This is a genomic window from Flavobacterium eburneipallidum, from assembly GCF_027111355.2.
GTDB lineage: Bacteria > Bacteroidota > Bacteroidia > Flavobacteriales > Flavobacteriaceae > Flavobacterium > Flavobacterium eburneipallidum.
Genome location: NZ_CP114291.2, coordinates 3,690,079 through 3,747,749 on the forward strand (window position 1 = coordinate 3,690,079; position 57,671 = coordinate 3,747,749).

General features: G+C 34.5%; 41 protein-coding genes, 2 rRNA genes and 2 pseudogenes (2 of these 45 only partly in view). 19 read left to right on the top strand and 26 right to left on the bottom strand.

What is annotated here, in order from left to right:
• From OZP15_RS15585 to OZP15_RS15610, 6 genes are all read left to right on the top strand, one after another.
• Nucleotides 1-602: the 3' portion of a TPM domain-containing protein gene (locus OZP15_RS15585; protein WP_269226353.1), read on the top strand. It extends 235 nt beyond the left edge of the window; 602 of the gene's 837 nt are visible here — the last part of the coding sequence; its start codon lies beyond the left edge, outside the window; its stop codon occupies nucleotides 600-602.
• An 84-nt stretch (nucleotides 603-686) separates the two neighbouring features.
• Complete coding sequence (locus tag OZP15_RS15590; protein ID WP_269226354.1) at nucleotides 687-1,100, top strand: RrF2 family transcriptional regulator; 414 nt, start codon at nucleotides 687-689, stop codon at nucleotides 1,098-1,100.
• Nucleotides 1,101-1,338: 238 nt separating this feature from the next.
• The gene (locus OZP15_RS15595) at nucleotides 1,339-3,933 is read left to right on the top strand and encodes a TonB-dependent receptor (RefSeq protein ID WP_281336584.1); all 2,595 of its coding nucleotides are present in this window, start codon (nucleotides 1,339-1,341) and stop codon (nucleotides 3,931-3,933) included.
• Nucleotides 3,934-4,015: 82 nt separating this feature from the next.
• Nucleotides 4,016-4,555: a hypothetical protein gene (locus OZP15_RS15600; RefSeq protein WP_269226357.1), complete on the top strand. Its 540-nt coding sequence runs from the start codon at nucleotides 4,016-4,018 to the stop codon at nucleotides 4,553-4,555.
• Between the two features lie 18 nt (nucleotides 4,556-4,573).
• The gene (locus OZP15_RS15605; RefSeq protein WP_281336585.1) at nucleotides 4,574-5,752 is read left to right on the top strand and encodes a chromate transporter; all 1,179 of its coding nucleotides are present in this window, start codon (nucleotides 4,574-4,576) and stop codon (nucleotides 5,750-5,752) included.
• Nucleotides 5,753-5,877: 125 nt separating this feature from the next.
• Nucleotides 5,878-6,621, top strand: coding sequence for a DUF2490 domain-containing protein (locus OZP15_RS15610; protein ID WP_281336586.1), 744 nt, complete (start codon nucleotides 5,878-5,880; stop codon nucleotides 6,619-6,621).
• Nucleotides 6,622-6,677: 56 nt separating this feature from the next.
• Here the strand turns inward: OZP15_RS15610 and OZP15_RS15615 are convergent, their stop codons facing one another.
• The 3 genes from OZP15_RS15615 to OZP15_RS15625 all read right to left on the bottom strand — a co-directional run bounded on the left by OZP15_RS15615 (nucleotide 6,678) and on the right by OZP15_RS15625 (nucleotide 11,969).
• Nucleotides 6,678-7,133 carry a DUF4890 domain-containing protein gene (locus OZP15_RS15615; protein ID WP_269226361.1) on the bottom strand — a complete coding sequence of 152 codons (456 nt, stop codon included), beginning with the start codon at nucleotides 7,131-7,133 and terminating at the stop codon, nucleotides 6,678-6,680.
• An 85-nt stretch (nucleotides 7,134-7,218) separates the two neighbouring features.
• The gene (locus OZP15_RS15620; protein ID WP_281336587.1) at nucleotides 7,219-10,005 is read right to left on the bottom strand and encodes an outer membrane beta-barrel protein; all 2,787 of its coding nucleotides are present in this window, start codon (nucleotides 10,003-10,005) and stop codon (nucleotides 7,219-7,221) included.
• Nucleotides 10,006-10,154: 149 nt separating this feature from the next.
• Complete coding sequence (locus OZP15_RS15625; RefSeq protein WP_281336588.1) at nucleotides 10,155-11,969, bottom strand: hypothetical protein; 1,815 nt, start codon at nucleotides 11,967-11,969, stop codon at nucleotides 10,155-10,157.
• 240 nt (nucleotides 11,970-12,209) lie between these two features.
• Here OZP15_RS15625 and nadA point away from each other — a divergent pair, with 240 nt between their 5' ends.
• The 4 genes from nadA (at nucleotide 12,210) to OZP15_RS15645 (ending at nucleotide 16,165) form a co-directional block, all read left to right on the top strand.
• Nucleotides 12,210-13,139, top strand: a complete 930-nt coding sequence (gene nadA, locus OZP15_RS15630) for a quinolinate synthase NadA (protein ID WP_269226366.1) — start codon at nucleotides 12,210-12,212, stop codon at nucleotides 13,137-13,139.
• Nucleotides 13,139-14,659: an L-aspartate oxidase gene (nadB, locus tag OZP15_RS15635; RefSeq protein ID WP_269226367.1), complete on the top strand. Its 1,521-nt coding sequence runs from the start codon at nucleotides 13,139-13,141 to the stop codon at nucleotides 14,657-14,659. The genes nadA and nadB overlap by 1 nt, the downstream gene beginning before the upstream one ends.
• A gap of 58 nt (nucleotides 14,660-14,717) precedes the next feature.
• Nucleotides 14,718-15,437 (top strand): hypothetical protein, encoded by a 720-nt coding sequence (locus OZP15_RS15640; RefSeq protein ID WP_281336589.1) that lies wholly within the window; start codon nucleotides 14,718-14,720, stop codon nucleotides 15,435-15,437.
• A 263-nt stretch (nucleotides 15,438-15,700) separates the two neighbouring features.
• Entirely contained in the window at nucleotides 15,701-16,165 is a 465-nt protein-coding gene (locus OZP15_RS15645; RefSeq protein ID WP_269226370.1) for a DUF4890 domain-containing protein, read from the top strand.
• A gap of 112 nt (nucleotides 16,166-16,277) precedes the next feature.
• Here OZP15_RS15645 and hemL read toward each other — a convergent pair whose 3' ends face one another.
• The 3 genes from hemL to OZP15_RS15660 are packed head-to-tail and all read right to left on the bottom strand — an operon-like array spanning nucleotide 16,278 to nucleotide 19,281.
• Entirely contained in the window at nucleotides 16,278-17,564 is a 1,287-nt protein-coding gene (gene hemL / locus OZP15_RS15650; protein ID WP_281336590.1) for a glutamate-1-semialdehyde 2,1-aminomutase, read from the bottom strand.
• Nucleotides 17,565-17,600: 36 nt separating this feature from the next.
• A complete protein-coding gene (locus OZP15_RS15655) occupies nucleotides 17,601-18,383 on the bottom strand; it encodes a glucosaminidase domain-containing protein (protein WP_269226372.1) in 783 nt (260 codons plus the stop codon).
• Nucleotides 18,376-19,281, bottom strand: a complete 906-nt coding sequence (locus OZP15_RS15660) for a 1-aminocyclopropane-1-carboxylate deaminase/D-cysteine desulfhydrase (protein ID WP_269226373.1) — start codon at nucleotides 19,279-19,281, stop codon at nucleotides 18,376-18,378. Before OZP15_RS15660 ends, OZP15_RS15655 begins: the two co-directional genes overlap by 8 nt.
• Nucleotides 19,282-19,415: 134 nt before the next feature.
• Between OZP15_RS15660 and OZP15_RS15665 the strand changes: the two are divergent.
• Nucleotides 19,416-19,724: pseudogene (locus tag OZP15_RS15665) on the top strand (Eco47II family restriction endonuclease).
• Here the strand turns inward: OZP15_RS15665 and OZP15_RS15670 are convergent.
• The 4 genes from OZP15_RS15670 to OZP15_RS15685 form a co-directional block, all read right to left on the bottom strand.
• Nucleotides 19,704-21,221, bottom strand: coding sequence for a DNA cytosine methyltransferase (locus OZP15_RS15670; protein WP_269226374.1), 1,518 nt, complete (start codon nucleotides 21,219-21,221; stop codon nucleotides 19,704-19,706). The pseudogene OZP15_RS15665 and the gene OZP15_RS15670 sit on opposite strands and share 21 nt — an antisense overlap.
• Nucleotides 21,222-21,224: 3 nt before the next feature.
• Complete coding sequence (locus OZP15_RS15675; protein ID WP_269226375.1) at nucleotides 21,225-22,061, bottom strand: TdeIII family type II restriction endonuclease; 837 nt, start codon at nucleotides 22,059-22,061, stop codon at nucleotides 21,225-21,227.
• A 6-nt stretch (nucleotides 22,062-22,067) separates the two neighbouring features.
• Nucleotides 22,068-23,300, bottom strand: a complete 1,233-nt coding sequence (gene dcm, locus OZP15_RS15680) for a DNA (cytosine-5-)-methyltransferase (RefSeq protein ID WP_432419380.1) — start codon at nucleotides 23,298-23,300, stop codon at nucleotides 22,068-22,070.
• An 80-nt stretch (nucleotides 23,301-23,380) separates the two neighbouring features.
• The gene (locus tag OZP15_RS15685) at nucleotides 23,381-23,707 is read right to left on the bottom strand and encodes a hypothetical protein (protein WP_281336591.1); all 327 of its coding nucleotides are present in this window, start codon (nucleotides 23,705-23,707) and stop codon (nucleotides 23,381-23,383) included.
• A 28-nt stretch (nucleotides 23,708-23,735) separates the two neighbouring features.
• Between OZP15_RS15685 and OZP15_RS15690 the strand changes: the two genes are divergently transcribed.
• Nucleotides 23,736-23,912, top strand: a complete 177-nt coding sequence (locus tag OZP15_RS15690) for a C1orf53 family protein (protein ID WP_269227973.1) — start codon at nucleotides 23,736-23,738, stop codon at nucleotides 23,910-23,912.
• Between the two features lie 9 nt (nucleotides 23,913-23,921).
• On the opposite strand, the gene OZP15_RS15695 is transcribed toward OZP15_RS15690, so the two are convergent.
• The 12 genes from OZP15_RS15695 to gldJ all read right to left on the bottom strand — a co-directional run bounded on the left by OZP15_RS15695 (nucleotide 23,922) and on the right by gldJ (nucleotide 40,068).
• A complete protein-coding gene (locus OZP15_RS15695; protein ID WP_269226378.1) occupies nucleotides 23,922-24,542 on the bottom strand; it encodes a DUF4230 domain-containing protein in 621 nt (206 codons plus the stop codon).
• 273 nt (nucleotides 24,543-24,815) lie between these two features.
• Nucleotides 24,816-27,155, bottom strand: a complete 2,340-nt coding sequence (locus OZP15_RS15700) for an ELWxxDGT repeat protein (protein ID WP_281336592.1) — start codon at nucleotides 27,153-27,155, stop codon at nucleotides 24,816-24,818.
• A gap of 244 nt (nucleotides 27,156-27,399) precedes the next feature.
• On the bottom strand, nucleotides 27,400-28,050 hold the full coding sequence (locus OZP15_RS15705) for a response regulator (protein WP_269226382.1): 651 nt from the start codon (nucleotides 28,048-28,050) through the stop codon (nucleotides 27,400-27,402).
• Between the two features lie 243 nt (nucleotides 28,051-28,293).
• Nucleotides 28,294-30,213, bottom strand: a complete 1,920-nt coding sequence (locus OZP15_RS15710; protein ID WP_281336593.1) for a tetratricopeptide repeat-containing sensor histidine kinase — start codon at nucleotides 30,211-30,213, stop codon at nucleotides 28,294-28,296.
• Nucleotides 30,214-30,463: 250 nt separating this feature from the next.
• Nucleotides 30,464-30,742 carry a hypothetical protein gene (locus OZP15_RS15715; protein ID WP_281336594.1) on the bottom strand — a complete coding sequence of 93 codons (279 nt, stop codon included), beginning with the start codon at nucleotides 30,740-30,742 and terminating at the stop codon, nucleotides 30,464-30,466.
• A 12-nt stretch (nucleotides 30,743-30,754) separates the two neighbouring features.
• Nucleotides 30,755-32,116, bottom strand: coding sequence for a T9SS type A sorting domain-containing protein (locus OZP15_RS15720; protein WP_281336595.1), 1,362 nt, complete (start codon nucleotides 32,114-32,116; stop codon nucleotides 30,755-30,757).
• 81 nt (nucleotides 32,117-32,197) lie between these two features.
• Nucleotides 32,198-33,622 carry a hypothetical protein gene (locus OZP15_RS15725; RefSeq protein WP_281336596.1) on the bottom strand — a complete coding sequence of 475 codons (1,425 nt, stop codon included), beginning with the start codon at nucleotides 33,620-33,622 and terminating at the stop codon, nucleotides 32,198-32,200.
• Nucleotides 33,623-33,718: 96 nt separating this feature from the next.
• Nucleotides 33,719-35,581 carry an outer membrane protein assembly factor BamB family protein gene (locus tag OZP15_RS15730; RefSeq protein WP_281336597.1) on the bottom strand — a complete coding sequence of 621 codons (1,863 nt, stop codon included), beginning with the start codon at nucleotides 35,579-35,581 and terminating at the stop codon, nucleotides 33,719-33,721.
• A gap of 22 nt (nucleotides 35,582-35,603) precedes the next feature.
• Complete coding sequence (locus tag OZP15_RS15735) at nucleotides 35,604-35,978, bottom strand: hypothetical protein (RefSeq protein ID WP_281336598.1); 375 nt, start codon at nucleotides 35,976-35,978, stop codon at nucleotides 35,604-35,606.
• A gap of 81 nt (nucleotides 35,979-36,059) precedes the next feature.
• Entirely contained in the window at nucleotides 36,060-37,016 is a 957-nt protein-coding gene (locus OZP15_RS15740) for a GSCFA domain-containing protein (protein WP_281336599.1), read from the bottom strand.
• A 29-nt stretch (nucleotides 37,017-37,045) separates the two neighbouring features.
• Nucleotides 37,046-38,329, bottom strand: a complete 1,284-nt coding sequence (locus tag OZP15_RS15745) for a UDP-N-acetylmuramoyl-tripeptide--D-alanyl-D-alanine ligase (RefSeq protein ID WP_269226394.1) — start codon at nucleotides 38,327-38,329, stop codon at nucleotides 37,046-37,048.
• A 62-nt stretch (nucleotides 38,330-38,391) separates the two neighbouring features.
• The gene (gene gldJ / locus OZP15_RS15750) at nucleotides 38,392-40,068 is read right to left on the bottom strand and encodes a gliding motility lipoprotein GldJ (protein WP_281336600.1); all 1,677 of its coding nucleotides are present in this window, start codon (nucleotides 40,066-40,068) and stop codon (nucleotides 38,392-38,394) included.
• A gap of 208 nt (nucleotides 40,069-40,276) precedes the next feature.
• Between gldJ and porU the strand changes: the two genes are divergently transcribed.
• From porU to OZP15_RS15775, 5 genes are all read left to right on the top strand, one after another.
• Entirely contained in the window at nucleotides 40,277-44,110 is a 3,834-nt protein-coding gene (porU, locus tag OZP15_RS15755; protein ID WP_281336601.1) for a type IX secretion system sortase PorU, read from the top strand.
• 37 nt (nucleotides 44,111-44,147) lie between these two features.
• Nucleotides 44,148-45,326, top strand: coding sequence for a type IX secretion system outer membrane channel protein PorV (porV, locus tag OZP15_RS15760; protein WP_281336602.1), 1,179 nt, complete (start codon nucleotides 44,148-44,150; stop codon nucleotides 45,324-45,326).
• A gap of 66 nt (nucleotides 45,327-45,392) precedes the next feature.
• The gene (gene cdd, locus OZP15_RS15765) at nucleotides 45,393-45,875 is read left to right on the top strand and encodes a cytidine deaminase (RefSeq protein WP_281336603.1); all 483 of its coding nucleotides are present in this window, start codon (nucleotides 45,393-45,395) and stop codon (nucleotides 45,873-45,875) included.
• 179 nt (nucleotides 45,876-46,054) lie between these two features.
• Nucleotides 46,055-47,053, top strand: a complete 999-nt coding sequence (pdhA, locus tag OZP15_RS15770; RefSeq protein WP_269226395.1) for a pyruvate dehydrogenase (acetyl-transferring) E1 component subunit alpha — start codon at nucleotides 46,055-46,057, stop codon at nucleotides 47,051-47,053.
• 8 nt (nucleotides 47,054-47,061) lie between these two features.
• Nucleotides 47,062-48,714 carry a dihydrolipoyl dehydrogenase family protein gene (locus OZP15_RS15775; RefSeq protein WP_281336604.1) on the top strand — a complete coding sequence of 551 codons (1,653 nt, stop codon included), beginning with the start codon at nucleotides 47,062-47,064 and terminating at the stop codon, nucleotides 48,712-48,714.
• Between the two features lie 383 nt (nucleotides 48,715-49,097).
• On the opposite strand, the gene OZP15_RS15780 is transcribed toward OZP15_RS15775, so the two are convergent.
• Entirely contained in the window at nucleotides 49,098-50,339 is a 1,242-nt protein-coding gene (locus tag OZP15_RS15780; RefSeq protein WP_281336605.1) for a glycosyltransferase, read from the bottom strand.
• 104 nt (nucleotides 50,340-50,443) lie between these two features.
• Between OZP15_RS15780 and OZP15_RS15785 the strand changes: the two genes are divergently transcribed.
• Together OZP15_RS15785 and OZP15_RS15790 are read left to right on the top strand one after the other, a co-directional pair.
• Nucleotides 50,444-51,025: a MiaE family protein gene (locus OZP15_RS15785; RefSeq protein WP_269227974.1), complete on the top strand. Its 582-nt coding sequence runs from the start codon at nucleotides 50,444-50,446 to the stop codon at nucleotides 51,023-51,025.
• Between the two features lie 44 nt (nucleotides 51,026-51,069).
• Nucleotides 51,070-53,826, top strand: coding sequence for an AsmA family protein (locus OZP15_RS15790; RefSeq protein ID WP_269226396.1), 2,757 nt, complete (start codon nucleotides 51,070-51,072; stop codon nucleotides 53,824-53,826).
• Between the two features lie 11 nt (nucleotides 53,827-53,837).
• Here the strand turns inward: OZP15_RS15790 and OZP15_RS15795 are convergent.
• The 3 genes and pseudogenes from OZP15_RS15795 to OZP15_RS15810 all read right to left on the bottom strand — a co-directional run.
• A pseudogene (locus OZP15_RS15795) lies at nucleotides 53,838-55,174 on the bottom strand (MATE family efflux transporter).
• 141 nt (nucleotides 55,175-55,315) lie between these two features.
• Nucleotides 55,316-55,425, bottom strand: a 5S ribosomal RNA gene (gene rrf / locus OZP15_RS15805).
• Nucleotides 55,426-55,574: 149 nt separating this feature from the next.
• Nucleotides 55,575-57,671, bottom strand: a 23S ribosomal RNA gene (locus OZP15_RS15810) (it continues 788 nt past the right edge of the window).

Genomic DNA, 57,671 nt, shown 5'->3' on the forward strand with positions numbered 1-57,671 from the left:
CTCAAATTGTAGTGATCACTATCGAAAGTTTGAAAGGCGAAGATATTGGAATTTTGACGCCAAAATGGGGACAAACATGGGGAATTGGTGGAAGCAAAGAAAATGACAATGGGGTCGTTATATTATTAGCAAAAGCAGAAAGAAAAATTTGGATTTCGCCTGGCTATGGCCTTGAAGACAAATTGACAGCTGGAATTGGCGGAGAAATTACAAGAAATATTATCATTCCAGAATTTAAAGCAGGCAGTTATTACAGAGGATTAGACAAAGGTGCCGATGCTCTTTTTGATGTTTTTAAAGGCAAATACAAAGGCGAACGAAAAACCAAGGGAAAAGATTTTCCCATTATCCCTCTAATTATAATCATTATAATTATCATTGCATTAGCATCAAGAAACAAAGGTGGTGGTAGTGGCAATTCAGGAAATTCAGGTGGCGGTGGACCAAGTTTGCTAGATGTCATTATTTTGAGTAATTTAGGTCGTGGTGGATTTGGAGGTGGTTCTGGTGGTTTCGGCGGTGGTTCGTCAGGCGGAGGCGGATTCGGTGGTGGATTTGGCGGAGGCGGTTTCTCTGGTGGAGGTTCTGGTGGAAGTTGGTAGAATTTAGTAATCAGTGTTCAGTTTTTAGTATTCAATTTACAGCATTCTAAAAATAGTTTATAATGTTCAAAAAATCATAGTTTTATGTTATCACACAAAGCAAAATATGCCCTTAAGGCTTTATTATATCTAGCAGAGCAAGAGGAAGGTCACATTTCTAGAACGATAGAAATTGCTGATGGCGCTAATATTCCCAAAAAGTTTTTAGAACAAATTCTATTGGATCTAAAACGAGGTCATTTTGTAAGCAGTAAGCAAGGAAAATTGGGCGGATATTATTTGATAAAGTCAAAAAACGAAATTACTTTGGCAGATATCCACCGATTATTTGATGGAGCTATTGCGCTTTTGCCTTGTGCTTCTTTGAATTTTTACGAAGCTTGTAGCGACTGTAAAACCGAGGAAGAATGCAGTTTAAGACACGGTTTGTTGATTATTCGCAACGAAACTTTAAAAGCCATGCAAGGCATTACAATAGCTTCATTAGTAAAAAAATAAAAAAATATTTTTTAAATACTACTAGTTTTATAGAATTAATTATATATTTGCACCATAATTAATAATGCAAATCTAAAAGTATGAAAAAGTATTCAAGTCAGTTCGTTTTCTCAAAAGAGCGATACCAAAAAAATGTACTAAAGAAAAAAAGAAACAAGAACAACCAAATGATGTGTATGTGATAGTATTAAAAAAAATTTAATTAAAACTCTACTAATCACATATAATTTATATAAAAATGAAAACGATTTATACAAAAACAATTTATAGTTTATTCTTTCTTTTATTATTTTCGGCAACTTATGCACAAAGCGTTTTAGAAGGATCATTAAAAAATGATCAAAATACGCCTATCGAAGGTGTAAACGTTGTCCTAAAAGGTACAACTACAAATACAACTACTGATGCCAATGGTAAATTTACCATAGATACAAAAGAGTTACCCTACTCTATTATTTTTCAATATGATGGTTTCAAAACCAAGGAAATTGAAATCAAAAAAGCACCAACAGGACCTTTAGAAATCATTCTACTAGATGATGTTGAAAATGTTTTAACAGAAGTAGTAGTAAGTTCTAGACGCAGAATCGAAAAAATACAAGATATTCCGATTGCAGTGTCTGTAGTAACTGGTAAACAAGCCGAACAAGCTGGTGCTTTTAATGTAAACCGAATCAAAGAGATTGTACCCTCTGTACAATTGTATTCATCTAACCCAAGAAATACAGGAATCAACATTCGTGGACTAGGCTCTCCGTATGGTTTGACCAATGATGGTATTGATCCAGGAGTAGGCTTTTATGTTGATGGTGTATATTATTCTCGTCCAGCAGCTACAACTTTAGATTTTATTGATGTAGAAAGAATTGAAGTATTACGTGGACCACAAGGATCTTTGTTTGGAAAAAATACTACTTCGGGTGCATTCAATATCACTTCAAGAAAACCAAGTTTCAAATCTGGTGCTGATTTCGAATTAAGCTACGGAAACTATGGCTATCTACAAGCCAAGGCATCAGTCACAGGAGCTTTGAGTCAAAAAATAGCTGGTCGCTTGTCTTTCTCAGGCACACAACGTGATGGATTAATTGAAAATGTTGCTACAGGAAAACCAACTAACACATTGAACAATCAAGGATTTAGAGGACAATTGCTTTTTACACCAACTGAAAACACCAATATCACATTGGCAGCCGATTTGACAACACAACGTCCTGATGGATATGCACAAGTTGTTGCTGGAGTTGCCCCTACAAAAAGAGCTGCTTATCGCCAATTTGATGCTATTATAGCCGATTTGAATTACCAACTTCCAAGCAGAAATGCTTTTGACCGTAAAATTGATCAAGACACTCCATGGCGTTCAGGACAAGATTTAGGTGGAGCTTCTCTTAACATTGACACTAAAATTGGCAACGGAACACTTACCTCGACTTCTGCATGGAGATTTTGGAATTGGGATCCATCAAACGATAGAGACTTTACAGGATTACAAGTATTAGCTAAATCTCAAAATCCTGCCAGACATACTCAAATTACTCAAGAAATTCGCTATGCTGGAAAAATTTCATCAAAATTAAGCGGTGTGGCTGGAGTGTTTTTTATAGATCAAACAGTAAAAGTGAGAGGAACAGAAGAATCAGGTAATGCACAATGGAGATTTTCACAATCACCTGTAAATTATACTCCTGCTGGTGGTGTATCTACACCAGTACCTTTAGCAAGATGGCAAGAACCAGGACTTTTAGAAGGATATGGCATAAGAACTAATGCTCAAATACATTCTACAAGTGCGGCTGTATTTGGTCAATTAGACTGGGAAATTACAAATCGCTTGCATGTACTCCCTGGTTTAAGATTCAATTACGACAACAAAGAGGCAGAATACGATCGTCAAACTTATGGTGGATTACAAACTACAGACCCTCAATTATTAGCAATCAAAAGAGCAGTTTATACCAATCAATCTTTTGAAGCAAGTGAAGACAAAACAGACTTTTCTGGAAACATTACCATAACTTACAAAGCTTCTGACAAAATCAATGCGTATGCGACTTATGCCAAAAGTTATAAACCAATTGGTGTGAATGTTGCAGGACTTCCTACTCCTGCAGCGGGACAAACTCTAGCTGATCTTGCAGTAATTAAACCTGAAGATGTAAATCATTATGAGTTTGGAGTAAAAACCTCCCCTTTCAAAAATTCAATATTGAACTTGACATTCTTTAATACAGACATCAAAGACTTTCAAACCAACGTTCAAGCTGCTGAATTAGGTGTAAACCGTGGATACCTTGCTAATGCTGACAAAGTACGTGTAAGAGGAGCTGAATTAGATGCCAGTTTTATTATCAACAAGCACTTTAGCCTTAATGCTGCTGTAACTTACAGTGATGGGAAATATGTTAAATTCACTAATGCTCCACTACCACTGGAAGAAACAGGATCTTCGGTATCTTTTAAAGATGTTTCTGGATCTGATTTACCTGGTGTTTCAAAATGGGCAGGAAGTTTAGGAGGCGAATATACTAAAGACGCTAAATTCTTCGGAAATATTGGTAAATTTTTCGTAGCCATTGATTCTTATGCTCGTTCCCAATTTTCATCAAGCCCTTCTGCTTCTACTTATTTAGTAGTTCCAGGTTATGCAATCTTTAATGGACGTTTAGGATTTAGAGTTGCTAATGGTTTATCAGCATACGTTTGGGGACGCAACCTTTTAGACAAAGATTACTATGAACAATTACTGCCTGCCGGAGGAAATGCTGGACACTATGCTGGAGTATTAGGTGATCAAAGAACTTATGGAGTTACATTAAAATATGCTTTGTAAGACTTAATAGTTCTATTATCTTTATGCCGTCGTAATTGTGTTTACATTTTACGACGGTTTTTTTTAAATTTAAAAATAGTGCATGAAAAAAAATTACTCTTTAAATACAAAACTAAAATTTATAGCAACTGCGATTGTACTTTTTTCAGGATTCACATCCTCAAAACTACATGCTCAAAACGAAGTAACAACTTTTCCAAAAATAAAAGTTGCTGTTGGTGTAGTACATCCATTAGTAACTTTCACATCCGAGGAAACGACTACTAATTTTAAAGACCATTACACCGTAGGAATGCCTATTGCTATCAATGTTTGGAAAAACAAAAGTATTGGATTTTCATTCGAAATAGTTCCAACGATAAGAAGCGACAAGGAAATCAGTAAAGTAAATAGCGTTTTAATTCATCCTGGAATACTTGTCAAATTAAAACACGAATTCACTTTTGCAGGAAGACTTGCTTTTGAAACTTCTGGTCGATATGGATTTACGCCCGTTATAAGCAAAGCCATTGGCATTCACAAAGACTATAATTATTATGTATCAGTCCCTGTGCCTGTTCGATTTGGAAACGATAAACCCGCTTCGGCAACACTTGGACTTCAATTTGGAATCACGTTTTAATATATTCACACCAAACATATGTCTGAAATCATAAAAACTCAACCTACCTATACTTTACTCGAACTCTCCAAATATTTTCTAAAACTAGGCACAACTGGTTTTGGAGGCCCCGTGGCATTAGTGGGTTATATGCAACGAGATTTGGTTGAAGACAAAAAATGGATTAACGAGTCCGATTTCAAAGAAGGATTAGCTCTTTCGCAATTAGCGCCTGGTCCTTTGGCAGCGCAATTGGGAATCTACATGGGATTTGTTCATTATGGTGTTTTAGGAGCAACCTTGTCTGGATTGGCTTTTGTGATTCCTTCTTTTATAATGGTCGTTTTACTAGGAATAGCGTATCAAGCCTATGGTGGTTTGCCTTGGATGCAAGCAATTTTCTACGGAATAAGTGCCGCTGTAATTGGCATCATTGTTTTAAGTTCTTATAAATTAACTTCCAAATCAATCAGTAAATTTGAGATTCATGCCATCAAGAACAATTGGTTGCTTTGGTTGTTTTACATTGCAGCTACATTACTTACAGCAATAACTCAAAAAGAAGAATTACTGTTATTTATTGTTTTGGGCTTTATTTATATGATTGTAAAAGCACCGCCCGAATGGATAAAAAAACCTAAAACGGCCTCTTTTTTTCTACTAACTACCGCTGGATTTTCAACTATCGAATTGGGGAAATTAGGCGAATTGGCTTGGTTTTTCGTCAAAGCGGGTGCCTTTGTTTTTGGAAGCGGACTAGCCATTGTTCCTTTCTTGCACGCTGGAGTAGTCAACGAACACGGATGGCTAACCGAAAATCAATTTGTAGATGCTGTAGCTGTAGCTATGATAACGCCTGGACCAGTTGTAATTACTGTAGGATTTATTGGTTATTTAGTAGCAGGTTTTACAGGGGCTTGCATCGCTGCTTTGGCTACCTTTTTGCCTTGTTACTTGTTTACCGTTCTACCTGCTCCATACTTCAAAAAAATTTCGAAAAACAAAAGTATCAAAGCATTTGTGGACGGAATAACCGCTGGTGTGATTGGAGCTTTGGTTGGTGCCGTAATTGTAATCGCTATTCGAACAATTGTCGATATTCCGACTGCATTAATCGCCATAGGAACCGTGTTGACTTTGATTTATGTCAAAAAAATACAAGAACCGCATATTATTGGTATTGCTGCACTGTTGGGTGTTTTGATTAAATTGTTCTAATTCTATGAAGACTATTTTTTATTCAAAATCACAAATCAATTTTAAAACAGATTTAAAAACCGTTTCATTTTTCTATAAATCTACTCTCATTTGTATATATTCGCAGCCTGAATGATACAAAACAGATGAAAATTTTTAGATTAACGTTCTTTTTAGTCCTTATAAGCCAACTTGCATTGGCTCAAACCAAAAGAAATATTGACCACCAATCCTTGACATGGATTCGTTATTACAACATTTTGCCCTTAACCGAAAAATGGGCACTGCATTCTGAAATTGACAATCGGAATTTTATCGATCCTATTTGTCAAAATGTTTTTGTATTAAGAGTCCAAGGTCGATACCGAGCAAATAAGAACATAGATTTAGGTGGCGGATTTGCTTATTTTAATGCCAATACTCAAAACCCTAATAACAATCCTGATTATTCAGTTCCAGAATATAGACTGCAACAGGATGTTACTTTGATAAATGATATTGCCAAAATCACTTTTCATAATCGATTTCAAGTAGAGGAGCGATTTATTCAAAAAGCCAATGCAACAGAATTACTAGACGATTACTCTTATGCTTGGCGATTTAGATATCGATTGCAAGCTACTTTTACCCTTTGGGAAAAAGAAAAACAAAGCTTAAAAGGAAGTATTTCTGACGAAGTGATGTTTAATCTTGGAAAAGACAACACCAAAAACACCTTTGATCAAAACCGAATTTACGGCGCACTACGATATGCTTTTAACCCCAACATTCATTTAGAGCTAGGCTATCTCAAAAGTTTTCAAAGGCGAGCCAGTGGTATCGATTTTTATGATAGAGACATTGTCCGTTTCACGGTTTATCACAAAATTAATCGAAAAACCAAAGCATAAAAAAAGTCCCAAATACAAATTTATTTGGGACTTTTTTATTTGAATTAATTCAATTCTTACTCTTGTCTGTTTTGTCGATTCTCTCTTCCTTCTCTCATTCTTTCTCTAGCCACTTCTTCATTGGCTTTCATTTTTGTGAATTGTTCTGGGGTCAAGATAGCTTTTAATTTACTTTCGGTAGCTGTTTTTTCGGCCTCTCTTTTTGTTTTCAGTGCTTCACGTTCTTGGCTTGACATATCTTTTAGTTTTTCGCCGCCAGCCATTCTTTCGGCTCTCAAGGCTTGGTTTCTAGCGGATTGTTCAGCAAGAATGGGTTTAATTAACTCCTGTTGTTTGGCATCTAATTTCAACTCGGTTGTCATTCGATCTAGCAATGCTTTATTCCTTTGTTCTGGCGACATTCTTTCTCTTTGTTGTCCTTCTCCTCTTGGTTTTCTTTCTGGTTGATTTTCGTCTTGTGCAAAAGCTGAAATACTAACAACCAATAATGCGGCAATAATTAATTTCTTCATGATAATATGTTTTTTTTAAGTTTTTAGATAAATAAGACTGCTGTTTTTTGTAATGGTTTAATTAACAAGATATATATTTTTAAAATTAATCCATTTCCATGTTTTCTCTTCCGCCTCCTCTATTCGGACGATCTTCTCCTCCTCTACCACGTCTTTCTTTTCCACCAAAACTGCCTAACTTATAAGAAACCGAAAACATAGCGTAACGTCTCAAAACGGTATTTTCTTCATCACGAATAGAGGTTGCCGAGATCGTTCTTGTGGCACTTAAATTTTGGTTTAACACATCATACACCTTTACTTTGAAATACAATGTTTTATTTAAAACACCATAAGACAAACTGGTATTCCAGAGGTAAAAATCTTTTTTGAAATTACCCGAAAGGTTCGAATTGTAGGTGTATCCAAAATCATTACCAAAAATCCAGTTTTTAGGCCAGTAATTGGTTGCTTGAATATTGAATCGATGCACTACATTAGAGGTTGCTGCTCTTGATGAATTTTCATAATTTGTTTCATTGTAAGAAAAACTATACGACGGACTTACCGTTAATAATTCTCCATAGTCATAAGACAAATACACTCTTGGCGAAATGCCCAATGCCTTTGCATTGTAAATCACAGCATTGGTAAACCCTTTTCTAAAAGAATAATTCCCATTGATTCCTAAACCAAATCGAAACACATGCGCTTCTTTTTTGATGGTTTTATTCCAATTACCACCAGCAGAAGCCGAATAAATTCCTGAAACATTTTCATAAGTTGTTCTTCTCTTTCCAACAGTATCAATAACAGCTATTGATACCACTTCATTATTGCTGTAATCTCCTCGCATGAATAAAGTATAACCAGAGCGGGTTCTAAAATCAAAATTTCGATAATTAAGGCTTGCTGAACTCGATTCGCTAGGTCTTAAATCAGGATTTCCGGTAACGGTATTTAATGGATTAGACAAATTTACCACAGGCATTAATTGTGTTGGAGTAGGAAGACTATTAGCATAATCATACCTCAAAGTAAAAAATTTAGATCGATCCAATCTGTATCTTATTTGTGCTCTTGCGGCAGGCAAAACATATTTTCTGTTCAACTCGGTTTCTTTATTTAAGTACAAAGAATAGTTGTCATAATCGACTATAGAACTACTAGTGGTTAAATTGACTGTGAATTTATTTTTCTCGAAATTGATTCCCATTTTTGGAGTAATTGAATTTCTGCGTGAAGTAGCATAATTACTCAAAGAATCACTTAATACAGTATAATTTTCAAACGAATCAGCGTTGAATGTTTTCACATCATTTTTTTCGCTATTCCAATCGAAATCAGATCCAATTCGAATGCGTAAAGAATCGGTTATGGGTTGCGTATATTCTAAATCGGCTGAATAAGCGTTGTACGAGTTGTCGTTTACTGTATTTTGATCTCTTTCGTCAACGCTTGGATTGTCACCATAAAAATTAGTTCTAGAAATATTCAAGTTATTCGAATCACTTTTAGAATTATTATTAGTAAAAACCAAGCTAATATTTTGTGCTTTTCGAGCAAAGGCTTTGTTGAAATTAATGGTATTAGAAATACTCTGATTTTCACTTGCTCTATAAGAAGTACCTGCACTATCATTTATTAATGTTCCATCTTCATTTTCATTTTTCGTAGAACTCGAAGATGTAGATTCACTATTGGAACGACTTTGACTAACATTTGGCGTAACAACCAGTCTGGTCGTTGGATTTATTTTATACTCTAACTCAAAATTAGCTTTGTTGTTCGTATCTTCATTTCTAGTATTAGAATTGGCATTAGTAAAAATAGTTCGCGTCGGCAAGAAGCTTGTTTGATTGGATTCACTATCATTTTTGGTTACTAAATTCTTGAAATCATAACTTCCTGAAGCTTCAAGTTTTTTGCTCCATTCATCAGAATAGTTTATTCCAAACAAATTGGATTGCGTAATTCCTCTAGTATTAGCTACAGCTCGACCGCCACTATTCCTGCCTCCACTCATATTATCAAAAACTTCATCCATAGAAAAACCAGTAGCATTGATGTTATTAGACGAACCTAAAACGCTTATTTTTTGTTTTCCTTTGAAATAATTCACGATAAAACTACTTTCATAATAGTCATCGGTTCCGTAACCTGCAAGGAATTTTCCAAAATAGCCTTTATTTTTCTTTTCGTCAATCGTCAGGTTAATACTTGAATAATCTGATGTTGACTCTTGTTTAGACAATTCTTCTTTTTTAGTTTTAAAATCCGATACCTGAACTTTATTGATTATTTCAGCAGGTAAATTTTTCAACGCCATAGTTCCTTCTCTATCAAAAAAAGGCTTTCCGTTTACTAAAAACTGTGACACTTCTTTACCATTTACGGTAATTTTTCCGTCACTATCCACTTCAAAACCAGGCAATTGTTTCAATAAAACCTCTACATTAGAATCGGGACGAACCTTAAATGAAGCCGCATTGTATTCCAGTGTATCTTTTTTTATTCGAACAGGCGGAGCTTCGGAGGTTATAACCACGTCTTTCAAGGCATTCACATTTTGAAGCAAGTATATTTTTCCAAAATCTTTAGACTCAATTAGTGCATTTTGTTCCTCAACAAAAGTTTGGTATCCTAAATAATTAACCTTCAAAAAAACAGGTTTTTCATATTTTTTAGTATTGATTTTGAACTCTCCATTTTTATCTGTTGTAGCAATTTCAATTACAGTAGAATCTTTTACATTAGTAAAATAAACAGTTGCCAGTTCCAATGGTAATTGGGTATTGATGTCTAAAACTGTTCCTTTATAATTGACAACATTTTGAGCATTGGCAGAAAAAACGAAAAAGAATAGAACCAAAAAAGAATAGATTTTAGACATAATATAAATGTTATAATAACACTTAAGACGCTATAATTGAACAAAGGTTTAATTTAAAATTAAAATTTTACTAAAGTTTTCACAAATCAAACTAAAAAGGCTGTAGTAATTTGAATACCACAGCCTTTTATTATTGAATTAATTTTCTTTTATAACACTATCAATTCTGGAATCTGTATGAATAAAATACTCTCTTTGTATTCTTCTAGTTGTCGTTGCATCTTGTCAATACTTTTTTGAAAATAATTAGAATTTGAAAACAAGTTTTGATAAAAATTAATTCCTTCTAGCATATTATTTTTGAAAATATTCCATTTTTTAATTTGCCCAGCCGTTAAATCAATAGTAGTTCCTTTGATTTCATTTTTCAAATAATCAATATACATTTTCAATTCTTTGATAAACAAATTCGGACGATTACTATCCGTCATCACATTGCCATTGCCATAAATATGTTGCACCATTTCAGCCAGCGAAACTTCCTTATCGAAATAAGCCATATTAGGCCCAGGGCAAACAATCACGCCTTGCTCCTGCCCTTTAATTTTGATGTTGTTTTCTAAATAAGAAGCATTGGCAAGCCCCACACAAAGACAGGCTTTTTCGGTAATATTGAATTTCATTTTCTCGAAATTTTCTTCTGTTAACGTCTCTTTAATGGCATCTAATTCTGCTAATTTCACCTCTTGAAATTTCTTCGATGAAGTACAAATTCCTTCTGCACCAAACTCTTTGCTTAATGCCAAAAATCGTTTCGGACAAGAACTTCCCGCTTTGTTTTCGTCAATACGTTTTTGTTTAAACATTTCGTTTGTAGTGCCTCGCAAAGTATTGAATGGCACTCCCAAAGGCGAAATATGACTCAAATACAAATCCTCTTCTTTGGCATTCATCAGTAATTTTCGTGTTTCCGCATCGACCGAAGTGGCTTCAGGAACCAGTAAAAACGGCGTTCCCCAACCTACAGAATCTACTTGATAATGCGCTAACAAAAAATCATGCTCTTCCGAAGTTCCAACTCCGCCTTGAATCGTTATTTTCAAATCCAATGGCGTTGCAGGAGTGTACAATTCTTTTTGCGCCAAAGCTTTGACCATAATTTCATGAGCCGATTGAACCAATTGTTCTTTTTTTTGTTTGAATTCTTCTAAAATAGGACCCAACAAAATGCCCTCGGTAGCAAAAGCGTGTCCGCCACAATTCAATCCCGATTCTATTCGGTATTCCGAAACCCAAAGTCCTTTTTTAGCCAAAAAATTGCCTTGAATCATCGCCGAACGAAAATCACTCACTTTCAGAATAATTCTCTTTTTCAAATGGTTATTGACATCTGGAAAAAAATCTGGAAAATTTTCAAAATAAGCGAACAATCTTGGATTCATTCCGGCTGAAAGCACTACCGAAGAAGATAAATTACTATTAGCAAATCCTCGAAGTGCCGCATGAGCATCATTAAATTCTACTGGCAATTGTTCGTCTTTGATGAAATTATCTTTATCTAATTTGGTCATAATATTCACATCGATAGCACCAATAGAAAGATTATTTTCTAGATATTGTTTGATGTTGTCTTTGAATGCAATTCCGTCTTCCATCAAGTTTTCTAATCCTTTTTTGATTTCGGATTTATTGGGCAACATGGCAATATAATTGTTCAACGCCAATTTACTTTCGGCTAATTCTACTTTGAAACTTTCAAATTTTTCTTTTACAATTTTGTCCACCAAATTCAAATAAGAAGTAATCCTTTCTGCTCTGTAATCCTGCATTTTTTGAGTAATTTCTTGATAGGGAACACCGAATTTCTTACTATAAAAAACTCTCATTTTCTCGATAAGTTCATCGTCAGCAATAGAAATTACTGAAGCAATACCATATTTTGCCACTCGAATAGGACTATCAATCGTATAAGCCAATCCCATAACTGGGATATGGAAAGTATGTAACGGTTTATTTGTTGTCATTCGTAAATAATTTGGATTATAAAGGGCAAAGTTCGAAAAAGCCATTGGTATAAAACCTGATATTTATCATACACCTATAAGTAGATTTATGTGAATTTGAATCTTTTTTTTACTCCTTAAAAAAGCGAAATACCTAACTATTTTTAGATTTAATGTTTTTCAAAATAAGTGTATCTTTGTAGCTCATTATTTTTATGCAAAAAAATAGTTAAGAACAAGAATACTTAAATCGATTGAAGAATGAAAAGTCTTAAAGAACGAATACTGGAACTGAAAAAAGAAAAGAATGCGGTTATTTTGGCGCATTACTATCAGGAATCCGATATTCAGGATGTAGCAGATTATGTGGGCGATAGTTTGGGATTGTCTCAAGAAGCGACCAAAGTAGATGCTGATATTATCCTTTTTGCAGGAGTACATTTTATGGCCGAAACTGCAAAAATTTTAAACCCTTCCAAAAAAGTAATTCTTCCCGATTTGAAAGCGGGCTGTTCCCTTGCGGAATCTTGCCCTCCAGAAGATTTTAAGAAATTTACCGAAGCCCATCCAGACCATATTGTTATTACTTATGTCAACTGTTCTGCCGAAGTTAAAGCCTTAACAGATATTGTAGTAACATCTGCCAATGCCGTTAAAATTGTCAATTCTATTCCAAAAGACAAACCCATCATATTTGCTCCGGATAAAAATTTAGGCAAATATGTAATGGAACAAACCGGTAGAAAAATGTTGCTTTGGGACGGTGCTTGCGTGGTTCACGAAGCTTTTTCATTGGATAAATTAATTGCCTTATACAAACAAAATCCAGATGCTCAAATTATTGCGCATCCAGAATCTGAAACACATATCTTAAAAACCGCTAACTACATTGGCTCGACTGCCGGGATGATTGAGTATGTAAAAACCAATCCAAGCAACAAATTTATTGTAGCTACAGAAGCGGGAATTCTTCATAAAATGAAACAGGTTGTGCCTGATAAAATATTGATTCCAGCACCTTCAAACGAAGATAACACTTGTGCTTGTAGTGAATGTGGTTATATGAAAATGAACACGATGCAAAAAGTGTACGACTGTTTATTAAATGAAACTCCAGAGGTTACAGTTCCCGAAGACATCATGAAAAGAGCATTGGTTCCAATTGAAAGAATGCTTGAATTATCTAAATAATGATCCAAACCAATTACTTAATCATAGGCTCCGGAGTGGCAGGATTGACTTTTGCCGTAAAAATTGCTGACCAATTTCCAGACAAGAAAGTCACGATTGTTACCAAAGCAAACGAAAACGAATCCAATACCAGATACGCCCAAGGAGGAATTGCTATTGTAACCGATAAAATCGAGGATTCTTACCAAAAACACATCGAGGATACTTTAATTTGTGGCGATGGTTTGTGTGATGAATCCGTTGTGGAAATGGTCATTACCGAAGGTCCGAAACGATTAAAGGAATTGATTGAATGGGGAGCCAAATTTGACAAAAATACTGAAGGAACTTTGGATTTAGGCAAAGAAGGCGGACATTCTGAAAACAGAGTGGTGCATCACAAAGACCAAACAGGTCAGGAAATTCAGCGTGCCATTTTAAGTCAGGTACACCAAAAAGAAAATATCACTGTTTTAGATTATCATTTAGCGATTGATTTAATAACAGCAAATAATAAATGTTTGGGTGCTTATGTTTTAGACCAAAAAACAAAAGAAGTACTCACTTTTCAATCCGATTTCACTTTGCTAGCTACTGGCGGAATTGGGCATTTGTATGGACACACTTCCAACCCAGTAATTGCAACAGGAGACGGAATTGCAATGGCGTACAGAGCCAATGCTGTTATCAAAGAAATGGAATTTATCCAATTTCATCCCACAACTTTATACGATGCTTCTACAGGAACTTCGTTCTTAATTTCGGAAGCCGTTCGTGGTTTTGGAGCGTATTTACGTACCAAAGACGGACATCGATTTATGCCGAATTATGATTCCAGAGGTGATTTGGCTTCACGTGATATCGTTTCCCAAAGCATCGATTTGGAGCGCAAGAAAACAGGAGACGATTGCGTTTATCTTGATTGTACGCATTTGGATTTAGAAGGTTTTAAAAAACATTTTCCAATGATTTATGACCGATGCAAAAGTGTTGGAATTGATATTGCCAAAGATTGGATTCCTGTAGTTCCTGCCCAACATTATCTTTGTGGTGGAATTGTAGTCGATAAAAACGGAAAAACTTCTGTTGAAAATTTATTTGCCTGTGGCGAATGTTCCCGAACTGGATTGCACGGTGCGAATCGTCTGGCATCTAATTCACTTTTAGAAGCTTTAGTGTATTCGGATAAAATATACCATTATTTAGAGCAAAATTCTGTTGTAGCAACTCCATCCACAGCAACAGTTTCTGATTGGAAATTGACTGACAAACCTGAAATTAATTTGGATTATATTGCCAAAACAAAAGCAGAATTACAACTTTTGATGCGTCAGAATGCTGGAATTGTTCGCAATGATGCTGATTTACTGAAAGCCAATGAAAAACTTTCTGATTGGAAAAATGAAATCGCAGAAAAAATCAAAACCCACAATGTCAGTGCCGAATTGTATGAACTTCAAAATATGATTACTATTGGCAGCTTAATCGTTCAGCAATCTATCGACCGAAATGAAAATCGTGGTGGATTTGTGAAGATTTAACACAATTCTTTAGGTACAAATTGTCTATTATTTTAAAAAATCAAACTTAATTATAAATATGGATTTTTTTGAAAAAGCAATTTTTGACCTCCAAAAGCAAAGACCAATATTTCATTCTGAAGATGATTTAAAATTGGCTTTAGCTTTGAAAATCAAAGAAAATAATCCTGAATTTGAAATTCGCCTTGAAAGACCTGTAGAATTAGAAATGATTAATCGAAATGGTAAGACAACGATTGTTAGAGCTCCAATAGACATAATAATTATTGACACCATTGGTAATTTCTACCCTATCGAATTAAAATACAAAACGAGAAAAGCAAACATTTTATTTAATAAGGAAAACTATATTTTAGCAGAACACGGAGCACAAGACATTGGAAGATACAGCTTTAGAAAAGATATTTTTAGAATTGAAAATTATAAATCAAAAAAATTGAATTATAAACATGGGTACGTTTTAATTTTAACAAATGACAATGCCTATTTTGAAAAAAATGTTTTTGAAAAAGACAATTTTGATAAACATTTTTCTTTCCACAATGGTGCTATCCTTAATCGTCTTGATTCAAGCTGGAATTATAGCAAAATGGATAAAACTAAATTCATATTAAAAGAAGATAATGTTTGGTGTGACATTCAATCAAAAGAGCATTGGAGTTGTAAAAAAGATTATTTCTACAAATTAGATTTATTGAAAGATTATAAAATAACTTGGAATGACTATTCAATAATTGAGAAAATAAACTTTAAGTATTGCCTCATAAAAATAGAATAGTAAAGACAGATAACATACTTCTGTAGCTATTTACAATTAGTCAACAACTCTCTTTTTACATATTGTAAAAGCTGTTGATTAGAATTAATTACATAAACTCACATCTTACCATTACCCAATACTTTTTATTTGATTTTTCTGAAATCCCTTTAATATTTTTTTCTCATTTGAATATTATAATAGTTTCATAAAAACTTCCACAAACAATTAAACCTTTCTTATTCATCTGTGTCTTATCCACATAACTTAAAAATATAAGACCTATGAAAAAATTAATTGTATTGGCTTTATTGTTGGTTGGAACCAGCATTATAGCCCAACCGAAAAACAAAAAACACCATCCTAAAAACGAAATGGAACAATTTACTCCTGAACAAAGAAGTGAATTGATGGTCAAAAAAATGACTTTAGAATTGGATTTGAATGCTTCTCAACAAAAAGAAATCAGCACACTTCTATCTGAAAAATCAGCTAAAAGAGAAGCCCACAAAGCCGAAATGAAAGCTAGAAAAGAAAAAGGAACAAAACCAACCAGCGACGAAAAATTTGCCATGAAAAGCAAAATGTTAGACGAACAAATTGCAACTAAAAAAAGAATGCAAAAAATTCTTAACGAAAAACAATTTGAAAAATGGACTGCTTTAAAAGAAGATCACCAAAGAAATCCTAAAGATTTTAGAGGAGAAAGAAAAGGAAAACACCCGCAAAATCAAGAACGAAGAGGTTAATAATTGTTGATTATAATAAATTTTGTTAGTTAGTAAAAACTTCCGGTTTGCCACCGGAAGTTTTTTTATGACCTTAACCCAGCCCTCTCCTTTGAAGAGGGAGAAGAAATTATTAAAATGTCTTCGAAACTTTATCAATCGCCTGAATCGTAAAATCCAAGTCTTCATAAGAAAGTGCATCGGTAATAAACCAAGTTTCATAAGCCGATGGCGCAATATAAATTCCTTCGTTCAGCAATCCGTGGAAGAATTTTTTGAAGGTTTCATTATCGCCTTTGGCAGCAGATTGAAAATCAAAAACTGGAGCAGCATCAAAATGCACCGAAATCATCGAACCTACGCTGTTGATGGTAAATTCTACTTTATTCGCATTTAAAACCTTGTCGATTCCCGCAGCCAAATAAGCTGTTTTTTCTTCCAGTCTTTTGAAAATTGCTCTATCGTTATCCAATGCTTGCAACATCGCTAAACCTGCTGCCATCGCCAAAGGATTTCCAGACAAAGTTCCCGCTTGATACACTGGCCCAAGTGGTGCTAAATAATTCATGATTTCGTTTCTAGCAGCAAAAGCACCCACTGGCAAACCTCCACCAATTACTTTTCCGAAACAAACAATATCGGCTTTGATGTTGAACAATTCCTGAACTCCACCTCTTGCTAATCGGAAACCTGTCATTACCTCATCAAAAATTAGCAAAATTTCATTGTCTGTACACATTTGGCGCAAGCCTTCCAAGAATCCTTTATTGGGCGGAATACATCCCATATTTCCAGCAACTGGTTCTACGATTATGGCTGCAATTTCGTTTTTATTAGCCTCGATTAAAGCTGAAACATTCTCTAAATCATTGTATTTGGCAAGCAAAGTATCTTTGGCAGTTCCTTCTGTAACACCTGGACTATTTGGACTTCCAAAAGTAATCGCTCCACTTCCCGCTTGTATCAAAAACGAATCGGAATGACCGTGATAACAACCCGCAAATTTGATAATTTTGTCTCTTTTGGTAAATCCACGAGCCAGTCGAATGGCACTCATACAGGCTTCGGTTCCTGAATTGACGAATCTGATTTTATCGATATTGGGTACCATCGAAACGGCTAATGCAGCGATTTGCGTTTCTAATTCGGTTGGCATTCCAAAAGAAGTTCCTAGTTTAGCCTTCTCAACTACAGCATCTACAACAGGTTGAAAAGCATGACCCAAAATCATTGGACCCCAAGAATTAATATAATCTATTAATTTATTTCCGTCTTCGTCGAACAAATACGCACCTTTGGCACTTTTAACAAAAATAGGAGTTCCACCCACTGCTTTGAACGCACGAACAGGCGAATTGACACCTCCTGGAATTACTTTTTCAGCTTCGGCGAAAAGCTGACTACTTCTTTGATATATCATTTGGATTTTAGATTTATGATTTTAGAATTTAGATTGTCATTTTATCAATAAGCTTTGCCCTATTGAAATGGCATTGTCCGAAATATTGTTTTGTCGTTTTAATTCTTCGACAGAAATATTATATTTTTTAGAAATCGAATACAAGGTATCTCCTTGTTGCACAATATATTGATTAGCACTTTTGTTATTCATTACAACTGGTGTCTTTTGATTTTTGTCAAAAGTATAATTCTTTCCCAACACTTTATTATCATATTCGTAGAGATGGTAACTTTCGATATAACTAATCAATTTTTCGGGATATTTAGGATCAGTGGCATAACCCGCAGCTCTCAAACCTTTTGCCCAACCTTTGTAATCACCTTTTTTCAAATCGAATAACGAAGCATACCTTTTTCTTTTAGAAACAATATCGGCATGATCTTGATAGGATTCGTTAGGATTTTTATACTTTCTGAAACATTCTTGACTGGAATCGTCGTCGTGATACGAGGTTTCTCCTGTCCAATCAGTGTAGCATTTTATTCCGAAATGATTGTTTGCCGTAAGTGCCAACTTACTTTGACCAGCGCCAGATTCTAGAATTCCTTGTGCTAAAATAATACTAGCTGGAATTCCAAAATTTTTCATATTACTCATGGCAATATCCTTGTAACTTTCGATGTAGCGATTTACTACTTCCGAAGTCGTTAGCGTTTTTGAAGTAGATTTTGTGGTTTCGGTATTTGGTTTTCTTGACTTTGTGGTTACAATTGTCTTTTTTGAAGAACATCCTACTAAAGTTAGCATGGCAACTGTATATATTATTTTTTTATACATCGATGTTTATTGTTGGTAACTGTTTCTTTTTTAATGAAATATTCATGCCTTGAATACCTTGAATTCCGCCCGTGTGAATGAGCAAAATTTTGGAATTTTCAGGGAAATAATTATTTTGTATCAAATCTATAACGCCAAAAACCATCTTTCCTGTATAAATAGGATCCAAAGGAACTTTATTTTCGGCATAAAACTGATTGATAAAAGCGATCAACTCTGGAGTAACTTTTCCGTAACCGCCAAAATGGTAATCTGTTATTAAATTCCAGTTCTCATTTCGGACAAATTTACGAATATCTTCTTTTAAAAAGTCGCCTTTCAAGGCTGGAAAACCCAAAACTTTTTGATGCGGCAAAATACTATTTATCAATCCCGAAATAGTTCCGCCAGTTCCAACAGCACAACAAACAAAATCGAATTCGGCATCTTCTTCTGTTAAAATTTCTTCACAACCTTTTATAGCCAATTCATTTGTTCCGCCTTCTGGAACCAAATAAAAATTTCCAAATTCAGTTTTTAAATTTGTAATAAAATCAGTTTCGGTTTTGAGTCGATAGTCTTCACGACTAATGAATTTGAATTGCATTCCACAATTTTGTGCAAATTGCAAGGTTGGATTTTCTTGAATTTTAGCATTCAATTCCTCCCCACGAATAACTCCAATAGTACTGAATCCTTGTTCTTTTCCGGCAAAAGCTACAGCAGCAATATGATTGGAAAATGCGCCACCAAAAGTGAGAATTACATTTTTATTTTCGGCTTTTGCTTGAAGGAGATTGTATTTTAATTTTCGAAATTTATTGCCCGAAACAAACGGATGAATCAAGTCTTCTCTTCTTATAGAAAGAGTAACTTTATTGGTAGTTAATTGTATTTTCTGGGTTGGTGTTTGGTGCAAAACAAATAGAATTTGATACAAAGATACAATACTCTAATGATTTGATTTAGTTGTAATTTGTAGTACATGAATGCAACCTATGAAAAAACGACTAAAAATACTTACTTTAGCTTCCAGAAAAAACGCAAGCAATTATGAAAAACAAGTATGTAGATTTTATTTCGGATGAACATTTTTTAGACTGTGTAGCCAATCTGAATAAAGCTTATATAAAAGCAAAAAAGAACATTACAAAAAAGAACTTCTATAGTAACAAAGTTGATACTATTAAGTTAACATTTGATGCGAAATTCAATGCTATCGATGAGGAAAGTTTAATTCAAGCCGAAATATTAAGACAAATTGACTAATCTATAAACAATTCTATTGGAACTTTTCACGAGCAAATATTGGGTGGAATAAATGGTTTTGAAGTAGGTAATTTAAGCGGTTTTCAATATTAATTTTTCTTCTACTTGAAAAACACCAGTTTCAATTATTGCTTTTCCTAAAATTTCTATTACAGGAACAGAAACACTATTTCCTATTAATTTCATCCATCTTGTGCGGTTTTCTGGCAAGATATATTCTTCAGGAAAGCCTTGAATTAGACAGGCTTCTTTTTTAGTTATTCTTCTGAATTCTCCAGTTTTATATATTTCGTTTAGAAATTTTTCCTTGTATTCATCTTCGTTTTTAGCTTTTATTACTTTGGTTGTAATAAAATCATTGGTATCGCTTGCTACTAATGTTGGGAAAATATTTGATGTTGGCAAAAATATTCTATTAATACCAAACAAACCCGTGCTTATCTTTGTATTTTTAAAATCATACCGAATTTCTTCGATAGTAATTATATTTTTTTCTTGTAAAGTTTTTAAAACTTTTGAAACAGAAATTTTTTTCAATTTCAAATCCCTGTTTGTTTTCAAATATTCAACAGATAAAGTATTATTAATTGAAAATTCTAAAACAGATTTTTCTTCATTAGAAATATCATTTTCTTTGTACTCATTAATCAGAAAAGAATATCCTTCTTTTTTGAAAATTTCTAATGAAACTAAATTATCTAATTCTTCTTTATCAATCGATCGATCTAAATCTTTAAAATGTTTATAAGATAATGGATTACCATCCAAATTTCCATAAGCACTTTTTCGTCTGTTTTTTAATAACAAATAACAAATTTCTTTTTGTCTTTCAGTGGTGTCCAAAATATCCCAAGAATGAATAGTTGAATGTCCATTTCGTAAATCATTAAATAAGAAATAATCATTAAAACCATTACTATTTGATAAACTCATATTTCTTGGCTTCACAATTTGCCCAAACAAATCTTTTTCAAGGTCATGTTTTGCATCAATAGAACTTGCTTCAAAATCAGTTAGAATATGCTCTAGTCGTATTTTATTATCAATTGGTTTTGGCAAATTAAATTTTAGTGCATATTCTTCTTCTCGAAAACCAATAATATAAATTCGTAATCTGTTTTGTGGAACACCATAATCAAATGAATTAATGAGATAATAATTCGCAAAATATCCAGCTTCTTTTATTCTTTGTAAAATATAAACTAGGGCATCTTTATTTCTTGGGTCAACCAATCCTTTTACATTTTCAAATACAAACGCTTTTGGTTTTGATTTGTTTAATAAATAAATAGTGTCATTCCATAATTGTCCCCTATCATCATCAAAGCCTAAATTTTTTCCGGCAATTGACCAACTTTGACAAGGAACACCACCAGTTAATAAATCGTGTTTGGGTAAATCTTTGATTTTTGTAATATCTCCTAAATTACTTTCTAAACCTTCGTTGAAGTTAGTACAATAGGTATTTATAGCATCATTGTTTATTTCGCTAAAGTTCAAACACTCTCCTCCAATACTATTAAGAGCCATTCTAAAGCCTCCAATACCTGAAAAAAGATCTATAAAAGTAAAATTATTATTGCTATTCATTTTTTATTTAAGTATGACTTCATCAAAATTATACGGTGGTTCCATTTCTAAAAACTCTCTGTAAATACGTTCTCTATACTCTTTCCCTAATAAATTTACTTCTTTAATAAAATTAGAATAAGTTCCTTTTCCTCCAATTAATTCCCAAAATTCATTTCCGATTAAAACAGAACTATCCTGTTGCATATTGAACCATCTCATTGGAAAAGCCCACTTATAATGCTCTTTCTTACCATAAGGATTGTAAGGCAAAGCATAATAAGCAAAATCAACCTGTTTAGGATTCATTGCCAAAAGTTTAAACATTTTTTCTTTACTTACTTTTGTCTGATCGCTATTAGGCAAAGGTCCTTTTAATTCAAAAGCATATTTGGTATTTGTAATTTCATTGTGAATAAAAATATCACAAGTAACACTAACAGGAATTGGATCGCCACCTCCTTCTTGAATATATTTTAATTCAGTTTCCCAATCTGGCTTTACTTTTAATTCTCCTTTTTTATTATGTTCAAGTTTATTCAAAACTTCTTGAATTCTTCTTAAACTTTCGCTTCCAATTATTCCGCTTACACTATGTCCCATCGAACAATTTCCGTGTGCTTCTACAGCAACAACTTGAGCCAATTTTTCCCAAACTTTTCCAAATGGTGTTACAAATCTCCTTTCAAAATGCGACCCTTTAAATATTTCGTCAGGAACTAATGCCGAATATAATGGTTTTGCAGAATGATGTGCTTCTTTAATAAATGGATCATTTATTAAAACATTATCCATAACTCGATCCATCATTTTTGAAACTACATCTTTAATAGCTAATGCTACACGTTCTTCTTTACTCATTCCTGTTTATTTTATACAATGATAATACTTATTCAAAAAATTCACAATTGAATAGCCCACTTCTTTTCCTAAATTAACGGGAACTGCATTTCCAATCTGTTTGTATTGTTGTGCGATGGAACCTTCAAAAGTCCAATCATCAGGAAAAGTCTGAATTCTTGCATATTCTCGAACCGTAAACGGTCGAGTTTCTTCGGGATGACATCTTTCGGTTTGTTTTTGTGCAGGACTACACATTAAAGTTAAACAAGGTTCGTCCCATCCCATTCGTCTCGCCATTCCAGTTTTCCCACCACCAAGATAAAAACTTCCGCCCATAAATTCCTTTTGAATATCCAAAGGTAAATCTCTCCAATATCCTTTTTGAGGAACTAAATTTAAAACATCAATCTTGCTTTTTGGATATTTTGAACCTTCAGATTTTGGAACATCACAATCAAATAAATCGCCTTTTTTCAAAGCATCTTTTAAATTATAGATTTTCTTGTATGGTTTTGGATATTCAAATTTCAAATCAATATCTTTTCTAATTCCAACTAAAATTAATCGTTCTCTTTTTTGAGGAACATTAAAATTAATTGCTTTTAGAACTTGAACAGGAACAACATTATAACCTATTTCATCCAAAATAGAAATCATTCCTTGAAGCGTTTTACCATTTTCGTGGCTTAACAAACCACGAACATTTTCACCGATACAAATTGGAGGATTTACTTCTTTTACAGCTCTAGCAAATTCATAAAATAAAGTTCCTCTTGCATCAGCTAGACCTAATTTTTTTCCTGCATAACTAAATGCTTGGCAAGGAAATCCTCCAGTTACTATATCAACTTTATTTTCATATTCTGTAAAACTAAAAGATTTAATATCCCCTTCTAAAACATTCCAATTGGGGCGATTTTTTCTTAAAGTCTGGCAAGCCCATTTATCAATTTCATTTAATGCAACACATTTCAAACCCGCTTTCTCCATTCCTATAGCCAAACCTCCAGCTCCAGCAAAAAGTTCTAAAACCGTGTATTCATTATGAGGCTCTGCATAATTTGATATAGTTTCTTGAATTGAATCATCCAAAAAATCGGCGAATAAAGTATCTACATCCGATTTGCGATAAACTCTATAATTACTCATAGGCTCACGAACAGCTAATAATTTACCTTCTTTATCCCAACGTCTTAATGTTTCTTTACTTTTACCAATGTATTCAGAAGTTTCCGAAAGCGTCATATACTCATTCATAACCAAATTATTTAACCTTACACAATGGTTACAAATTTAAAAGAAAAAATTAGATATACAATTAAACGAACCCTAAAAAATCAAACCCATTTCAAAAACCGCCAAAAAGACCTTTTTTTTAGGTAATCGATTCTTTTTTCATTAGCGTAAGCTTCTCGTTCGAAACTGATATTTCGGTAGGCTAAATCGATAGTTCTAAATTGAATTAAACGCACAACAAATTCGATGGTGTACCAAATTAAAAAAGGAAAAATCAGCATTTCTATTTGCTGGCGCAAGTGAATTCGCTCATGATTGATAAAGACTGCATTTTCTTTATCTACCGAGTATTTGACCAATACAAAGGGGAAAAGTGCTAATCCTCGATAGCCTTTTGGAATTAAATATTTGGTTGTAATGAGAAACATTCGTTATAAAGTGTATAAATTTGCCTTTATGAACGAACAAAGTAATGAAAATAAATTAATAGAGGGCGAAGATTTTTATTTTACGCCTGAAGGTTACAAATGTTTTACCGAAAAACACCACCTCAAACGAGGCTATTGTTGCAAAAATGGTTGTCGCCATTGTCCGTATGGTTTTGATAAAAAAACGGGTAATATCAAAAAATAATTAAGTCATTTACCCTTTCAATTTCTGATCAAAATCGGTTTCTTTTTCTATAACGTTTCCTTCGTATTTCAATGTCCAACCCATAGAATTAGTCAGGATTAAGATTTTCGAAAGTTCTGAAATCAAGCGGTTTTTAGCATTAGTTTTCAGGGAAGATTTTTCTATTTTTTTGGCTAGGTTGGCACGAACTGTTTTGTTTATTTTGTTGTAATCGTCGCCTGTAAAAGGGTTCAGCTTGCTTTGCTCAACATCATAAAACTTAATATCGGGCGAGATTTTTATTTCTTCTTTTGGGATATTGACAATGGTAATGGTTTTGGTTTTTTCGTCGATATCGTATTTTACTTGGCGTAAATCGTAGGCTACCGTTACATCGGCATTTACAATAACAATGGCTTTCTTTTCGAAAGAAACCACACCCATCAAATATTCATCTTGATCTTTATAAGTTACTACTTCGGCAAAATGACCTTCGGTAACGACCAATTTTCCAACATTAACGATTTGTTGTTGGATAAGATTAGTATTGTAATCTATCGTAGAATCGTCTTCTTTTTTGAAGTCACAAAACTTGAAAAGCAATGCAATGGCAACTATAATTCCTGCTCCTAATAAAATCCTGTTTAGCATTTTTCTTTTTTTATAAAATTAGAAAAAAAATCAGAAAGAAGCAACGCATCAAAAGAAATCAAAATAACCCGTTAGGTGTAATTAGTTTTGGATAATAATTTTTCGTCAGTTCAGTGATTTTCAATAGAAAATTGTATCGAGAACAGAAAAATTATTATTAAAAACGGTTCTCGATACATTTTTTGTTCCGTTTCTCTGCACAAAAAACACTCGAACAGACGTTTTTAATAAGTACACCCAAGGAGTTCTAAATAGAAATAAAATATTTTCTTTTTAGTTTACTATCAATTTCTTTACTATATCATATTTTTCTATTTCAAGTAAATAAACACCTTTTGGCAATGTATGTTGAATTTGAATTGAATTCAAATCAAAGGAGCTCACATTTTGTCCCAATAGATTATAAACATTCACTTTTGCTCCCAACATTTCAGTATTGACTTGAATGGTAAATTGTCCATTGGACGGATTCGGGTAAATAGCTACTTTGGATTCGTTGAAATCGGCTGTAGAAAGAGCGGAAAAATTCATTACCGAAAAAGGTGAAAAACTACTAATTCCTGTAGCCAAAAGAGTGTAAGGATTGCTTCCCGTAACTGCTCCTGAAGTTTCTTGCGTCCAATTTCCGCCTACGAAATGACCAATTTTAGCCGTATTTCTAACAAAATTTCCGTTTTCTTGAGCTTGATTCCAACCTAAATTCAAACTGACATTGCTTCCGCCAATTGTTGCTTCGGTTATTTCCCAAGTGGCGTTTACCGCACCATTTGTCGTACCCGAAATTCCATCTGAAACTTGGACAGAAAAAGTATCGGAAGTTCCTGAATTGGATAGAGAAACTGGATTGTAATTGGCAACGGTTCCTATTGGCAAAGAAATTGTTCCTCTGGCTCCATCTACATTTTCTACGTTTACCGTTCCTGTTCCGTTGGTTATCACATAACTCGTATTAGTTCCAGTCAATGACGACAATACTCCTTTCAGGTTTAGAATATTGTTGTTCAAAGTAATTTTTGCCGAATTCGACAAAGTAATATTTCCAGAGATGTCTAAATTCCCGGAAACCAAATTTAGATTGCCATTGACAATTGCGTTTTTCGCAAAAGAGTTTGCAGTTACATCAATGTTCTGTCCAGTTGGAATCGTCACCTCATCAGTCATTCCTGGTTTCAGCAAGCTATTCCAATTGTTTTTATTATTCCAATCATTGCTGACCGAACCGTTAAACGTAAAATCGCCCGTATATTGATATAAATTATGGGTACTGCCATTTTTTCCAAAAAAATAAAGTTTATTGTTTAATTCGAAAAAAGCATAAGGATCGCTACTTGCAGACAAACTTGCAATATCTAATGCTAATCCTGTATTCACGTTCAACCCGTCGCTTCTCCAAACTTCTGCATTAAATAACGCAGCTATATCTTTAGATTGAAACCACGCAGCTCCTTTGTAAGTTGTCAAATTTTGTGGATAACTCAAAGTAGAATGTACCAAAGAACTACCTTCGACCGTTCCGTTGGATTTGTACAACTGTTGTGAAGCGTTATTGCCTAGGTAGTTGATAAACCACAAATTTTCGGCATCTGATGATGAATATCCTGCATCGCTAATGCCGTTGGTAACATTGGGTATTACTTCAATTGTTCCATCTATTGTTCCGTCGGTTCTCCACAAAGCGTTTGTAGTTCCATTATTGGCAATAAAAAAGCAATATTTGTCGGTCATTTTTAAATGCAAACCCATGGCTTGGGTTGTCAATGAATTGCCCGTTGGATTGATATTTTTCAGCATAAAAGTTCCTGCCGCCGTACCATCACTCACATAGGGTTCGTAACCATCGACGGTGTTGTGGGCAAAGAAAATAACTTTATTTCCCAATTTTGCCATATCTTGATTGACGATATAAAACGGCTCTGCCACGGGAATTTGTTCGGTTCCTGCCGTGGTCCCATCAGTTTTCCATAATTTACTTTCAAGACCAATGCTTTGAGCAATAAATAATGTTGTACTTGGAATTTTACAGAATCCTGCGGTTTGGCTACTGCCTGTACCCGCTTTTACATCTTTAAGCATCATTGTCCCGGCAGGAGTTCCGTCGGTTTTCCAAATTTCTTTTCCGTTGGTGGCATCATAAGCCGAGAAATAAAGTGTGTTTCCATCGATGGAATAATTTTTTTTGTGTGACGCTACGCTGTAAAAAACGCCCACATTAGTGAGCCCTGAAGCAGTTTGAAAAGCATAAACCAAGGAAGTTCCTGCAGTAGTCCCGTCTGATTTCCATATTTTATCTGTTGAAGAAATTGATGGAGAAAAAGACACATCACTTGTAACGATATACACAAAATCTTGCGCCGGAATTATGGTCGAAATATTGGTGCTTCCTCCTAAATTAGAAATTCCAATTGTTCCTGTCGTAGTACCATCGGTCACACAAAGGAGGTTGCTTCCCGTTCCTGAATAGAACACTTTTCCGTTCCATTTAGCATAATTCAAATCGGCTTTGGCCGAATTTCCATTGGGTTTTAGCGAGGAGGAAACCTCTTTTATCATCAGTGGATTTTGTGCTTGTATTATCGATGAAAACAATAAAATAGCGAGGGTAATTTTTTTCATAATCTTTAATTTTTGGTTCTCTATAAAGGTCATAAGCAATAGCTAAAAATTAATGTCGTATTTATAGCTTTAATTTCTTTGCCACAGATTTCACAGATTAGCACAGATTAATTCGTTAACTAGCTTTAAAAATCTTTTTAATCTGTAAAATCTGTGGCAAAAACTCTTTTTGATAACTACGACAATATCTCTTTCTTACTACTTAATTGTGTAAAAAACACATCAATTAGCCTTTCGGCTTATATTAAATCAATTTGTTTTGCTGGGCTTTCTGGATAGCTTCGAGCTTGTTGTGTACTTGTAGTTTAGTATAAATATTCTCAACGTGTTTGCGAATGGTTCCTACCGAAAGGAATAAATTATTTGCTATAGCATTATATTTCAAACCCTTGCTTAATTGTTCTAAAACCTCCACTTCTCTGACCGTCAATTTGATGTCTTCGCAATTAGCAACAACTTCAAAATTGATAGGATTTCGGAATAATTTTAGAGTTTTCATAGCGATAGAAGGCGTCATTGTGGCACCGCCATCCATCGTGTCTAGAATTCCTTGGTGCAAATCTTTGGGATTGACTTCTTTGAGTAAATAACCGTCGGCACCAGCTTTTATAGCATTAAAAATATTTTCATCGTTATCAAAAACGGTGAGCATGATGATTTTTATTTGCGGGTATTTTTGTTTGACAAAACTTGTGGCGTCAATTCCGTTCATTTTTGGCATTTCTATATCCATCAAAATCAAATCGATGTTGTGATTTGCTCCTAATTTTTCGATTAAATCGAGTCCATCAAAAGCAGTAAATTTTAACACAAACTCTTCAAAGAAAGAAAGTTTTTCCTGTACTGCTTTCATTAAGAATGAATTATCATCAACTACGGCTATTTTTACATTCATCTTTTTAAGATTTAAAGCATTTCTTTTCGAGTACAATTTACAATAAAATCGATGCTGCTTTTTTTAAAAAATCAATACACTATTAAATAATAAATATTCAGTGCCAATACCGTTAGGACGGCAACAACGAACAACCAAAATTTATATCTCATCTTTAATTCGTTTAAAAACCAAAGATTGTTATTTTGAGTTTCAAAAAAAATACGTCATTTGACGTATTTTTTTGAATTTTTGCACCAAAATTTATATCCAAATCTGAATTTGTGTTCCATCATTTGACGATTTTAAACTAAATTTCCCTCCAATATCTTCAATTCGTTTTTGCATGTTTTGCAAGCCGTTTCCTTTTTGAACAGTAATCTCATCAAAACCAATTCCGTTGTCTTGAATAGTGATTTGGATTTGAGTTTCTATACTTTTAACTTTTATTGAAATTGTCGTAGCATCAGCATATTTTATAGCGTTATTTACTGCTTCCTGAATGGTTCGATAAATGTTCATTCCTTCGACAGAGGTAAATTTGGTATCTTTCAATTCCATATCTTTTGCAAACGAAAATTGAATTTCGTCCTTGGCTTCTTTGGCTTTTTCGATAAAATTATTGATTCTGGATTCTAGATCTTCGAAAGTAATTTCGTTGCTGTTCATAGCCCAAATCGTATCTCGAAGTTCGACAATAGTCTCTTTAGCAAAGGAACTAATATTGGTTAATTTATCGTCCAATTTCGGATTATCTATATCAAAAGCGTACTTGACATTATCGACGGATGAAATAATAAAAGTCAGCTGTGAACCAATATTATCGTGTAAATCTCTGGAAATATTCAAGCGTTGTTCTTGTAGTTTATTTTGATTTTCTATCTTGGAAATGGCTGTTTTTAGTTCAAATTCTTGTTCTTGCTGTTTGTTTTTTAGTTTTTGTTGACGGTAGATTAAGAATGCGATTAATGCTGTAAAAAAAGCTAAAAATGAAATTCCAATTATAATTTCGTTTTTTTGTTTAGCTTCTGCTTCTTTTTGCAGAAGGAGTTTTTCTTTTTTTGTGGTTTGGTATTTGGTTTCGAGTTCAGCAGTTTGTTTAACAACCGCTGTTTCTTGAATTTCGACCTGTAATTTGGCTGATTTATCAGCATAAAAACTCACGCTATCCGATATTTTTATGTAACCATAAACTGAAACTAAAGAAAAATAAGTTTCTAATAATCCTTCCTTTTCATTAGGATCATTTTCATACACTTTTTTTAATTTTAATAAATCTTTTTTTGCTTCGTCAAATCGTGAAGCACTTATTTTTTCTTTTATCTGCAACAATGTAAGGGCTGATTCTTCATTTTTAATATTCAAATCATTCCTGATTTTTTGCGATGTAGATAATAAAGAATTGGCCTCTTGCGACTTTACTTGATTCGACTTTATTCCTCCTATATTTACCAATGCACTAGACAAAGAAAGTTTATTACCTGTTTTTTTAGAAACAACAATACACTTGTTATAATAAGTTAATGCCTTTAAAGTATCTTTCATTTTCAAATACACATTTCCAAGAGTCAGATATGATGTACACAAACCTGTATGTTGACCATTTTTTTCTTGATAAGTGATAGCATCTTTCAAATAATTCTTTGCTTTAGGATAATTTCTCGTTTCCAGAAATAAAAGGCCGATATTGGCTTTTGTCAATGAAAGAGCGTCATAATTTCCTGTTTTTTCAAAAAAATCTACCGTTTCTAAATAAGTTTTTAAAGCTAATTTTTTGTCCCCTAATTTGTTATAAATATTAGCTAAATTGGCTTTTACTTTTGCCATTCCAGCATAATCTTTTTTCTTCTTTCTAATTTTATAAGCATTGAGATAATTCTTTTTTGAATTTTGATAATCCCCCTTCCTAAAATATACTGCACCAACATCGCTATATACTTGAGCGATTAATGTAGAGTCAGCTGTTTTTATCGATTCTGTTATTGCTTTTTTACCATAAACCATTGCCGAATCTAAAGAAATACTAGAATAATACCACGTTAAATCTGAATAAATTACGGCAGTTTTTTTAATGTCTGGTTTTTCTTTTAAAGCTTCTTTTAATCCATTTATTATTTCTTGTGCGTTTTGAGAATAGGAATAAAATGTTGCCATGAAAAATAAAAAAAATATTCTTTTTCTCATATTGATTAAGTTGATAAAGCATTAATTAAATTATGTCAATCTGACAAATTTATTAGAGTTCTAAATTGTGCTATATTATTTCCTTTGTTAATTGATCTTTTTAAGCTATCAATTATAGAACTAGATTTTTTGACTTGTTGTCCAAATCCATTTGCAAATACAAAAGAGAGAAGAAGAGCAAGTATGTGACTGTATTTCATATAGATTCAAAAAGTAAATATAGTCTTTTTGTTAAAAAAATATTTTTTTGCTATTCTTTTTTGTTAAACGAAACCGAAAACAAATCTACACTCGCATCAAGAATCGTTTTATTCAAAACTTCATTGTTTTTTTTTAATTGATTGGATAGTGTATCCGAAAGAGTCAATTGGTTTCGTTGTACTGATTGTTTTTCCTGAAGCGCTGTGATAATATCTTCTAAAACATCAATTCGGTTTTCGAATATTCTTTTTTGATGTTGAAAATCATAACACAAATGAAGAATTGCGATAATAAGAATTACAATAATACTTGTCAAAATAACAATCATAGCCAATACTTTTTAATTCATAATCAGTTTTTTGATAATTTTATTTCTGCCTTTTTCTATTTGAAGGAAGTAAGTTCCTTGTTGTAAAAATTCACTAGTTGAATTAAATCTTAAAATAAACTCTCTTACTTTTTGTCCCAAAAGACTGTAAACAGTAACTTTAGCACCAATTAAATTTTCATCAACTTCAATATTAAAATTACCGTTTGAAGGGTTGGGATAAATTTTGAATTCTTCAACCAAAAGACCCTTCAAACCCAATCCAGAACATTGAAAAATCAGGTTTGGGGTTTGTTTAGTCAAATAATCTCCTGAACCCAACATTCCATCTGAATTCACTCCAAAACCATAAGTACTTCCATTTGCATCTTGAACAAACGAAAAATGACCTCCCGCACTTATTTTGGCCACGTTTGAAACGCTTGTCAACTGATATGGCACCAAACGATTCGTCAAGGTATTGTCTCCCAATTGATACCCACCATTGAATCCCCAAGCCCACAAAGTTCCATTGGTTTTAACCGCCAAATTGTGTTCGTAAGCTTTTATTTTTTGCCAGTTGGTATCTGTTCCTACTTGTGTAGGGACATTTTTGTTTACCGTGGTATTATCTCCTAGTTGTCCATTGGCATTATAACCCCAAGTCCAAAGTGTCCCGTCATTTTTTATCGCCACCGAATGGCTGAAACCTGCTTCAATCTGGCTCCAATCGGTGCCTGTACCTATTTGGGTGGGAACATTTTTTAAATTTACCGTCGCCAAACCCAATTGTCCATTCAAGCCAACTCCCCAAACCCAAATGGTATTATCGGAGCGTTTTGCCAAGGTATGGCTGTTTCCAACCGAAACCGAAACCCAATTGTTTGCTGTTCCAATTCGAACTGGAGCATATCTATTGGTATAAGTTCCATCACCCACTTGCCCTGATAAATTGCCTCCCCAAGACCACAAAGAACCGTCGGTTTTTATGGCTACCGTATTATTGCTATTAGACGAAACCGATTGCCAATTGGTATCTGTTCCTATTTGAACGGGCACATTTCTGTTGGTCTGGGTTCCGTCTCCCAATTTCCCGTAGGTATTTTGTCCCCAAGCCCAAAGTGTGCCGTTGCTTTTTATGGCAAAAACGGTGTACCAACCAGCTGTTACAAAAACCCAGTCGTTTGCCGTTCCCACTTGCACCGGACTTCCAGCATCGGTCGTTACCGCTCCAATTCCCAATTGCCCGTATTGATGATCTCCCCACGTCCAGAGTGTTCCATCGGTTTTGATTGCTGCCGTAAACAGGTTACCTGTAGAAATGGTTTGCCAACATTGAGCGTTGGTTTGTACATTTAAAAATAAAATTAACAGTAAAGTAAATATTCTTTTCATGGCAATAGTTTTAAAATTATAATTCAAAAATAAGCAGCTGGAAAAACCAAAAAAATACGAAGTTTTTCGTATTCTCAATTTTCAAAACTGCATCAAACTAGCCAACGGAATTTTAATAAAACTTAAAGTTGGTTTGTCATTGACCCATTTTGTGTAATATAATGTTTCTGTTTTTTCGTCATAATAACAAGAACCTTCATAATCGGAACTATTGATTTTACTGCCTAAATTGATGGGCTCTGACCATTTTTTCCAAGTATCATCTAATCGGTGCGTTACATAAATGTCAAAATCGCCAAAACTGCTAAATCCATTGCTGCAAAAGAGAAGTGTTTTTTGATCGGACAATAAACAAGGCATACCTTCATCGGCAGCCGAATTGATTATTTTTCCCATATTTTGAAGAAACCCATAAGTGCCGTCTTCTTTTTTATTGGTAAAATACAAATCCATTCCTCCTTGGGTCATATCGGTTTCAATTCCAATTACCATTGTTTTTTGGTCGGCTGTAATAGATGCCGATGAGCTTTCATCATAATTATTGTAAGCTGCAATTTTAAGTAATCGGGTCTGTTGGTAATTACTATCTAGAAATTCATAACCTGTTTCCCCTGTTCCTCGATTGTAAACCATGCCGCTTTTCAATATAAAATTGGGATGATGCGCCATAACTGCATTGTAAGTTGGATTTTGACTTAAAGCTGGGTTTTCTTCAATAGGTTTAGCCCATTTTCCGTTAACATCTTTCGAACAAGAAAAAAGAAGTTCTTTATCATTAGTCCTCTCACTGAAAAATAATTTCTGACCATTAAAAGAAACTATTGGACTCGAAGGGATTAAATCTCCGAGGGAAATTACTTCAGGTTTGGACAAATTTTCAAAAACGGCATTGGTATTTATTTTAGCTTCAATAAGCACATCTGAATCCGATATTCCAATGGCATCAATTTGTTTACCGCCAGGAACCACAGCAAAACTGAAGAATACTTTTACGGCTACTACTCCATTTACTGTATTATCGAGAATAACCCTTTCAATCCCTGGATTGATTACATCTGGAGCTTCCTGTATCTTTCGTCTTTTTCTCTTGAAATAATAACTCCTATCTGTGCTCAAAGTCGTTTTGTAAATTGGTGTTTTCCAGTCGCGAGTACGAGTCCAAACGGTTTCATAATCTCCAGAACCATTGTCAACAGCAATTTTGTACACACAACCTGCATTTAGATTTTCGAAAATGGCAATTTGTTTTACCGTTTGTGGTTTTTCAAAACCCACTTCGATTACTTCTTTTCCATCAAGGGCATTTTTGGGCGTCCAAGCATTGGCTGAACTGCCTCCTTGCGGAAAAGCATCGGGTATGCCTAAAATTCGTTTGATTCCATTTTGTTTTCCGCCCAAATCAGACGAAAATTTGATGACTTTGTTTGCCCATTGTACTTGTTGGGCTTTTGCAGAAAAAAGAAGAAAGAAAATAGAGAATAGACTAAATAGTATAGATTTTTTCATGACAAGAAAATTTAGAAAAAAAGTTTAAATCACTTCAATAGAAAAAAAGGGCTGTCGAAACTACGCAACAACCCCTTTCATCACAACTAAAAACGCTTAATTATTAACCTTAATTTTTTCTACTTTTCTTCCTTTAAAGGCAAAAATGTATTCTCCATCTTCCGTAATATCGATTCCGTCACCGTATTTTGGACTTCCTCCTTTACCTTTGGATTGCACAGAGCCTTTGGTTTCGCCATTGGTCATATCAATTCCGTAGATAATATTTTTACTATTGCGTTGGTCTCTCAAGAAATAATTATCGCCAATTGGATAGAAATAATCTACACCTCTTATTTTTTCGGTAGCATAAACTCTGGAACCGTCTTTTTTGTTATAAGCTGCCAATCCTTTTTCAGAAAGCACGACTACTTTATCACCAAAATCAATTACATCTGTAGCTTTCCCTACTTTAGCATCATTGTGTTTCACATCAAATAATTGTGTTCCTGATGCTATATCGTATCCATAAAACTCGTCGCCATCACCCACAAACAATGTTTTAGACTCGTGAATAACAAAATCAGTAATACGTTTGTCAAATTTTTCGGAACGCCAAGCTGTTTTTCCAGTAGCATCATCTAGGGATAAAACACTATTTTTTTGATCTTTATAATCCCAATAAATGTAAGGCACCCATTGTTTTGTAGCACCGCCACCATAACCAGTTAATGCGCCAAGAGCTGCTCCCGAACCGCTAGAAACCTCTTCATATCGGTATTCTTGTATTTCGATTTTCCCACCTACTTGAACCAATATTTTATCTCCTATTTTGTAAATGTGTGGCATACACAAAGCACCTGTTATTTTCTCGGAAGCCCAAAGTAATTTTCCTGATTCTAAATCGTGTTTTTCTATATACTTGGTTCGATCTCTGGTTCCTAGCATCACGATATAAACCGCATTATCTGTAAATAAAGGCTGTGCCAATGTCTTATACATTTTGGATCTTTTCTTGCCGCCAATTAAACTATTTCCGCTAGAACCTTGCATATCGGTTTCATAAGTTGCTGACCATATTTTTTGACCATTGGCTATATTATACACCTGTAAACCATCTAAGTACATAAATAATTTATCACCTTTTATCCATAAATCTACTATAGCTCTTTTAGTCACTAATTCTTTTTCGATTGTACCCAAAAAAGTAGCATCCCATAAAACATCGCCATTTGAGGCATTGATTTTTACCAATTGATTTTTGAACCCTGCAAACAAAGCACCCAAAGCAGTTGGTTTGAAATTAATCATGATGATTTCATTTCTTTTAGCATCATAAATATATTTTCCAACTCCGCCTTTGAACCGATTAGTTTCCCAGATTTTTTCGCCTGTATTGGCATTGACCATAATTACCGAAGCTTTTTGAGAAATTAAAAAAGCATCCAATTCATCAATATATTTTACTGTTTCTAATTCTCCTTGATCCAAACCTTCTTCGGCTTTTGTTCCTTTTGGAATTAAATTTTGATACGCTTCTGAATTCCACAATTCTTTTCCAGTGGTAATGTCCAAACAAGCAACACGATCAGTTCCTAATTTTCTTTCATCGAAGAGAAAAAGATAGCCGCCACCTTTTTTCCAAACTGTGTATTGGTATTCTGATTTATTGGTTTTGTTGGTAGTCAATTTTTTGTAGTCTCCGTTCCAGATTGCTTTTCCGTCTTTATCTAGAACTGAAGCCGAATTATCATCTGTTCCTACCACATAACCGCCATCATTATTAACAACAGCTAATCTTGTAGCCTTATTTTCGAATTCTGATTCCCATACAGTTGCAAAATTGCCTGATTTTTTTCCTGCTGATTTTCCTCCTACTTTCTCTTTTGCTTTGTCTAGGAGTTTTCCAAATTGTGCCGAAGCTGGTAATGTTCCCAAAAAACAAAGGGACAACATTACAATAGATATTTTTTTCATCATCTTGCGTTTTTAGTTTTTGTTTTTAAAAAGTTATGGTATAGCGCACCTTATAGCGTTGTTGCTTTTGTAGTTTAAAATAGAATTTGTGATTGATTACATATTCTGAAAGGAAGTTGATAAACATGGGGTTTTTGATGTCGCTATCCACTTTGAAGAGTGTGGATACTTTGCCACTTTGAATCACGCCAATATCAGAAACAATTGTTCCTGTAACGGCTGCAAATTTTTTGTTTTTTTTCTTCAAAAAATCTTCCGAATGAAATAATTCGTCCATTTCTTTGGTAACCATTTCCGTCACTTCTTCTTCATCTGTCAACACTTTTTTCTGTGAAAAAACAGGAACAGCGATCAGAAACAAAAAAATGCCTAAGAAAAATGCAAGTTGTTTTTTTTTCATAATGATTTTGATTTGTTAGTTAATACTTTACAAATCTGCATTAATTATGAAATGGGAACAATACGAAGAATATCGTATTTTTTAGAACTGAATTTGGGGAAATTGTTTTTGAATTTGCCTCATTTTATCTTGAAGTTTAGATAAAAATTGTTGATGGCTCTCGGAATTTGGATGGAAAGATCGGTGCTGCAATCCTTTTTGAATACTACAAACTTGCTCCATAACGGGATGAATCTCTTCTGAAATTTGCGTTTGAAAAAATCGTTCCCAAATATAATTTATTGCAACAGAACTAGGATGCAACATATCTTCGGCATAAAAACGATAATCTCGAAGTTCGTCCATCATGATTTCGTAACTTGGAAAGTATTCAGTGTTCAGTTTGTAGTGTTCAGTTTGTAACAGTTGATGAATTGCTGTAATCAAATGCGCTTTGCTTCTTTGATTTTCGACAAAGCCATCTTTGATATGACGAACTGGTGAAACCGTGAAAATAAAATTTACTTTGGGGTTTAGTTTTTGGATTAAATCCAATGTGTTTTTAATGGAATTTTCGATAATTTCAACCGATAAAATTTCTTTCAAGAATTGTTTTTGCGGTACTTTATGGCAATTGGCAACTACAACATTAGTTTCTATATTTCGATACACCCAGCACGTTCCGTAGGTTATAATGATGTGAGTCGCATCATTTAAAAGTTGCCTTGTAGTTTGAGTGATAGCATTCAAATTTTCAATTAATTCTTCTTTATTCGAATTACTTAAATCGGAATGAACATCAAAAGAATGCCAGCGCTCATTATGAAAAAAAACATCCTCATCGGTAAATTGTTTACCCGAAACGGCAAAATCAATCAATTTTTCTATTGCCAATGGATGAAATAAAATCCCAAAAGGATTGCACGTATTTTGAAATTTGAAATAGTCTAATTTTTCACTCATATTGACCGCAAAACACGAACCCAACGACACAATTTTGGAATTGTAATCTATTGGATTATCTGTTTTAGAAATTGGTATTTGCGTAGTGAAAGTCATTTTTATAACTATTTATACAAATTAAATAATTACAAAAAATTCAGAGTTCGTTCCAATGCCATTCCTCTAGAACCTTTTATCAAAATATAACTGTTTTCTATTTTAACTTCTTTCAAATGATTCGAAAAAGATTCGAAAGTTTCATAGAAATGAAAGTTGTTTTTATCTTTTTGGCTAGCATAAAATTCCTTTCCGATAAAGTAACAAGAAACCGATTCTTGATTCAAAAGTGAATCTACAATGGCTTGGTGTTCTTGTTGACTTTCTTCTCCCAATTCGAACATATCGCCCAATATCATTATCTTGTTTGCATTATCTAATTGCAAAAAGTTTTCAATCGCAACAGCCATACTACTTGGATTGGCATTATAAGCATCCAAAATAATCTGATTCGTTTCTTTTGTTAAAAGTTGAGACCTATTATTTTCAGGAATATAACTTTCTAAAGCTTCTTTTATAGCATTATCATCTACTTCAAAAAACTTACCAATGGACAGAGCCGCATTGATATTATTAGCATTATAAAGTCCTATCAAATGCGTTTTGATTGATAAATTAGCCAAACGGATTTCTACAAATGGATTAGCTGTAATGGAATGAATAGAAACATCAGCGTATTTTTTATTCAATCCAAAAGAATAGGTATTGAAATTTTTGGTCTTCTCCACCTGAATTGAATCTTCCAGATTGATAAATGCTGATTTATTATTTTGAGCTAAATAATCATACATTTCGCTTTTGCCTATTATTACACCTTCTACTCCACCAAAACCCTCTAAATGAGCTTTACCGAAATTGGTAATATAGCCGTAATCCGGCTGCGCAATTTCGCACAAAAACTCAATCTCTTTTTTATGATTGGCTCCCATTTCTACAATACCTACTTCTGTTGAGTTATCAAAAGACAACAAAGTTAAAGGCACGCCAATGTGGTTGTTCAAATTTCCAACAGTGGCTTTGGTATTGTACTTTTTAGACAAAACAACATTTATCAATTCCTTTGTCGTTGTTTTTCCGTTGCTTCCAGTTAATGCAATTATCGGTAATTTCAAATATTGGCGATGAAATTTTGCTAATTCTTGCAAGGCTGCCAAGCTATTTTTTACCAGAACAGTCCTTTGATCAATAAAATAGTCTTCATTATCAATTACAACATAAGAAGCTCCTTTTTCGAGTGCTTCTTTGGCAAATGTATTGGCATCAAAATTCTCGCCTTTAATGGCAACAAACATCGATTTGGCTTGTATTTTTCGAGTATCAATCGAAACTGAATCGCATTCTAAAAACAATTTATGAAGTTGAGAAATATCCATTTAAAAAGTATTAAAAACAATAAAAGCCCTAAAAAGGGCTTTTATTAGTATGATATAAAAAATTAATTTCTAGCTCTTTTTCCTTTTACAGATTTAGAACCCACTTTAGACATTGCACATCTAAAACCGATATAATCTGTTGCCATATCTTGAGGGAAATATCTTCTTTGTGCTGGGTCTAACCAGTAAGCTCTATCTCTCCAAGACCCTCCTTTATAGACTCTTACATTGTCATTAATCAAAGTAGTTCTCTTGGCTGATCTGTCGTATTTTCTAACCATTTTACCTAAACTGTCTGTAGTAACATTGTGTTCTGGTGAGTTATACATGGTTCTTTCGCTACGTGCTTTTTTATCACTTGGATCTACTTCTCCAAAATTGAAATATTTAGTAGATTGTTTATCACCATCTCTATAGTTGGTGTTATCACTTTTATCAAAATTCTGTCTCAAATAGGTTTCGTTTTCATCTACTGGTACTTGAGCGATTTGTCCTGGTAATGCTCTAGCTATAATTTTACCGTTGCTTAAAGTATCGTATTTGATATTATCTTTAGTTACTAGTTCTATTTTACCATCGCTTCCAATTTTATTTTTAGAATATTGATTTCCTCTAAAGTAGTTAAAATCATTAGCTTCATTATCAATTATTGGTCTGTAAACATCCATTACCCATTCGGCAACGTTTCCAGCCATGTCATATAATCCAAAATCGTTAGCACCGTGTTTTTTAACGGCATCAGTAATATCAGCACCATCATCAGACCATCCTGCAATTCCACCGTAATCTCCGTTTCCTTGTTTGAAATTCGCCAATTGATCTCCTTTGACTTGTCTTTTTCCAGAACGAGTATAACTTCCAGACCAAGGGTATTTTTTTTGTCCTTTATAGATATTGTATTCTCTTTGTCCTACATCTGCAGCAGCAGCATATTCCCATTCTGCTTCAGTTGGCAATCTATATTCTGGAAGTACGATTCCAGAAGATCTTTGTGCATATATATTTTTTGGTTCTGCAACAGTTCCTCCTTTAGTAGGTCTTGGTTTTCTAGCACCTTTTTTTCCTGCTAAAACAATTTCTGAATTCCCGCCATAAGCTGATGTTGGTGTATTCAAATACGTTTCAGTACTAAAGTTTTGTTCAGCAGTTACATCATTTGTTTTAGCTCCTTTTTTAAGATAACCGTTTTTTTCCAAAAGCGCTTCATTGACACGCTCTGTTCTCCATTTACTAAATTCAACAGCTTGAATCCAATTTACCCCTACAACGGGATATTCTGCATAAGAAGGATGTCTTAAATAATTATTGGTCATTGTTTCATTGTAGCCCAATCTATTTCTCCATACTAAAGTATCAGGGGAAGCTCCTTCATATATATGTTTATAATTTTCTTCTGTTGGTGGAAAAACTTTTTTAACCCAGTCTAAATATTCTAAATACATAGCATTAGTCACTTCGGTTTCATCCATATAAAAAGACTGTACGTGCTGTTGAGTAGGTGTATTGTTCCAATCGTGCATTACATCATCCTGTACTTTTCCCATAGTAAACGTTCCTCCTTCAATAAACACTAATCCAGGACCTGCTTCTTGTGGTTTTGAAGCTTTTTTACCTTCTACATTCCAACCAGTTGCTCTTGACGAATTTTTTGAGCTCGATTTCTTGCTACAGCTAGAAAAAACTAGCATTAACATCAATGATAATACCAAACGCAAAACCATAATTTTATTTACTTTCATACTCTTTAGTAGGTAATAATTTTCGTGGTGCAATATAATAATTAACCATTAAACCGCAACACCAATTCTTAATATTTATATAAAACTGTACTGTGCCAGATAAATTATATAATTTGAACGCAAATTTATGTTATTTATTATTTACTATAAAATGAAATACTATAATTTTACCAGCATAATAATTCGCTATTAATTCCGTTTTAAAGCAATGAGAAAAAAAATTTTAGCCTTTTTAGTCCTAATTCCTTTTATTTCTTTCGCACAACTCAAAGGCGACATCACTATTGAATGGCTTGAAAAAACAGAAATGTCTTTTGGCGATTTCAAAATCAACGTCCCTCAATTTTCAGGGAATTGCTATAATTTCAGTTTTGCTCAAAAAAGCCTTATTTATACCTTAAATCTTACTGAATCAAACTCATTAGAAGAAAAATCAGTTCAAATAACGAATATAGTTTACGAACCTTTGACTAGTTCTCAAGTTGGAGATTTGAATCTTTCAACTATCCCCGCTAACCCATCAGCAAGTTTAAAAACAGTACAATCGAGAGATGTAAAACAAAATTTCCTTAACATTTCTCCTATCATTAAAGATGAACTAGGTTTTAAACGAATCAAATCTTTTTCTTATTCCATAAATAGCAATAATGCTAGAATTGCTTCGACCAACGCAATTAACAAAACTGCGGCAATTTCGAATTCGGTTTTAGCAGCTGGAGATTGGTATCAATTTTATGTTGAAAAATCAGGTGTTTACAAAATTTCTAAAACTTTTTTACAACAATTAGGTCTAAACACCGCTTCAGTTGACCCAAAAAAGATAAAAATATATGGCAATGGAGGCAGAATGCTACCATTAGCCAACAGCACTTTTTATCCAACAGATTTAACCGAAAATGCAATTGAAATAGTTGGAGAAAGTGATGGTATTTTCAACAATGAAGATTATATCCTTTTTTATGCAGAAGGAGTTGATACTTGGAATAATGAAAGCCAAACCAACATTAATTTATATGATACCAAGTCTTATTATTATGTAACAGTACAAGGGAGTGATGGAAAAAGAATACCAAACATGGCTCAACCCACTGGCGCTAGTACTTTAGAGCTAAATACTTTTGACGATTATCAGTTTCATGAATTAGACCTTATTAACATAGCTAAACTAGGAAGACAATGGTACGGCGAATCATTTGACATCAAACAAGAACAAGAATTTAGCTTTACATTTCCCAATATTGACACAGCAGTACCTATAAAACTCAACATCAATGTAGCTGCGGCGGCTTTCAATCCAACTTCATTTAAAGTTTTGGCAAACGAACAAGATGTTCAAACCCTATCAATTCCTGCTGTTGCGGCTTTTAGTGGTACAGAATTCAACACCGCATCTTTAAACGACGGAACATTTGCAGCATCTGAAAATGTAAAAATCAAATTAACTTACAACAATAACGGCGTTCCTTTATCAAAAGGTTTTTTAGATAAAATTAGGCTAACTGCTAAAAGAAAACTGCAAGGCTACGGCAAACAATTCCATTTCCAGTACGATTTAGCTAGTTCAAGTATGGGAATTGCCAATTATTCTATCGCCAATGCCACTGGAATATCAAGAATTTGGGACATTACCGACATATATAATGTAACCAAAGTTGAAAATACCAATCAAGCTAGTATCAGTTTCAAAGCAAACCTTGGCGAAACAAGAAAATACATTGCTATAGACGCACAAGATTTTTACACTCCTTTAAAAACGAACAGAACCAAAATTGCCAACCAAAACTTAAAAGGAACCCTTCTCAAAAATGCTCAAGGTCAGTTTCAGGATATTGATTATGTAATTATCACACCTAACTTTTTAAACAATCAAGCTGAAAAACTGGCTAACTTTCACCGTTCTTATTCTAATTTGAGTGTTAGGGTTATTTCCTTGGAAACTATTTATCAAGAATTCTCTTCAGGCAAACAAGATATTGCAGCCATTAGAAACTGCATCAAATATATTTATGAAAACGCTTCTGCTCCTGAAAAGAGACTGAAATACGTTAATCTTTTTGGGGACGCCTCTTATGATTACAAAAATATTACTCCAAATAACACCAATGTTGTACCCATATATCATGCTCTAAACAGCAACACTTCTGGCGAATCCTCTTTTGCTTCTGATGATTTCTATGGATTAATGGATGCTAACGAAGGAAATGTTACTTTCTTTTTCGGAGGAATTGACATTGCTGTAGGTAGAATGCTCAACAACAATCCAGCACAAGCCGAAGAAATGGTTAATAAAGTCATCGAATACCATGACATCAAATCCTACGGAAGCTGGAGAAACAATTTTGTAATGATTAGTGACGATTCCGATAAAAGTTCTGATTTATCATTGCAAAGCAGACAAAATTCTTTGACTGAAACTATTGTTACAGCCAAACCGTTTATGAATCCCGAAAAAATTCTTATGGACTCCTACGTGCAAGAAGCATCAGCAGGAGGAGCACGTTATCCAAAAGCCAGAGCCGATATATTTAGTGCTTTTGAAAAAGGAGCACTTGTTTTCAATTATCTAGGACATGGTGGAGAGGATGGTCTTTCTGGCGAACGAATTTGGGAAAAATCAGACGGGCAAAATCTGAACAATCAGTACAAATATCCTTTATTCATAACCATAACTTGCGATTTTTCTCGTTTTGATAATCCTTCGCGACCAACAGCTGGAGAATACACCTACTGGAATCCAAAAGGAGGAGCCATTTCTATGCTAACCACCACCCGATCCATTGGCCAATTTAGTGCCGAAAATTTTAATGATGTTTTAGCTCGAAACTTATTTTCTTTCAACTCCAATCAATACACTTCGATTGCCGAAGCGTTGAGAATATCCAAAAATAGCAATCCCAACTCCTCTACAAATGTGGTAGTTTACATAGGAGACCCTGCATTAATGCTAGCGATTCCGAAACCTAAAATCAGATTGACCAAAGTAAACGATGTTCCTATTTCGCAACCCATTGAAGATTTCAAATCTTTGGCAAAAATGAAAATAACAGGCGAAATAACAGACGAAAACAACGTACCAATAACCAATTACAACGGAGAACTTTCGACAACTATTTTCGATAAATCTATTACCAGAGCAACTTTAAACAACGATGGATACAGTCCTGCAATAAATTTCAATATTCTTGGAGAAACCATTTTTAGAGGAAACGCATCGGTTACTAATGGACAATTCGAATTCAGCTTTATTGTTCCAAGGGATATTCGAGTTCCTGTTGCCAATGGAAAAATCAGTTTTTATTCCAAAAAAAACCAGGTGTTCGAAAATCAAACTGGATATGACACCAACATTAAAATTGGCGGTATCAACGAAAATGCAGTGGCAGACAATATTAGTCCAACTGTTAAGTTATATATGAACGATGAAACTTTTGTTTCGGGCGGAACAACGAATGAATCGCCATTTTTGATAGCGAATCTAGGAGACGAAAGCGGTATAAATACAGCGAGCGGAATAGGACATGATATGGTAGCAATACTAGACGGCGACGTAGAGAATCCCTATATTTTGAATGATTATTATCAAACTAATTTGGACGATTATACTAAAGGAACATTGCGTTTTCCTTTGCGAAATCTAGCCGTTGGTTTGCATACTATTACATTCAAAGCTTGGGACGTTTACAACAACCCAATTACGTCTGAAATTCAGTTTATAGTCGTTGGTAACGAAACCTTAACATTGACTCATGTGTTAAATTATCCTAACCCATTTGTCAATTATACGGAATTTTGGTTTTCGCACAATCGCCCTTACGAACCATTGGAAGTTCAGGTACAAGTAATAACCATTACTGGAAAAGTGGTTTGGACTAAAAATCAAATCATTACAACCGAAGGTTTCCTATCCAAAGAAATCACTTGGGACGGCAAAGATGATTTTGGAAACCGCATAGGAAAAGGCGTTTATGTATATAAACTCACTGTCAAATCGAGCTTGACCAATACCAAAACTGAAAAAATTGAAAAACTTGTAATCCTTTAATAAAATACTATATTTGTTCCTCTAATTTTACAAACCAATGAAAAAATTACCATTACTTTTTGCTTGCTTATTTGTTATTTCTTTTGCAAAAGCGCAAGAACAACAAAATGTTATTACCACAGGAGTTCCGTTTTTATTAGTAGCTGCCGATGCTAGAGCTGCAGGTATGGGAGATAATGGAGTAGCGACATCTGCTGATACTTATTCACAACAATGGAATCCTGCCAAATATGCTTTTGCTATTGACAAACAAGGATTTTCTGTAAGTTACACACCCTATCTAACCGATTTAGTAAATGATATTTCTTTAGGACAACTAACCTACTACAATAGAGTAAACGAAAGAAGTGCTTTTGCTGGAAGTTTTAGATATTTTGGATTAGGAAACATAGAGCTACGTGAAACAGGTGATCCAAATGAAATTCCAAGAACAGTTTCTCCAAGCGAATTTGCTTTTGATGGATCATACGCATTAAAATTAAGCGAAAAATTCTCGATGGCAGTTGGCGCTCGTTTTATTAACTCCAACTTAAAAGTAGCTTCAGATGTTGGCGATGCTTCTTCAGCAAGTACATTTGCTATTGATGTGGCTGGTTTTTTTCAATCAGACGAAGTAGCTTACAACGACTTTAATGGTAGATGGAGAGCTGGTTTTAACCTTCAAAATTTAGGACCAAAAATCAAATACGACAACACCGAATTCAACAGTAATTTTATCCCTGCCAATTTAAAAATAGGAACTGGTTTTGATTTCATATTAGACGACTACAACAAAGTAGCTTTGAATGTGGAATTTAATAAATTATTAGTTCCAACTCCACAAGAAGTAACAGACTTAAATGAAGACGGAACGATAGATTCAGCAGATTATAATATTGCCAACCAAAATTACAACTCAATGGGTTGGACTTCAGGAATTTTCAAATCTTTCTCTGATGCTCCAGGAGGATTCAGCGAAGAGCTAAAAGAATTTACGTATTCTGTAGGTGCAGAATATTTATACCAAGATTCATTTGCTTTACGAATGGGATATTTTCACGAAAGCCCTGTAAAAGGAGCTCGAGAGTACTTATCTCTGGGAGCAGGATTCAAATACAACGTAGTAAAAGTAGATGTGTCTTACTTGTTTTCAACATCAAAAATTAAAAATCCATTGGAAAACACATTACGTTTCTCGCTTACCTTTAATTTTGGTGACCAATACGAAGAATACTAGAAAACCATTAACCTATAATCAAAATCCAAACTTCAACAGTTTGGATTTTTTTTCCATTATAAACAAATGAAAGATATTATAATTACCACTCAATTTTCTGCTTTTGATTCCATTTCAGAATTACCAATTGACATTCAAAACCTAATGGAACAAGCCATCGAAATTAGAAAAAAAGCGTATGCACCCTATTCTAAATTTAGAGTTGGAGCAGCACTTTTGTTAGATAATGGGAAAGTAGTTTTAGGCTCCAATCAAGAGAATGCAGCTTATCCATCAGGACTTTGTGCCGAACGGGTGGCTATATTTCATGCTGGAGCTATTTATCCCGAAGCTCGAATTTTAAAAATGGCCATTACGGCAGCTTCCGATACGAATACAACTACTGCTCCGATTCCTCCTTGTGGTTCTTGCCGACAATCGATAGCCGAATATGAAATCAAACAAGAAACGCCAATCGAAATTTACTTTATGGGAGAAATAGGCGCTATTTATAAATCGGATTCGCTAAAAAACCTATTACCTTTTATGTTTGATAAAAAGTTTTTATAAAAAAAACAAAAAATGTCCTAAAAGTGTATTTTAAATTTTACTACTTCCTTGGAATGTTCTATTTTTGCACTTCGACATTTCGAAACCTAAATTCGTAAGAAACAAACCCTTTTCGGTTTTGCAAATTCGAAAAAACTAAACTAATTATAGGCTAACTACACATTACAAAAGAGAAACACATGAAAGAAGTTACAAAAGAAGTTTATTTAAAGTGGTATGAAGACATGCTTCTTTGGAGAAAATTTGAAGACAAATTAGCAGCACTATATATTCAACAAAAAGTTAGAGGATTTCTACACTTATATAATGGTCAGGAAGCTGTTCTAGCTGGTGCGTTGCACGCTATGGACTTGACGAAAGACAAAATGATTACCGCATACAGAAACCACGTTCAGCCAATTGGAATGGGTGTAGATCCAAGAAGAGTAATGGCAGAACTTTTAGGAAAAGTAACTGGAACTTCAAAAGGAATGGGTGGTTCTATGCACATTTTCTCAAAAGAACACCGTTTTTATGGAGGACACGGAATTGTAGGTGGTCAAATTCCATTGGGAGCAGGTTTAGCATTTGGAGACAAATACAACAATACTGGTGGAGTTACAATGACTTACTTTGGAGACGGAGCAGCTCGTCAAGGATCACTTCACGAAGCATTTAACATGGCAATGTTGTGGAAACTTCCAGTAGTTTTTATCGTTGAAAACAACGGTTATGCTATGGGAACTTCTGTAGAAAGAACAGCCAACCATACTGATATTTGGAAATTAGGTTTAGGATACGAAATGCCTTGCGGACCAGTTGATGGAATGAATCCTGTAAAAGTAGCTGAAGCAATGACAGAAGCTATCGAAAGAGCAAGACGTGGCGACGGACCAACTTTCTTGGAAATGAAAACATACCGCTACAGAGGACACTCAATGTCTGATGCGCAATTATACCGTTCGAAAGAAGAAGTAGAAGAATACAAAAAAATCGACCCGATTACTCAAGTTTTGGATGTAATTAAAGATCAAAAATATGCTTCTGAATCTGAAATCGAAGCTATTGATCAAAGAGTAAAAGACTTGGTTGAAGAATGCGTAAAATTCGCAGAAGAATCTCCATTCCCAGAAGTACAACAACTTTACGATGTGGTTTACGCTCAAGAAAATTATCCATTTACCCCTCATAAACTATAAAATCTATTATGGCAACAATTATAACAATGCCTCGTTTGAGCGACACAATGACTGATGGAACAGTGGCGACTTGGTTAAAAAAAGTAGGTGATAAAGTAAGTGAAGGCGATATGCTAGCTGAAATTGAAACCGACAAAGCAACAATGGAATTTGAGTCTTTCAACGAAGGAACTCTATTATATATAGGAATTCAAGAAGGAGAAACTGCGCCAGTAGATTCACTTTTAGCCATTATTGGAAAAGAAGGAGAAGACATTTCAGCTTTAATCGCAGGAGGCGCAACTGCTGCTCCAGCAAGTGCAGAAGCTACAACTAAAGAAGAAGCTCCAGCAGCAACAGAAGCTAAACAAGAAACAGCTGCTCCAGTAGCCGCTGCTGCTTTACCAGCAGGAGTTGTTGTAGTAACAATGCCTCGTTTGAGCGATACAATGACTGAAGGAACTGTGGCTACTTGGTTGAAAAAAGTAGGAGACAAAGTTTCAGAAGGCGATATGCTGGCAGAAATCGAAACCGATAAAGCTACAATGGAATTCGAATCTTTCAATGAAGGTACTTTATTGTATATCGGAATTGAAGCAGGACAATCTGCAACGATTGATAGTTTATTAGCTATCATTGGCCCTGCAGGAACAGATATTAGCGGAATCGCTGAAAATTATAAAGCAGGTGGAGCTCCAGCTGCTCCCGTAGCAACAGAAGAAGCCAAATCAGCACCAGCTACAGAAACTGCCGCTCCAGTTGTTCAAGAAGCATCTGCTGACGGACAAAGAGTTTTAGCTTCGCCATTAGCAAAGAAAATTGCTAGTGACAAAGGAATACAATTAACACAAGTAAAAGGTTCTGGAGAAAACGGACGTATTACCAAAAGTGATGTAGAAAACTTTACTCCACAAGCCGCTGCTCCAGAAGCTCCAAGTGCTGCTCCAGCAAAATCAGAAGCTGCTTCTCCAGCTGCAAAACCTTACGTTCCAGCAGGACAAATTGCCACTGAAGAGATTAAAAACTCAACAATGCGTAAAATCATTGCGAAACGTTTGGCAGAATCATTGTTTACTGCGCCACATTACAACTTGGTAATTGAAGTAACAATGGACGAAGCAATGAAATCAAGAGGAATTATCAATAGCGTTCCAGATACCAAAGTATCTTTCAACGATATGGTCATTAAAGCTTCTGCTTTGGCTTTGAAAAAACACCCAAAAATCAATTCACAATGGTCTGCGGAAGCTATAACTATAAACTACCACGTAAATATTGGTGTTGCTGTAGCTGTTGAAGACGGATTAGTTGTTCCAGTATTACCATTTACTGACGGTATGAGTTTATCTCAAATTGGAGCAAGTGTAAGAGATTTGGCAGGAAGAGCTAAAAACAAAAAATTATTACCTTCAGAAATGGAAGGAAGTACGTTTACTATTTCTAACCTTGGAATGTTTGGTATTACTGAATTTAACTCTATCATCAACCAGCCGAATTCTGCAATCCTTTCAGTAGGTGCAATTGTAGAAAAACCAGTGGTGAAAAATGGTCAAATTGTAGTAGGAAACACCATGATGCTTTCATTAGCTTGTGATCACAGAACTATCGACGGGGCAACCGGAGCACAGTTCTTGCAAACTTTGAAACAATATATTGAAAACCCAGTGACGATGCTAGCTTAATAGCTTGTTAGTTTATATATGAAATCCCGTTTTGAGTAAAATCAGAACGGGATTTTATTTTGCAATCAACTTAAACTTATTCATTTGAAAATAAAGATTTAAAATCACCATAAAAAATAAAACATAAGAAAGCAATAATGAGAATTGTTATTATACCAACAATAAAAGCTAGTGTATAATTATCAATACATTCTTTCAAAGAGCCTTTAAAACCTTTAAAAAACCATATTACAAATCCACCCAATAATTCTAATATCTCCAGTGCCTCCTAACATAATTTAAACATTTTAAAATCACATAAATCTACAATAATCAATAATACTATATACAAAACCAATCAAAACTATATTCCACTAACAATCTCTAAACAAAAACATACTTTATTACTTATTCTTCTCCTCTATCCATCTTGACATATATTTGGTACTCGTCAAAGTATGATGTTGCAACATGGATCCCATAAAATTATGCAAACGATGTTGTTTTAAATGAGTTTGAGTTTCCAAAATATGCTTAACAAAATCATTTTCAAATAAAGATTTCAAATAACGTTTTTCTAAAATTTCAAAACCATTCTTTTGAGCATTTTGCCAAAGGGTTTTGTCTTGATATAATTCTACCGCTATATTAGCAAAAACTTGTGCGTCATCAATGATAAATCCATTCCAAGGTAAATCACCACACATCGATTCAGCACCAATAGTTGTGGTTATGCTTGGTGTTCCGCATTGCATAGCTTCTAGTAATTTTCCTTTGATTCCAGCTCCAAAACGTAAAGGAGCTAAAACTATTTTAGCTTTTTTTACCACTTCTTGCGCGTCATTCGCACGACCCATAATATGAAATCCTTGTTTGGGTTGGTGCAATTGCAATACTTTTTGCGAAGGATAAGCACCGTAAACATGCAAAATAGCTTCTGGCATTTGCTTCCTAATCAATAGCCAAATCGTTTCTTTAAGATATTGAACGGCATTCCAATTGGGTTCATGCAGAAAGTTTCCAATAAAAATAAAGTTATTTCGTTCTTCGAATGAAGGTAAATTTTGAATAAAAGATTCTTCAATTGGTTCTAATAACAAAGGCAAATAATACAATAAATTCGAGTCGATTTTGAAAACCGATTGCAATAATTCCATTTCATATTCGGCAATCATCAGTGAAATATCGCAACGCAAAATACTGGCAATTTCTCTTTTGGCAACGTCTTCAACTAATAAATCATTTGTTGAAAATGGTCGATTTTCCTTGAATGCTTTTTGGCGAGCCAAACGCAAACAATGCAAATCTTCGGTATCCAAAATTCGCAACGCATCAGGACAATTTTCGGCAACGCGCCAGCCAAACTGCTCTTCTATCATAAAACGATCAAACAAAACGATAGCAGGATTCAATTCTTTTACAAAAACATCAAAACTGGAACAATTTAAACTGATGGATTTCTTGGAAACTCCAAGAGAATTTAAGTCAATCATATAATCGCTATCCATTGCTGGACTGGCAAAAGTAATTTCAAAACCTTGCTTTTTGAAAATAGAAATCAATTGTACCATTCTACCACCAGCTGCCGAAGAATTAGGTTCAGGCCAAACAAATCCAATAATTAAAACGTGCTGATTTACATTCATAAGTTCCATTTTACGACACAAAATAAGGGAAATAATCCCGTAATCAATCGGTTCTTGCACAAATAAAAACTGTATTTTTGCAAATAATTTTATACGAAGAAAAAATGTTAGGATTAAAATTAGTTACCGACCCAAAATGGGTAAATATCGTTGAATCGAACATCGAAGAAATTTTGACCGATCACGCTTGGTGCGAACAAAAAGCGGCAACCAATATCATCACTATAATAACCTACAATTCAGAACATGAAGAATTGGTTACCGATTTATTAGAAATTGCCAAAGAAGAATTGGAACATTTTCAAATGGTTCACAACATCATCAAGGAACGTGGATTGAAATTAGGAAGAGAACGTAAAGATCATTATGTGAACGAACTTTTTAAATTCATGAAGAAAGACGGTAGCCGAAATGATGCTTTTGTGGATAGATTGCTTTTTTCTGCCATGATTGAAGCTAGAAGTTGCGAGCGTTTCAAAGTTTTATCACAAAATATTGAAGACAAAGAATTAGCTGAATTTTACCGAAAATTGATGATTAGTGAAGCAGGACATTATACTACTTTCCTAGCTTTCGCCAAAAAATATTCCGAAAGGGTTGATGTTGATAAACGTTGGAAAGAGTGGCTAGAATTCGAAGGAAAACTAATTACCAATTATGGTAAAAGTGAAACCGTTCACGGATAAATTCACATCAAAAACGGATTAAAATTTTTATTAGATTGAAATTTATGAATGTTGCCAAAGTTAAAACAATAGTAGTTAAAGCCACGAAATATATAGGAATTGGACTTGTAGTAATTCTGGGTTTGATGTTCTTAACCCCTATTGTTTTTTCTGAAAAACTCAAAGAAGAAATAAAAAAAACAGCCAACAAAAAACTGGCTGGAGAGATGAATTATTCCGATGTGGATGTTTCTTTTTTTAAACATTTTCCTTCTTTGACCTTGACTTTAAATGATTTCAAACTCAATGGCTCTGCCCCTTTTCAAAAAGAACGGTTTATTAATGCCAAAGAAGTATCTTTTGGCATCAATTTGTCGAGTTTGATTTTTGGCAAATCCATCAATATAGATGAAATTTATTTACTCAACTCCACCATAAATATCAAAGTAACCAAAAATGGTTTAGCTAACTATAACGTTTATATTGCTGATAAAGAAGCCCCAAAAGAAATCAAAAATGGAGAATCGGCGGCTATAAAACTAGAACGAATTGAAATTGTCAATAGCCAATTGGTTTATGACGACAAATCTACACAAGTGCACTTTGATGCTTTTGGATTCAATTATTTAGGAAAAGGAGATTTAAGCCAAGATATTTTTGATTTATACTCGAAAGCAAAAATTGACAAACTAAACATTCTCTACCAAAACGAACATTATTTGATGAACAAAAAGGTAGATGCTGATTTAATTACCAAAATAAATATCAACTCGCTTTCTTTTGTTTTCGAGCAAAACGATTTAATGATTAACCAACTACCAGTTGATTTTAAAGGGAAATTCGACTTCTTGAAAGACGGTTACAACATGGATTTTATCATTAACTCTAACAACAGTAATCTTCATGATTTATTTACTGCCTTTCCTCCAAAATACATTACTTGGTTAAGCAAAACAGAAATCAAAGGAAAAACTGATTTATTGCTTACCCTAAAAGGGAAATATATCGAGTCTAAAAAAATAGCTCCCGACCTAAATTTAGATTTCAAAATAAGAGAAGGATTTGTTAACTATAACAAAAGTGCTTTTCCGGTTTCAAACTTAAATCTAGATTTGTCCACAAAATTGCCTTCTTTAAATCCAGATCTTTTAATTGTAAATACTAAAAAACTAGACTTAACAATCAACAAGGACTATATAAAATCTAATTTTTATGTAAAGGGAATTCAAACTCCTGAAATTAACGCTACTTTCGATTCTAAAATAGACCTTGAAAAACTAAACAAAGCATTAGGAATTCCAGATATTGAACTAAAAGGAACGCTTGCAGCAAAAGGCACTGCTAAAGGAAAATTTGATAACAAAAACAGTATTTTTCCTGTTACCAATGCCAATATCAGCCTCAAAAATGGATATATAAAAACCGAATTTTACCCTAATGCAATTACCAATATCAAAATCCTGACTACCGTAAAAAATCAAAAAGGAACGTTCAAGGACTTGAAAATAATTCTGAAACCCGCCGAATTAACCTTTGAAGGGAAACCTATTTTTATTACCGCTAATTTATCTGATTTTGATGACCTTACTTATGACATCAAAGCCAAAGGAATACTTAATATTAGCAGAATTTACAAGGTTTTTTCTCAAAAAGGACTTGATGTTGATGGTTCTATCAAAGCCAATTTAGTTTTGAAAGGAAAACAAAGCGATGCCGAAAAAGGAAATTACAGTAAACTGCACAACAAAGGAATTTTAGAATTAAGAAATATCTTGATTGCCACTGAATATCTTCCGAAAAAATTCCTTATCAAAGAAGGAATTTTTAAAATTAATCAAGATAAAATGTCCTTCAACAACTTCCTTGCTGCTTACGGACAATCAGATTTCAGAATGAATGGGTATTTGCAGAATGTATTCAATTTTGTTACTACAAATAAAGGGATTTTAAGAGGTTCGTTTACATTGAATTCAAATTACATCAATGCTGATGAATTTATGTCACAAACACAGGTAAATACAACTAATCCAACAACAGCAAATTCAGAGACAAAACCAACAAGTCCTACAACTGGAGTAATTATAATTCCGAATAATTTAGATTTGCATTTTCAAGCCAATGCCCAAAAAGTAAATTTCAACGAATTGACCCTAAACCAAGCCAAAGGAACAATGAGTATGAAAAAAGGTAAATTGACAATGCAAAATACAGGCTTCAACAGGATAGGTTGTGCCGTAACTATGGATGCCAATTACCATGCAACAACTCCTGAAACAGCCTTTTTTGATTATGCTATCAAAGCCAATGATTTTGATATTAAAAAAGCCTACAACGAAATAAAGACATTCAGAGAAATGGCAAGTGCTGCCGAGAAAGCGCAAGGGATTATTGCATTAGAATACAAACTCAAAGGACGTTTAAATGCAAACATGGAACCAATTTACCCATCACTAGTCGGTAACGGAATCGTTTCTGTAAAAGACATTAAAATGTATGGAATGAAAATGTTTAATATCGTTGCTAAAAAAACAGGTAAGGGAGAAATGAAAAATCCAGAATTATCCAAGGTTCAAATTAAAAGTTCTATCAAAAATAACATTATTACTCTAGAACGATTCAAATTCAAATTTGCAGGATTTAGACCCAGAATTGAAGGAACCACAAGTTTAGACGGAAGATTGAATATCAAAATGCGTTTAGGCTTACCACCATTGGGAATACTTGGAATTCCGATGATAATAACAGGAAACAAGGATAATCCAAAAGTAAAAATAGGTAGAAAATCAGAAGATTTAGAAGAAACGAAAGATAGTATTCAATAGAGTTAAATATCCTAATTCACTTTCCATGTTTTCCAAAAAACTGGAAGCTGATATCCTAACATAAAAATCCAACCTAATAAACAAGCTAAAGCAAATCCTTTGATACCAAAATAAGAAGCAATGCAATAAGCAGCAGTCACCCTTACCATAATTTGAATAAAAGTAGCACTTAATGTACTATTCATTTTTCCTAATCCTCTAAAATATCCTTGAATGACATTAGTCAACCCTGGTAATAAATAAAGTAACCCCATTACCTTAAGGTATTGTACTCCCGCTTCAACTACTTTAGAATTTTCATTACCAATAAATAATACCATTAATTCTTCTGCAAAGAAAAACACAACAAACATCATCATTAAACAGTAGATAATTTCCATCTTAACACCAACAATAAATCCTTTGCGAATGCGACTAAAGTTACCTTTACCTTTGTTCTGTGCTAAAAATCCAGTGATTCCGTGACTAATATTTTGTTGAACAATCATCACAAAATCATCAATTCTGGTAACTGCATTAAAAGCCGCTATTGTGAACACTCCTAATGGATTCACTGCACCTTGAATAAGCAATTTACCTAAATGCAATGTGATTTGCTGCATGGCAGTAACAAAACTATATCCTAGGATGATTCGCAGCAAATCTGGATCAAAAACAAACTCATTTCTTTTAAATGTCAAAAAAGGAACTTTAATTCGAACATATACAATACAAAATAGAGCTGCTATTGCTTCAGCTATAATAGTTCCTAACGCAGCTCCAATTATTCCTTGTTTCCAAACTACAACAAAAAGTAGTTCCAAAAAAACATTAAGAATAGCAGATGCTGCCAAAAAATAGAGAGAGACTCTAGAATTACCCATACTCCTTAAAGTAGAAGCATAAATATTATAAATGAAAGTAAAAATTAGTCCAATAAAAATTATCTGCAAATAAGACGTGGCATCGTCTATAATTAAATCAGGAGTGTTGAGTAAAAAAAGTAAAGATCGAGAAAAGAAAAACCCTAAAACAACAATAATCAAAGTAAAAAATCCCCCTACAATTACTGAAGTAGAAATTACTTTTTTCAAGTTGAGTAAATCCCCTTTCCCAAAAAAATTACCCATCAGTACAGACATTCCTAAACAAATACCTATTATTAAAAAAGCATAAGATTCATCACAGGACTTGCAGCTCCCAGAGCCGCTAAAGCATTTGCCCCTATAAAACGCCCTACAATAATAGAATCCACAGCATTGTAAGTCAATACAAAAAAATTCCCTATGATTAGTGGTACTGTAAAATGAATAATTTGAGGAGTAATCGCTCCTCTAGTCATATCTACTACAACATTTTTATTATTCATGTTACTCTAAAAATTAGATCAAAAGTACTGATAATTAATTTAAGAATGATTCCCTTTAGGATTGATCCAATATTTCCAAAAACTTTCTCAAATCGAGTTAAAACAAAAAACCCTTCATCTATTGATGAAGGGTTTTCAAAAGAAAGGCGACGACATACTCTCCCACATAACTGCAGTACCATCTGCGCAGGCGGGCTTAACTACTCTGTTCGGGATGGGAAGAGGTGAGCCCCGCCGCAATAACCACCTTAAGAGGTTATAATTGCTTTGGGCAATTATTTGCAATTAAAAATTTCGAATTAAAAATTAAAAATTGCAATAATATCTTAACATACTGAGATAAAGAATATAAAAAGTATTAGAAAGTTTCTCCCCGAGCCTTGCGGCTCGGGAAAAGGGTGTACATAAGCTTACGGATTATTAGTACTACTCGACTATGACATTACTGCCTTTACATCTATAGCCTATCAACGTGGTCATCTCCCACGATCCTTAAAAGAAATCTCATCTTGTGGTGGGTTTCGCGCTTATATGCTTTCAGCGCTTATCCCTTCCCAACGTAGCTACTCTGCGATGCTCCTGGCGGAACAACAGATACACTAGAGGTTAGTCCAATTCGGTCCTCTCGTACTAGAATCAGATCCACTCAAATTTCTTGCGCCCACAGTAGATAGAGACCGAACTGTCTCACGACGTTCTGAACCCAGCTCGCGTGCCACTTTAATGGGCGAACAGCCCAACCCTTGGGACCTTCTCCAGCCCCAGGATGTGACGAGCCGACATCGAGGTGCCAAACCCCCCCGTCGATATGAGCTCTTGGGGGAGATCAGCCTGTTATCCCCGGCGTACCTTTTATCCTTTGAGCGATGGCCCTTCCATGCGGAACCACCGGATCACTATGCTCTACTTTCGTACCTGATCGACCTGTATGTCTCTCAGTCAAGCTCCCTTATGCCATTGCACTCTACGCACGGTTACCAAGCGTACTGAGGGAACCTTTAGAAGCCTCCGTTACTCTTTTGGAGGCGACCACCCCAGTCAAACTACCCACCAAGCAATGTCCCCCACAATATGGGGTTAGGCCTCAGATAAACAAAGGGTTGTATTTCAACAATGACTCCACAACGCCTGGCGACGCCACTTCACAGTCTCCAACCTATCCTACACATCATTTATCCAAGGTCAATACTAAGCTATAGTAAAGGTGCACAGGGTCTTTTCGTCCCACTGCGGGTAAACGGCATCTTCACCGTTACTACAATTTCACCGAGCTCATGGCTGAGACAGTGTCCAGATCGTTACACCATTCGTGCAGGTCGGAACTTACCCGACAAGGAATTTCGCTACCTTAGGACCGTTATAGTTACGGCCGCCGTTTACTGGGGCTTCAATTCAATGCTTCTCCGAAGATAACATCTCCTCTTAACCTTCCAGCACCGGGCAGGTGTCAGGCCCTATACTTCATCTTACGATTTTGCAGAGCCCTGTGTTTTTGATAAACAGTCGCCTGGACCTCTTCACTGCGGCCCCGATTGCTCGGGGCGACCCTTCTCCCGAAGTTACGGGTCTATTTTGCCTAATTCCTTAGCCATGAATCTCTCGAGCACCTTAGGATTCTCTCCTCGACTACCTGTGTCGGTTTGCGGTACGGGTACTAATTACCTGAAGTTTAGAGGTTTTTCTTGGAAGCCCTTAGGCGCACTATCACTTCAACCGAAGTCTCCGTGTACTATCGTATTTCCCCAAAATCTGTGGATTTGCCTGCAGATCTTATAGGTAGGTACTTCAACGAACTATTCCGTCAGTTCGCGGCGCTTTCATCACTCCGTCACCCCATCACAGTAATTAGTAGTACGGGAATATTAACCCGTGGTCCATCGACTGTCCCTTTCGGGTTCGCCTTAGGTCCCGACTAACCCACAGCTGATTAGCATAGCTGTGGAAACCTTAGTCTTTCGGTGTGCGGGTTTCTCGCCCGCATTATCGTTACTTATGCCTACATTTTCTTTTCTAACCAGTCCAGCATGCTTTACAACACACCTTCTACCCTGTTAGAATGCTCCCCTACCACTTTGTAAATAAATACAAAATCCATAGCTTCGGTAATATGTTTATGCCCGATTATTATCCATGCTCGTCCGCTCGACTAGTGAGCTGTTACGCACTCTTTAAATGAATGGCTGCTTCCAAGCCAACATCCTAGCTGTCCATGCAGACAAACCGCGTTCTTTCAACTTAACATATATTTGGGGACCTTAGCTGATGGTCTGGGTTCTTTCCCTCTCGGACTTGGACCTTAGCACCCAAGCCCTCACTGCTGGTAAACATTATATAGCATTCGGAGTTTGTCAGGAATTGGTAGGCGGTGAAGCCCCCGCATCCAATCAGTAGCTCTACCTCTATATAACTTATAACCAACGCTGCACCTAAATGCATTTCGGGGAGTACGAGCTATTTCCGAGTTTGATTGGCCTTTCACCCCTACCCACAGGTCATC

Bases quoted from the DNA above. Each gene is read 5' to 3' on its own strand.
- OZP15_RS15590 (WP_269226354.1), top strand. From the start codon at position 687: ATGTTATCACACAAAGCAAAATATGCCCTTAAGGCTTTATTATATCTA.
- OZP15_RS15595 (WP_281336584.1), top strand. From the start codon at position 1,339: ATGAAAACGATTTATACAAAAACAATTTATAGTTTATTCTTTCTTTTA.
- OZP15_RS15600 (WP_269226357.1), top strand. From the start codon at position 4,016: ATGAAAAAAAATTACTCTTTAAATACAAAACTAAAATTTATAGCAACT.
- OZP15_RS15605 (WP_281336585.1), top strand. From the start codon at position 4,574: ATGTCTGAAATCATAAAAACTCAACCTACCTATACTTTACTCGAACTC.
- OZP15_RS15610 (WP_281336586.1), top strand. From the start codon at position 5,878: ATGAAAATTTTTAGATTAACGTTCTTTTTAGTCCTTATAAGCCAACTT.
- OZP15_RS15615 (WP_269226361.1), bottom strand. From the start codon at position 7,133: ATGAAGAAATTAATTATTGCCGCATTATTGGTTGTTAGTATTTCAGCT.
- OZP15_RS15620 (WP_281336587.1), bottom strand. From the start codon at position 10,005: ATGTCTAAAATCTATTCTTTTTTGGTTCTATTCTTTTTCGTTTTTTCT.
- OZP15_RS15625 (WP_281336588.1), bottom strand. From the start codon at position 11,969: ATGACAACAAATAAACCGTTACATACTTTCCATATCCCAGTTATGGGA.
- nadA (WP_269226366.1), top strand. From the start codon at position 12,210: ATGAAAAGTCTTAAAGAACGAATACTGGAACTGAAAAAAGAAAAGAAT.
- nadB (WP_269226367.1), top strand. From the start codon at position 13,139: ATGATCCAAACCAATTACTTAATCATAGGCTCCGGAGTGGCAGGATTG.
- OZP15_RS15640 (WP_281336589.1), top strand. From the start codon at position 14,718: ATGGATTTTTTTGAAAAAGCAATTTTTGACCTCCAAAAGCAAAGACCA.
- OZP15_RS15645 (WP_269226370.1), top strand. From the start codon at position 15,701: ATGAAAAAATTAATTGTATTGGCTTTATTGTTGGTTGGAACCAGCATT.
- hemL (WP_281336590.1), bottom strand. From the start codon at position 17,564: ATGATATATCAAAGAAGTAGTCAGCTTTTCGCCGAAGCTGAAAAAGTA.
- OZP15_RS15655 (WP_269226372.1), bottom strand. From the start codon at position 18,383: ATGTATAAAAAAATAATATATACAGTTGCCATGCTAACTTTAGTAGGA.
- OZP15_RS15670 (WP_269226374.1), bottom strand. From the start codon at position 21,221: ATGAATAGCAATAATAATTTTACTTTTATAGATCTTTTTTCAGGTATT.
- OZP15_RS15675 (WP_269226375.1), bottom strand. From the start codon at position 22,061: ATGAGTAAAGAAGAACGTGTAGCATTAGCTATTAAAGATGTAGTTTCA.
- dcm (WP_432419380.1), bottom strand. From the start codon at position 23,300: ATGAATGAGTATATGACGCTTTCGGAAACTTCTGAATACATTGGTAAA.
- OZP15_RS15685 (WP_281336591.1), bottom strand. From the start codon at position 23,707: ATGTTTCTCATTACAACCAAATATTTAATTCCAAAAGGCTATCGAGGA.
- OZP15_RS15690 (WP_269227973.1), top strand. From the start codon at position 23,736: ATGAACGAACAAAGTAATGAAAATAAATTAATAGAGGGCGAAGATTTT.
- OZP15_RS15695 (WP_269226378.1), bottom strand. From the start codon at position 24,542: ATGCTAAACAGGATTTTATTAGGAGCAGGAATTATAGTTGCCATTGCA.
- OZP15_RS15700 (WP_281336592.1), bottom strand. From the start codon at position 27,155: ATGAAAAAAATTACCCTCGCTATTTTATTGTTTTCATCGATAATACAA.
- OZP15_RS15705 (WP_269226382.1), bottom strand. From the start codon at position 28,050: ATGAATGTAAAAATAGCCGTAGTTGATGATAATTCATTCTTAATGAAA.
- OZP15_RS15710 (WP_281336593.1), bottom strand. From the start codon at position 30,213: ATGAGAAAAAGAATATTTTTTTTATTTTTCATGGCAACATTTTATTCC.
- OZP15_RS15715 (WP_281336594.1), bottom strand. From the start codon at position 30,742: ATGATTGTTATTTTGACAAGTATTATTGTAATTCTTATTATCGCAATT.
- OZP15_RS15720 (WP_281336595.1), bottom strand. From the start codon at position 32,116: ATGAAAAGAATATTTACTTTACTGTTAATTTTATTTTTAAATGTACAA.
- OZP15_RS15725 (WP_281336596.1), bottom strand. From the start codon at position 33,622: ATGAAAAAATCTATACTATTTAGTCTATTCTCTATTTTCTTTCTTCTT.
- OZP15_RS15730 (WP_281336597.1), bottom strand. From the start codon at position 35,581: ATGATGAAAAAAATATCTATTGTAATGTTGTCCCTTTGTTTTTTGGGA.
- OZP15_RS15735 (WP_281336598.1), bottom strand. From the start codon at position 35,978: ATGAAAAAAAAACAACTTGCATTTTTCTTAGGCATTTTTTTGTTTCTG.
- OZP15_RS15740 (WP_281336599.1), bottom strand. From the start codon at position 37,016: ATGACTTTCACTACGCAAATACCAATTTCTAAAACAGATAATCCAATA.
- OZP15_RS15745 (WP_269226394.1), bottom strand. From the start codon at position 38,329: ATGGATATTTCTCAACTTCATAAATTGTTTTTAGAATGCGATTCAGTT.
- gldJ (WP_281336600.1), bottom strand. From the start codon at position 40,068: ATGAAAGTAAATAAAATTATGGTTTTGCGTTTGGTATTATCATTGATG.
- porU (WP_281336601.1), top strand. From the start codon at position 40,277: ATGAGAAAAAAAATTTTAGCCTTTTTAGTCCTAATTCCTTTTATTTCT.
- porV (WP_281336602.1), top strand. From the start codon at position 44,148: ATGAAAAAATTACCATTACTTTTTGCTTGCTTATTTGTTATTTCTTTT.
- cdd (WP_281336603.1), top strand. From the start codon at position 45,393: ATGAAAGATATTATAATTACCACTCAATTTTCTGCTTTTGATTCCATT.
- pdhA (WP_269226395.1), top strand. From the start codon at position 46,055: ATGAAAGAAGTTACAAAAGAAGTTTATTTAAAGTGGTATGAAGACATG.
- OZP15_RS15775 (WP_281336604.1), top strand. From the start codon at position 47,062: ATGGCAACAATTATAACAATGCCTCGTTTGAGCGACACAATGACTGAT.
- OZP15_RS15780 (WP_281336605.1), bottom strand. From the start codon at position 50,339: ATGAATGTAAATCAGCACGTTTTAATTATTGGATTTGTTTGGCCTGAA.
- OZP15_RS15785 (WP_269227974.1), top strand. From the start codon at position 50,444: ATGTTAGGATTAAAATTAGTTACCGACCCAAAATGGGTAAATATCGTT.
- OZP15_RS15790 (WP_269226396.1), top strand. From the start codon at position 51,070: ATGAATGTTGCCAAAGTTAAAACAATAGTAGTTAAAGCCACGAAATAT.